This is a genomic window from Tabrizicola sp. (assembly GCF_022842145.1).
Taxonomy (GTDB): Bacteria; Pseudomonadota; Alphaproteobacteria; order Rhodobacterales; family Rhodobacteraceae; genus Tabrizicola.
The window spans coordinates 56,926-111,252 of the sequence record NZ_JALHQD010000004.1 but is presented as its reverse complement, the minus strand read 5'-3'; the positions used below and the strand labels follow the sequence as shown (position 1 = coordinate 111,252).

The 54,327-nt window shown below is 65.2% G+C and carries 58 protein-coding genes and 1 tRNA gene (2 of these 59 cut by a window edge); 32 read left to right on the top strand and 27 right to left on the bottom strand.

The genetic code is table 11. From position 1 onward, the window contains the following. The 3 genes in view from Q0C42_RS11620 to dusB are tightly spaced (at most 1 nt apart) and all read right to left on the bottom strand, a layout consistent with a single transcriptional unit that may run on beyond the window. Positions 1 to 1,281: the 5' portion of a response regulator gene (locus Q0C42_RS11620; protein ID WP_295075656.1), read on the bottom strand. It extends 84 nt beyond the left edge of the window; 1,281 of the gene's 1,365 nt are visible here — the first part of the coding sequence; its start codon is at positions 1,279 to 1,281; its stop codon lies off the left edge, out of view. Between the two features lies 1 nt (position 1,282). Next, positions 1,283 to 2,380, bottom strand: coding sequence for an ATP-binding protein (locus Q0C42_RS11615; RefSeq protein ID WP_295075654.1), 1,098 nt, complete (start codon positions 2,378 to 2,380; stop codon positions 1,283 to 1,285). Further along, on the bottom strand, positions 2,377 to 3,354 hold the full coding sequence (gene dusB / locus Q0C42_RS11610) for a tRNA dihydrouridine synthase DusB (protein ID WP_295075652.1): 978 nt from the start codon (positions 3,352 to 3,354) through the stop codon (positions 2,377 to 2,379). The genes Q0C42_RS11615 and dusB overlap by 4 nt, the downstream gene beginning before the upstream one ends. 178 nt (positions 3,355 to 3,532) lie before the next feature. Between dusB and Q0C42_RS11605 the strand changes: the two genes are divergently transcribed. From Q0C42_RS11605 to Q0C42_RS11595, 3 genes are read left to right on the top strand one after another with little or no spacing between them, the layout of a single operon-like run. After that, positions 3,533 to 4,651, top strand: coding sequence for a bifunctional 2-C-methyl-D-erythritol 4-phosphate cytidylyltransferase/2-C-methyl-D-erythritol 2,4-cyclodiphosphate synthase (locus tag Q0C42_RS11605; protein ID WP_295075650.1), 1,119 nt, complete (start codon positions 3,533 to 3,535; stop codon positions 4,649 to 4,651). After that, positions 4,648 to 5,154: a phosphatidylglycerophosphatase A gene (locus Q0C42_RS11600; RefSeq protein WP_295075648.1), complete on the top strand. Its 507-nt coding sequence runs from the start codon at positions 4,648 to 4,650 to the stop codon at positions 5,152 to 5,154. The genes Q0C42_RS11605 and Q0C42_RS11600 overlap by 4 nt, the downstream gene beginning before the upstream one ends. After that, positions 5,142 to 5,618, top strand: a complete 477-nt coding sequence (locus tag Q0C42_RS11595) for a CinA family protein (protein WP_295075645.1) — start codon at positions 5,142 to 5,144, stop codon at positions 5,616 to 5,618. Before Q0C42_RS11600 ends, Q0C42_RS11595 begins: the two co-directional genes overlap by 13 nt. Before the next feature lie 61 nt (positions 5,619 to 5,679). Here the strand turns inward: Q0C42_RS11595 and Q0C42_RS11590 are convergent, their stop codons facing one another. Both Q0C42_RS11590 and Q0C42_RS11585 read right to left on the bottom strand, forming a co-directional pair. Beyond that, positions 5,680 to 6,534 (bottom strand): PHB depolymerase family esterase, encoded by an 855-nt coding sequence (locus Q0C42_RS11590; RefSeq protein ID WP_295075642.1) that lies wholly within the window; start codon positions 6,532 to 6,534, stop codon positions 5,680 to 5,682. Positions 6,535 to 6,591: 57 nt separating this feature from the next. Next, positions 6,592 to 7,050 (bottom strand): type II toxin-antitoxin system RatA family toxin, encoded by a 459-nt coding sequence (locus Q0C42_RS11585; RefSeq protein WP_295075640.1) that lies wholly within the window; start codon positions 7,048 to 7,050, stop codon positions 6,592 to 6,594. A gap of 125 nt (positions 7,051 to 7,175) precedes the next feature. On the opposite strand from Q0C42_RS11585, the gene hpt reads away from it, so the two are divergent. The 4 genes from hpt (at position 7,176) to Q0C42_RS11565 (ending at position 9,843) form a co-directional block, all read left to right on the top strand. Beyond that, positions 7,176 to 7,721 carry a hypoxanthine phosphoribosyltransferase gene (hpt, locus tag Q0C42_RS11580; RefSeq protein ID WP_295075637.1) on the top strand — a complete coding sequence of 182 codons (546 nt, stop codon included), beginning with the start codon at positions 7,176 to 7,178 and terminating at the stop codon, positions 7,719 to 7,721. Beyond that, positions 7,718 to 7,894 (top strand): hypothetical protein, encoded by a 177-nt coding sequence (locus Q0C42_RS11575; protein WP_295075634.1) that lies wholly within the window; start codon positions 7,718 to 7,720, stop codon positions 7,892 to 7,894. Before hpt ends, Q0C42_RS11575 begins: the two co-directional genes overlap by 4 nt. A gap of 60 nt (positions 7,895 to 7,954) precedes the next feature. Continuing rightward, entirely contained in the window at positions 7,955 to 8,842 is an 888-nt protein-coding gene (locus tag Q0C42_RS11570) for a cytochrome c (RefSeq protein WP_295076288.1), read from the top strand. A gap of 119 nt (positions 8,843 to 8,961) precedes the next feature. Continuing rightward, entirely contained in the window at positions 8,962 to 9,843 is an 882-nt protein-coding gene (locus Q0C42_RS11565; RefSeq protein ID WP_295075631.1) for a hypothetical protein, read from the top strand. A gap of 58 nt (positions 9,844 to 9,901) precedes the next feature. Here the strand turns inward: Q0C42_RS11565 and lipA are convergent, their stop codons facing one another. Next, entirely contained in the window at positions 9,902 to 10,852 is a 951-nt protein-coding gene (lipA, locus tag Q0C42_RS11560) for a lipoyl synthase (RefSeq protein WP_367115735.1), read from the bottom strand. A gap of 119 nt (positions 10,853 to 10,971) precedes the next feature. On the opposite strand from lipA, the gene Q0C42_RS11555 reads away from it, so the two are divergent. Beyond that, positions 10,972 to 11,655 carry an aquaporin gene (locus tag Q0C42_RS11555; RefSeq protein ID WP_295075626.1) on the top strand — a complete coding sequence of 228 codons (684 nt, stop codon included), beginning with the start codon at positions 10,972 to 10,974 and terminating at the stop codon, positions 11,653 to 11,655. A 156-nt stretch (positions 11,656 to 11,811) separates the two neighbouring features. Beyond that, the gene (locus Q0C42_RS11550) at positions 11,812 to 12,381 is read left to right on the top strand and encodes a hypothetical protein (RefSeq protein WP_295075624.1); all 570 of its coding nucleotides are present in this window, start codon (positions 11,812 to 11,814) and stop codon (positions 12,379 to 12,381) included. Between the two features lie 3 nt (positions 12,382 to 12,384). Here the strand turns inward: Q0C42_RS11550 and Q0C42_RS11545 are convergent, their stop codons facing one another. Next, positions 12,385 to 13,512: a DUF6456 domain-containing protein gene (locus tag Q0C42_RS11545; RefSeq protein WP_295075621.1), complete on the bottom strand. Its 1,128-nt coding sequence runs from the start codon at positions 13,510 to 13,512 to the stop codon at positions 12,385 to 12,387. Positions 13,513 to 13,736: 224 nt separating this feature from the next. Between Q0C42_RS11545 and Q0C42_RS11540 the strand changes: the two genes are divergently transcribed. Further along, on the top strand, positions 13,737 to 14,021 hold the full coding sequence (locus tag Q0C42_RS11540; protein WP_295075618.1) for a DUF6477 family protein: 285 nt from the start codon (positions 13,737 to 13,739) through the stop codon (positions 14,019 to 14,021). Between the two features lie 62 nt (positions 14,022 to 14,083). On the opposite strand, the gene Q0C42_RS11535 is transcribed toward Q0C42_RS11540, so the two are convergent. Continuing rightward, positions 14,084 to 15,625, bottom strand: a complete 1,542-nt coding sequence (locus Q0C42_RS11535; protein WP_295075615.1) for a trimethylamine methyltransferase family protein — start codon at positions 15,623 to 15,625, stop codon at positions 14,084 to 14,086. A 164-nt stretch (positions 15,626 to 15,789) separates the two neighbouring features. Between Q0C42_RS11535 and guaA the strand changes: the two genes are divergently transcribed. Both guaA and Q0C42_RS11525 read left to right on the top strand, forming a co-directional pair. Beyond that, positions 15,790 to 17,367, top strand: coding sequence for a glutamine-hydrolyzing GMP synthase (guaA, locus tag Q0C42_RS11530; RefSeq protein WP_295075612.1), 1,578 nt, complete (start codon positions 15,790 to 15,792; stop codon positions 17,365 to 17,367). Between the two features lie 22 nt (positions 17,368 to 17,389). Next, complete coding sequence (locus Q0C42_RS11525; protein WP_295075609.1) at positions 17,390 to 18,130, top strand: methyltransferase domain-containing protein; 741 nt, start codon at positions 17,390 to 17,392, stop codon at positions 18,128 to 18,130. A gap of 77 nt (positions 18,131 to 18,207) precedes the next feature. On the opposite strand, the gene Q0C42_RS11520 is transcribed toward Q0C42_RS11525, so the two are convergent. Continuing rightward, positions 18,208 to 18,801 (bottom strand): nitroreductase family protein, encoded by a 594-nt coding sequence (locus Q0C42_RS11520; RefSeq protein ID WP_295075606.1) that lies wholly within the window; start codon positions 18,799 to 18,801, stop codon positions 18,208 to 18,210. Positions 18,802 to 18,956: 155 nt separating this feature from the next. Here Q0C42_RS11520 and Q0C42_RS11515 point away from each other — a divergent pair, with 155 nt between their 5' ends. The 8 genes from Q0C42_RS11515 to Q0C42_RS11480 all read left to right on the top strand — a co-directional run bounded on the left by Q0C42_RS11515 (position 18,957) and on the right by Q0C42_RS11480 (position 26,482). Beyond that, the gene (locus tag Q0C42_RS11515) at positions 18,957 to 19,946 is read left to right on the top strand and encodes a zinc-dependent alcohol dehydrogenase family protein (RefSeq protein WP_295075603.1); all 990 of its coding nucleotides are present in this window, start codon (positions 18,957 to 18,959) and stop codon (positions 19,944 to 19,946) included. Between the two features lie 106 nt (positions 19,947 to 20,052). Next, positions 20,053 to 20,937: a DMT family transporter gene (locus tag Q0C42_RS11510; RefSeq protein ID WP_295075600.1), complete on the top strand. Its 885-nt coding sequence runs from the start codon at positions 20,053 to 20,055 to the stop codon at positions 20,935 to 20,937. Between the two features lie 93 nt (positions 20,938 to 21,030). Next, positions 21,031 to 22,098, top strand: coding sequence for a hypothetical protein (locus Q0C42_RS11505; RefSeq protein WP_295075597.1), 1,068 nt, complete (start codon positions 21,031 to 21,033; stop codon positions 22,096 to 22,098). Between the two features lie 101 nt (positions 22,099 to 22,199). Further along, complete coding sequence (locus Q0C42_RS11500; RefSeq protein ID WP_295075594.1) at positions 22,200 to 23,057, top strand: ATPase; 858 nt, start codon at positions 22,200 to 22,202, stop codon at positions 23,055 to 23,057. Positions 23,058 to 23,136: 79 nt separating this feature from the next. Further along, the gene (gene metA, locus Q0C42_RS11495) at positions 23,137 to 24,054 is read left to right on the top strand and encodes a homoserine O-succinyltransferase (RefSeq protein ID WP_295075591.1); all 918 of its coding nucleotides are present in this window, start codon (positions 23,137 to 23,139) and stop codon (positions 24,052 to 24,054) included. Then, the gene (locus tag Q0C42_RS11490) at positions 24,038 to 24,961 is read left to right on the top strand and encodes an alpha/beta hydrolase (protein WP_295075588.1); all 924 of its coding nucleotides are present in this window, start codon (positions 24,038 to 24,040) and stop codon (positions 24,959 to 24,961) included. The genes metA and Q0C42_RS11490 overlap by 17 nt, the downstream gene beginning before the upstream one ends. A 43-nt stretch (positions 24,962 to 25,004) precedes the next feature. Then, positions 25,005 to 25,874 (top strand): polyphosphate kinase 2, encoded by an 870-nt coding sequence (gene ppk2, locus Q0C42_RS11485; RefSeq protein ID WP_295075585.1) that lies wholly within the window; start codon positions 25,005 to 25,007, stop codon positions 25,872 to 25,874. Then, positions 25,871 to 26,482, top strand: a complete 612-nt coding sequence (locus Q0C42_RS11480; protein WP_295075582.1) for a TetR/AcrR family transcriptional regulator — start codon at positions 25,871 to 25,873, stop codon at positions 26,480 to 26,482. Before ppk2 ends, Q0C42_RS11480 begins: the two co-directional genes overlap by 4 nt. 180 nt (positions 26,483 to 26,662) lie before the next feature. On the opposite strand, the gene Q0C42_RS11475 is transcribed toward Q0C42_RS11480, so the two are convergent. From Q0C42_RS11475 to Q0C42_RS11455, 5 genes are all read right to left on the bottom strand, one after another. Then, on the bottom strand, positions 26,663 to 27,736 hold the full coding sequence (locus Q0C42_RS11475; RefSeq protein ID WP_295075579.1) for an ABC transporter ATP-binding protein: 1,074 nt from the start codon (positions 27,734 to 27,736) through the stop codon (positions 26,663 to 26,665). A gap of 23 nt (positions 27,737 to 27,759) precedes the next feature. Then, complete coding sequence (locus tag Q0C42_RS11470) at positions 27,760 to 28,569, bottom strand: ABC transporter permease (protein ID WP_295075576.1); 810 nt, start codon at positions 28,567 to 28,569, stop codon at positions 27,760 to 27,762. After that, complete coding sequence (locus Q0C42_RS11465) at positions 28,566 to 29,429, bottom strand: ABC transporter permease (RefSeq protein WP_295075572.1); 864 nt, start codon at positions 29,427 to 29,429, stop codon at positions 28,566 to 28,568. The genes Q0C42_RS11470 and Q0C42_RS11465 overlap by 4 nt, the downstream gene beginning before the upstream one ends. 147 nt (positions 29,430 to 29,576) lie before the next feature. Continuing rightward, positions 29,577 to 29,837, bottom strand: a complete 261-nt coding sequence (locus Q0C42_RS11460; protein WP_295075569.1) for a hypothetical protein — start codon at positions 29,835 to 29,837, stop codon at positions 29,577 to 29,579. 125 nt (positions 29,838 to 29,962) lie between these two features. After that, a complete protein-coding gene (locus Q0C42_RS11455) occupies positions 29,963 to 31,366 on the bottom strand; it encodes a PLP-dependent aminotransferase family protein (RefSeq protein WP_295075566.1) in 1,404 nt (467 codons plus the stop codon). A 91-nt stretch (positions 31,367 to 31,457) separates the two neighbouring features. Between Q0C42_RS11455 and Q0C42_RS11450 the strand changes: the two genes are divergently transcribed. Next, positions 31,458 to 31,661, top strand: coding sequence for a DUF1127 domain-containing protein (locus Q0C42_RS11450; protein WP_295075563.1), 204 nt, complete (start codon positions 31,458 to 31,460; stop codon positions 31,659 to 31,661). 170 nt (positions 31,662 to 31,831) lie between these two features. Next, positions 31,832 to 32,077 carry a hypothetical protein gene (locus Q0C42_RS11445; RefSeq protein ID WP_295075560.1) on the top strand — a complete coding sequence of 82 codons (246 nt, stop codon included), beginning with the start codon at positions 31,832 to 31,834 and terminating at the stop codon, positions 32,075 to 32,077. Between the two features lie 55 nt (positions 32,078 to 32,132). Here the strand turns inward: Q0C42_RS11445 and rpsI are convergent, their stop codons facing one another. The 4 genes from rpsI to Q0C42_RS11425 form a co-directional block, all read right to left on the bottom strand. Beyond that, positions 32,133 to 32,615, bottom strand: coding sequence for a 30S ribosomal protein S9 (gene rpsI, locus Q0C42_RS11440; RefSeq protein ID WP_295075557.1), 483 nt, complete (start codon positions 32,613 to 32,615; stop codon positions 32,133 to 32,135). Positions 32,616 to 32,617: 2 nt separating this feature from the next. Beyond that, complete coding sequence (rplM, locus tag Q0C42_RS11435) at positions 32,618 to 33,082, bottom strand: 50S ribosomal protein L13 (protein ID WP_295075554.1); 465 nt, start codon at positions 33,080 to 33,082, stop codon at positions 32,618 to 32,620. A 191-nt stretch (positions 33,083 to 33,273) separates the two neighbouring features. Then, entirely contained in the window at positions 33,274 to 34,056 is a 783-nt protein-coding gene (locus Q0C42_RS11430; RefSeq protein ID WP_295076285.1) for an SseB family protein, read from the bottom strand. A gap of 4 nt (positions 34,057 to 34,060) precedes the next feature. Continuing rightward, positions 34,061 to 34,645, bottom strand: coding sequence for a uracil-DNA glycosylase family protein (locus Q0C42_RS11425; protein WP_295075551.1), 585 nt, complete (start codon positions 34,643 to 34,645; stop codon positions 34,061 to 34,063). Between the two features lie 253 nt (positions 34,646 to 34,898). Here Q0C42_RS11425 and Q0C42_RS11420 point away from each other — a divergent pair, with 253 nt between their 5' ends. The 4 genes from Q0C42_RS11420 (at position 34,899) to kdsA (ending at position 39,475) form a co-directional block, all read left to right on the top strand. Then, a complete protein-coding gene (locus Q0C42_RS11420; RefSeq protein WP_295075548.1) occupies positions 34,899 to 36,116 on the top strand; it encodes a Na+/H+ antiporter NhaA in 1,218 nt (405 codons plus the stop codon). Between the two features lie 115 nt (positions 36,117 to 36,231). Continuing rightward, complete coding sequence (locus tag Q0C42_RS11415; protein WP_295075545.1) at positions 36,232 to 36,885, top strand: ABC transporter ATP-binding protein; 654 nt, start codon at positions 36,232 to 36,234, stop codon at positions 36,883 to 36,885. Further along, entirely contained in the window at positions 36,869 to 38,635 is a 1,767-nt protein-coding gene (locus tag Q0C42_RS11410; protein WP_295075542.1) for a capsule biosynthesis protein, read from the top strand. The genes Q0C42_RS11415 and Q0C42_RS11410 overlap by 17 nt, the downstream gene beginning before the upstream one ends. A gap of 9 nt (positions 38,636 to 38,644) precedes the next feature. Beyond that, entirely contained in the window at positions 38,645 to 39,475 is an 831-nt protein-coding gene (gene kdsA, locus Q0C42_RS11405) for a 3-deoxy-8-phosphooctulonate synthase (RefSeq protein WP_295075539.1), read from the top strand. A 232-nt stretch (positions 39,476 to 39,707) separates the two neighbouring features. On the opposite strand, the gene Q0C42_RS11400 is transcribed toward kdsA, so the two are convergent. Then, positions 39,708 to 40,874 (bottom strand): NAD(P)/FAD-dependent oxidoreductase, encoded by a 1,167-nt coding sequence (locus Q0C42_RS11400; RefSeq protein WP_295075536.1) that lies wholly within the window; start codon positions 40,872 to 40,874, stop codon positions 39,708 to 39,710. Positions 40,875 to 40,986: 112 nt separating this feature from the next. On the opposite strand from Q0C42_RS11400, the gene Q0C42_RS11395 reads away from it, so the two are divergent. Then, positions 40,987 to 41,061 (top strand) — tRNA-Gln (locus tag Q0C42_RS11395). A gap of 301 nt (positions 41,062 to 41,362) precedes the next feature. Beyond that, positions 41,363 to 42,109, top strand: coding sequence for an OST-HTH/LOTUS domain-containing protein (locus tag Q0C42_RS11390; RefSeq protein WP_295075532.1), 747 nt, complete (start codon positions 41,363 to 41,365; stop codon positions 42,107 to 42,109). Positions 42,110 to 42,374: 265 nt separating this feature from the next. Here Q0C42_RS11390 and Q0C42_RS11385 read toward each other — a convergent pair whose 3' ends face one another. The 5 genes from Q0C42_RS11385 to Q0C42_RS11365 form a co-directional block, all read right to left on the bottom strand. Then, positions 42,375 to 42,542 (bottom strand): hypothetical protein, encoded by a 168-nt coding sequence (locus tag Q0C42_RS11385; protein ID WP_295075529.1) that lies wholly within the window; start codon positions 42,540 to 42,542, stop codon positions 42,375 to 42,377. 46 nt (positions 42,543 to 42,588) lie between these two features. Beyond that, entirely contained in the window at positions 42,589 to 44,223 is a 1,635-nt protein-coding gene (locus tag Q0C42_RS11380; protein ID WP_295075526.1) for a hypothetical protein, read from the bottom strand. A 318-nt stretch (positions 44,224 to 44,541) separates the two neighbouring features. Beyond that, positions 44,542 to 45,234, bottom strand: a complete 693-nt coding sequence (locus Q0C42_RS11375) for a methyltransferase domain-containing protein (protein WP_295075524.1) — start codon at positions 45,232 to 45,234, stop codon at positions 44,542 to 44,544. Positions 45,235 to 45,455: 221 nt separating this feature from the next. Further along, the gene (locus Q0C42_RS11370) at positions 45,456 to 46,823 is read right to left on the bottom strand and encodes a sensor histidine kinase (protein WP_295075521.1); all 1,368 of its coding nucleotides are present in this window, start codon (positions 46,821 to 46,823) and stop codon (positions 45,456 to 45,458) included. Positions 46,824 to 46,856: 33 nt separating this feature from the next. Next, complete coding sequence (locus Q0C42_RS11365; RefSeq protein ID WP_295075518.1) at positions 46,857 to 47,528, bottom strand: response regulator; 672 nt, start codon at positions 47,526 to 47,528, stop codon at positions 46,857 to 46,859. A 281-nt stretch (positions 47,529 to 47,809) separates the two neighbouring features. Here Q0C42_RS11365 and Q0C42_RS11360 point away from each other — a divergent pair, with 281 nt between their 5' ends. From Q0C42_RS11360 to Q0C42_RS11345, 4 genes are all read left to right on the top strand, one after another. Continuing rightward, positions 47,810 to 48,856, top strand: a complete 1,047-nt coding sequence (locus tag Q0C42_RS11360; protein WP_295075515.1) for an ABC transporter substrate-binding protein — start codon at positions 47,810 to 47,812, stop codon at positions 48,854 to 48,856. Positions 48,857 to 48,968: 112 nt separating this feature from the next. Next, the gene (locus tag Q0C42_RS11355; protein ID WP_295075512.1) at positions 48,969 to 49,913 is read left to right on the top strand and encodes a tripartite tricarboxylate transporter substrate binding protein; all 945 of its coding nucleotides are present in this window, start codon (positions 48,969 to 48,971) and stop codon (positions 49,911 to 49,913) included. After that, the gene (locus tag Q0C42_RS11350) at positions 49,910 to 50,410 is read left to right on the top strand and encodes a tripartite tricarboxylate transporter TctB family protein (protein ID WP_295075509.1); all 501 of its coding nucleotides are present in this window, start codon (positions 49,910 to 49,912) and stop codon (positions 50,408 to 50,410) included. The genes Q0C42_RS11355 and Q0C42_RS11350 overlap by 4 nt, the downstream gene beginning before the upstream one ends. Before the next feature lie 3 nt (positions 50,411 to 50,413). Beyond that, positions 50,414 to 51,928: a tripartite tricarboxylate transporter permease gene (locus Q0C42_RS11345; protein WP_295075506.1), complete on the top strand. Its 1,515-nt coding sequence runs from the start codon at positions 50,414 to 50,416 to the stop codon at positions 51,926 to 51,928. 62 nt (positions 51,929 to 51,990) lie between these two features. Here the strand turns inward: Q0C42_RS11345 and Q0C42_RS11340 are convergent, their stop codons facing one another. The 3 genes in view from Q0C42_RS11340 to Q0C42_RS11330 are tightly spaced (at most 53 nt apart) and all read right to left on the bottom strand, a layout consistent with a single transcriptional unit that may run on beyond the window. Then, positions 51,991 to 52,713 (bottom strand): proteasome-type protease, encoded by a 723-nt coding sequence (locus tag Q0C42_RS11340; RefSeq protein ID WP_295075502.1) that lies wholly within the window; start codon positions 52,711 to 52,713, stop codon positions 51,991 to 51,993. Positions 52,714 to 52,766: 53 nt separating this feature from the next. Continuing rightward, positions 52,767 to 53,573 (bottom strand): transglutaminase family protein, encoded by an 807-nt coding sequence (locus tag Q0C42_RS11335; protein ID WP_295075499.1) that lies wholly within the window; start codon positions 53,571 to 53,573, stop codon positions 52,767 to 52,769. After that, positions 53,573 to 54,327, bottom strand: the 3' portion of a protein-coding gene (locus Q0C42_RS11330; RefSeq protein WP_295075495.1) for an alpha-E domain-containing protein. The gene runs 196 nt beyond the window's last position; the window shows 755 of its 951 coding nt (coding positions 197-951); its start codon lies off the right edge, out of view; its stop codon occupies positions 53,573 to 53,575. The genes Q0C42_RS11335 and Q0C42_RS11330 overlap by 1 nt, the downstream gene beginning before the upstream one ends.

The window sequence follows — 54,327 nt, the reverse complement described above, 5'->3', positions numbered from 1 at the left end:
ATCGGCACATTTCGCCTGGTTTCCAGCGGTTGCGTCCAGCGCGATCTCGATCAGCGGAAGCTCCACCTCGCGCAGGATCCGCTGATAGACACCGGGGGGGGGAAGCTGGCCGCCGTGCAGGTCGAAATAGCGTTTCAGGTGGCGCGCGACCGAGGCGGAAAGCTTGTCGCCCGCCCCCGATCCCGCAAGGGGTTCGGGGCTGGGCTGCTGGCCCAGAACGAGTTCAACCTCGGTCCGGGCGATGTCGGTTTCCGACGCGGTCACGAGAAGCCGGCGAATCGTGTTTTCAAGCTGCCGCACGTTGCCCGGCCAGGAGTAGGCGCGGATCAGGTCGGTCGCCCCTTGCGACAGCCGGCGGATCGTGCCGAGGTCGCGTTCGCCCTTGGTCAGGAAGTGTTCGGCCAGAAGCGGGATGTCCTCGACCCGTTCGCGCAAGGAGGGGACGTGCAGGGTGACCCCGCCAAGGCGGTAGTAAAGGTCCTGACGGAACTGGCCCGCCTCCATGCGCGACGACAGGTCGGTCTGGCTGGTGGCCATGACGCGGGGGGCATTGTCGCCCAGCATGTCCAGCATCCGCACCACGCGGGCCTGGGTGTCGGCGTCATAATCGGCGACCTCGTCAAAGACGACGGAACCGCCGCGCGCCCGCGACAGCAGCGTGGCCGGGCCGTCCACTCCTTGCAGGTCAGCGGCCTGGGCCACGATAAAGGGCAACGTGCGGCGGTCGGAGAAGTCATGGATCGCGCGGGCAATCAGCGACTTGCCGGTGCCGCTTTCCCCGGTGACAAGGACGGCAAGCTCGGTGTTCATCACGCGGGCCACAAGGCGGTAAAGCGCCTGCATCGCGGGAGTGCGACCGACCAGGGGCAGATCGTCGCCAGGGTCTCGCGCGGCGACGACGACCTTGGGGGCGTGGCGCTTCTGGTCCAGCGCCTTGGCGGACCGCTTCATCAGGTCGGGCAGATCGAAGGGCTTGGGCAGGTAGTCGAAAGCCTCGGCCTCGGCGGCCTGGATCGCGGTCATGATGGTGTTTTGCGCCGAGATGACGATCACCGGCAGACCAGGACGCATCTTGGAAATGCGCGGCAGGGCATCCAGCCCGTTGCCGTCGGGCATGATCACGTCCGAGATGACAAGGTCGCCCTTGCCTTCCTCGACCCAGCGCATCAGCGTCATGAGGCTGGAGGTCGCATGGACCTTGCAACCCGCCCGGGTCAGGGCCTGGGTCAGGACCGTTCGGATCGTGCGGTCGTCATCGGCGACAAGAATGGTGCCATCCATTTCAGCGGGACTCCTTCTTCTTCTCGCGCGGCGCCATTGGCAGCGAGACGCGGAATGCGGTGCGACCGGGCGCGGAATCGACGGTGATCCAGCCTTCATGGTCGGTGATGATCTTGGAGACGAGCGCGAGGCCAAGGCCCGTGCCGTTCTCGCGGCCCGAGACGAAGGGCTCGAAGATATTGGCGGCGATCTCGGGCTTGATGCCGGGGCCGTCGTCGATGATCTCGACATTCAGCGGTAGCGCGCCCGAGGCACCGTCCTTGCGGCGCAGGCGCAAGCTGAGGTCGTAGAAGGTGTGCAGGCGGATGGTGCCGCCGTTGCGGCAGGCTTCGGCGGCATTCTTGATCAGGTTCAGGAAGACCTGCATCAACTGGTCGCTGTCAGCGAAGGTGGAGGGCAACGAGGGGTCGTAATCCTCGACGATGGTCATGTGGGCGGCGAAACCGACCAGCGCGGACTTCCGGGCGCGGTCGAGGGCATCGTGGATGTTCACCGGCTTGCGGTCCGGGGGACGGATGTTTCCGAACTGCTCCACCTGTTCCAAAAGCTTCACGATGCGGCGGGTTTCCTCGACGATGAGGTCGGTCATCTCCTGATCTTCGGGCGTGAGGTTCATCGACAGAAGCTGCGCCGCGCCGGATATCCCGGCGAGCGGGTTCTTGATCTCGTGCGCCAGCATCTCGGCCATGCCGATGGCGGAGCGGGCGGCGGTCTTGGCACCCATCGACCGGCCAAGGCGGTCGGCCAGTTCGCGCGGGGACAGCATCAGCATCACGATGCCCGGATTGTCGTGCATGGGGGCGAGGTGGATCGTGCATTGCAGGGGCGGGCGTTCGCCGCTGGTGACGTCGACATCGTTGATGTTCAGCGGCGACTGGTTGGCGCGGACCCTTGCCAGCGCCTCGTCCATCGGGGCGTCGATGGCGAGGCGGTCGAAGACGGGCTGGTCCTTCAGGGCTTTGGCCGAAGCGTTCAGGAAGGTCTCGGCCGCTGGATTTGCTTCAAGGATGCGGGCCTGTGCGTCAATCAGCAGCGTGGGCAACGGCAAGGAGGCCCAGATCACCCCCGGCACCGGATAAGGCATCCGGTAGGGCGTCATGCCGCAAGCTCCAGTTCAGCGAAGGCCTGTTCGATCAGCTGGATCACCGCGGCCGGGTCGGTGGAGGTCAGGATCGCCTCACGCGCGTGCGGCAGGCCCGCCTCGTCGAGATACCAGCCAAGGTGCTTGCGGGCCATCCGCAGGCCAAGCTCGCGGCCATAGAAGGTGAGCATGTCCTCATAATGATCCAGGATCATCCGACCCAGCGCGCCGCCGTCGGGGACCTTCGGGGCGGGGGTGCCGTACAGATCGTGGGCCACTTGCGCCAGCTTCCAGGGCGCGCCCTGTGCGCCACGGCCGATCATCACACCGTCGGCTCCGGACAGGCGGAGCGCCTCGCGGGCGGTGGCACTGTCGATGATGTCGCCATTGGCTATGACGGGGATCGTCACGGCCTCTTTCACTGCGCGGATCGCAGCCCAATCGGCGTGGCCCTTGTAGAACTGGCAGCGGGTGCGGCCGTGGATGGTGATCATCCGGACGCCCGCGCCTTCAGCCCGTTTTGCCAGCTCGGGCGCATTGTGGAGGGTGTCGTCCCAGCCGAGGCGGGTTTTCAGCGTGACGGGGACCTTCACCGCCTTCACCACCGCCTCGATCAGCGTGAGCGCAAGATCAAGGTCGCGCAGCAGGGCCGAGCCGCAGAGGCCGGTCGTCACCCGCTTGGAGGGGCAGCCCATGTTGATGTCGATGACCTTGGCGCCCTGCCCTTCGACGAACTTCGCGCCTTCAGCCATCCAGTAGGGTTCGCGGCCGGCAAGTTGCACGCTGGTTGCCTGTTCACCCAGGCCAAGCTCGGCGCGGGCGCGGGCTTCGGGCTGGGCGCGCACGATCTCGGCGCTGGCGACCATCTCGCTGACCACAAGTCCCGCACCAAAGCGCGCGACCAGCCGGCGAAACGGCAGGTCGGTGATCCCTGCCAATGGGGCAAGAAAGACCGGCGGGTTCAGCGTCAGGGGGCCGAGGGGAAACGACAAAGCCTTATCCTTGTGCAGTTGCAACTTAGCTAGCCTTCCCGATGGACGGGACCAAGGCAGCGCGCGCGCATAATGACTGAAAAACATGCGATGCACAATTTTTGGGCAGTAAGGGGTGCAAAGCGCCAGATTGTCATGCAGGTCGGGCTGGATTAGGCAGGAGCGAAAGGAAGGTGCCATGCAGTCAGCTGTCATCATCGTCGCCGCTGGTCGCGGCAGCCGCATGGGCGGAGAGGTGCCGAAACAGTGGCAGATGCTGGCGGGCAAGCCGGTGCTGGCGCATACGCTGCGCGCCTTCGCAGGGATGCGGGTGGTGCTGGTGATCCATCCCGACGACCGCGACCGGGCGACGGGGCTTGGCGTGGAACTGGTCGAGGGTGGTGCGACGCGGGATGCCTCGGTTCTTGCAGGGCTGCGGGCGCTGGAGGGGTCGGGGGTCGAGGCGGTGCTGATCCACGACGGCGCGCGGCCTTTGGTGTCGCGCGCGCTGGTCGGGCGTCTGGTGGACGCGCTGGCGACACATGACGGCGCGGCCCCGGCCCTTCCGGTGACGGATGCGCTGTGGCGCGGCGATGCGGGCAAGGTGTCGGGCACGGTGGACAGGGCGAACCTCTGGCGGGCGCAGACACCTCAGGCCTTTCGCTTTGCGCCCATCCTTGCCGCGCACAGCGCCCATCCCGGCGGCGCGCTGGACGATGTCGAGGTTGCACGGGCGGCGGGTCTTGACGTGGTGATCGTCGAGGGCGAGGAAACCAATCTGAAGCTGACCTACCCCGGCGATTTCGCCCGGGCCGAGGCGATCCTGAAGGGGCGTGACATGGATGTGCGGTTGGGCAACGGCTACGACGTGCACGCCTTCTGCGAGGGCGACCATGTCTGGCTCTGCGGGGTGAAGGTGCCGCATGGCAAGGGCCTTCTGGGGCACTCGGACGCGGACGTTGGGATGCACGCCTTGACCGATGCGATCTACGGCGCGTTGGCGGAAGGTGACATCGGGCGGCACTTCCCCCCCAGTGACCCGCAGTGGAAGGGCGCTGCCAGCCACATCTTCCTGAGCCACGCCATCGGGCTGGCGCGGTGCCGGGGCTATGATCTGGGCAATTGCGACGTGACGCTGGTCTGCGAGCGCCCGAAGATCGGTCCGCATGCCCTTGCCATGCAAGCGGAACTGGCGCGGATCATGGGCGTGGATGCGGGGCGGGTATCGGTCAAGGCCACCACCTCGGAACGCCTGGGCTTCACCGGGCGCGAGGAGGGCATCGCCTCGCTGGCGACAGCCGTTCTGGTGAAGGCATGAGCACGCTTATCGCCACCTTCTTCGGGGCGGGGCATCTGAAGCCCGCTTCGGGGACCTGGGCGTCGGCAATCACCGTGGCTCTGGCCGTGGCGGCCTATCAGGCGGGCTGGGCGCTGGCGGTTCCGGTTGGGTTTGTCCTGGCCACGATCCTGGGTTTCTGGGCGGTGCCACGCTACTTGCGGGCGACGGGGGGCGAGGACCCCTCGGAAGTGGTGATCGACGAGGTGGCGGGGCAGCTTCTGGCGCTGTCGTTCACGGTGATCCCGCTTTGGCGGCATGGGGTGCCTGATATTCTGTTCGGGGCCTGGCCGGCATGGGTGGCACCGTTCCTTCTGTTCCGGCTTTTCGACATCTGGAAGCCATGGCTCGTGGGCCGGGCCGACCGGATGGAAGGCGCGAAGGGTGTGATGCTGGACGACCTTTGGGCCGGGCTGTTCGCCGGGGTCGTCTCGATGGGATTTGCGGGCGTCTATCATGGGGTCGTGGAGCCATGGCTGGGGTGAATGTCGCAGACCTGCTGCAGCGGGCGCGCTACTGGGGGATCAGGATCGCCACGGCGGAAAGCTGTACGGGTGGACTGGTCGCGGCGGCGCTGACCGATGTGGCGGGGTCGTCGGACGTGTTCGAGCGCGGTTTCGTCACCTATTCCAACGCCGCGAAGGTGGAGATGCTTGGTGTGTCGGCGGACACCCTGGCCGCGCAGGGGGCGGTGTCCGAAAACGTGGCGCGTGAGATGGCCGAGGGCGCGCTGATCAGGTCGGCCGCCGACCTCGCGGTATCGATCACCGGGATCGCGGGGCCGGGACGATCAGAGTTCAAGCCCGAGGGCCGCGTCTGCTTCGGCCTTGCGCGCCGGGACCATGAGACCCGCGTCGAAACGGTGGAATTCGGGGCGCTTGGGCGCGACAAGGTCCGCAGGGCCGCGACCGCGCATGCACTGGGGCTGCTGGTCGCGGCGCTGGAGTAGGTCCAAATCCTCCAAGCAAAGGATTTGTCAAATTCCTTGCTTAAGGAATTTGGCCCCGGCCTTACGGATGCAGTGCGAAAAAGCGCAGGATCTCGGCATTGGCGTCGATCTCCTGCGTCATGTCCATGTCGGACCGGGGTTTCACGCCGCCGGGCCAGTTGTGGCCGCCCCCCTCGATCTTCATCAGGCGCAGCACCACGTTCCGGCCCTTGGCATAGTCGGTGATGCTGACCGACGTTCCGTCATCCTTGCGGTCGATCCGGCGCGAGGTTTGCGTCAGGCCCTTGCCCCAGGGCGCAAGGAACGCCTGAACCACCGACGCGACCGAGGCAAAGTCGGTGCGCGTCAGGCTGGCGTCACCCCGGCCACCGCCGTAGGGGACCATCGTATCGGCGGTGCCGTGGATGATCAGGGCCGGGACGGGAGCGGCGACGCGGACCTTCCGCGTGTCCATCGTGCCGGACACCCCGGCGACCGCCCGCACGAGGGCGGGATTTCGCGCGGCGAAGGTTTCGGCCAGCATCGAGCCGTTCGACATGCCCGTCAGGTAGACGCTTTTGCCAAGGCCGAAACGGGCTTGTGCGTCCTGGATGACAGCGGTCAGGAAAGCTTCGTCGTCCACGCGGTTCCGGGACGCGCTGGCGCAACAGTAACCTGCATTCCAGGACAGAAGTCTGCGCCCCGTTCCTGCCGGATAGACCACTGCGTAACCCTTGCGCAGCGCAACGCCGGTCAAGCCTGTCACCCGGGCCGTGCGGTCGGGATTGCCACCTCCGCCATGCAGGACAAGGATCAGGGGAGCGTTCTGCGGGTCGGCGGGAAGCGCGATTTCGTAATAGCGGTCGCCAAGACGGACGGTCTGGGCGAGCAAAGGCTGCGCGGCAAGAATGGCAAGGAGCAGGGCAAAGGCACGCATGAAGAACTCCGGCATGGGCGTGAGGCTGTCACGCTGTCGCCAGAAGTTTCCGTCGCGTCAGAACGGGCCCGGTCCGTACAGTTCCGCCGCGCGGCGCTCGAAGGCGCGGACCACGCGCAGCATGGCGTCATTGAAGACGACGCCGATGATGCCTTGGAGAATCGCGTTCCTGAACTCGAAATCGACGTGGAAATCGACCTCGCAGCCGCCGGGGATGTCGCGGAAGGCCCAGTTCGACCGCATGTGGCGGAAGGGGCCGTCGAGGTATTCGGTGTCGATCTTCATCGCCTCGGGCCAAAGCGTGACCCGGCTGCCGAAGCGTTCGCGGAAGACCTTGAAGCTGATCACAAGGTCGGCCTCCATCACCTCGCCCCCGCCTGAGATCGGCGTGCGCGAGCGGATGCGGGCCGCGGAATTCCAGGGCAGAAACTTCGGGTAGGATGCGACATCGGCCACCAGATCGTACATCTGCTGGGCGGTGTAGGGCAGGCGCTTGGTTTCGGAATGGCTGGGCATCGGTGTCTCTCTTGGCCCCGAGATGTGGCCCGACATGGCGCCAAGATCAAGCGGGCGACATGTCACGGCCTATGCAACTGTGGCTTTGACGGCTAGGAAGGGGTCGCAACAGACGGAACCGACCCATGCCCGACCGCCCCTATGTGATCGACCAGCTGATCAGCGCCAAGGCCATCGCGGCGCGGGTCGAAGCCCTGGCCCGCGAGATTACCACGCATTTCCACGGCACAGACAAGCTGGTGGTGGTGGGCCTTCTGCGCGGGTCCTTCGTCTTCATCGCCGACCTTGTCCGCGAGATCGAGCTGCCGGTGGAGGTCGATTTCCTGGAAGCCTCCAGCTATGGCGACGCGATGCATTCCAGCCGCGAGGTCCGCATCCTGAAGGATCTGCGGGGCGAGATCGCGGGCCGCGACGTGCTGGTGGTCGAGGACATCATCGACACCGGCTTCACGCTGAGCCACGTGCTGCACCTCCTGAAGGCGCGGCAACCGGCGCGGCTGCGGACCTGCGCGCTTCTGGACAAGCCCTCGCGCCGGGAGGTGCCGGTCAAGGCCGACTGGACGGGTTTCGAGATCCCCGACGAATTCGTCGTGGGCTACGGCATCGACTTCGCCCAGCGGAACCGCAACCTGCCCTACATCGGCAAGGTGCGGTTCACGGAAGCGACATGAACACCCTGAACTGGCTTTTGCGCGCCAAGCGATGGGCGCAGAACCCGCCATCGGAGGGCCGGGTGAAGCTGGTGTTCGGGGTGGTGGCCCTGTGCCTTGTGCTGGTCGGGATCGAGTATTTCGTCGGCTGGCCGGACTGGATGACGGTCGACAGCCTACGCCAGAAACCGTGATTGGACGCGAGCGGCGGGTCGGTTAGGGTCGCCGCGAGGTTGTGGTCGGAGGGTACAGTGATGCGTCTCATGCGCTGGCTGGTCGTATTGGGTCTGGTTGGCGCGGGGGGGCTTTACGTGCTGGCCCGTCCCAATCCGCTTGCGGCGGCGGCAGTTGCGGACCTGACCGGGGACGCGACACGGGGCGAGCAGGTGTTCTGGGCCTCGGGCTGCGCGTCATGCCACATGGCCGACGGTGCGAAAGATGCGGCGCAACTGGTGCTGTCCGGCGGGCAGAAGTTCCCCTCGGACTTCGGCACCTTCATCGCGCCCAACATCAGTCAGGACCCGGAACACGGCATAGGGGCCTGGTCGCAACTGGATCTGGCCAACGCGATCACGCGCGGCGTCAGTCCGGAAGGCGAGCACTACTATCCCGCCCTGCCCTATGCATCCTATGCGAAGATGGAAATGCAGGACGTGGCCGACCTATACGCCTTCATGAAGACGCTGCCCGCCGACGCGACCCCAAGCCAGCCGCACGAGTTGGGCTTTCCATTTTCCCGGCGCGAGGCCGTCGGGCTGTGGAAGCTGATGTTCCTGTCGGATGACTGGACTCTGGCCGGGAACCTGACGCCCACCGCAGCCCGCGGACGCTATATCACCGAGGCGCTGGCGCATTGCGGCGAATGCCACACGCCGCGCAACATGCTGGGCGGGATGGACACGGCCCGCTGGCTGGGGGGCGCGCCGAACCCCTCGGGCGACGGGCGCATCCCGAACATCACGCCCGGAAAGCTTGGCTGGACCGCGCCGGACATCGTGCAATACCTCACCACGGGCTTTACCCCCGACTATGACAGTGTCGGCGGGCATATGGTGCATGTGGTCGAGAACATGGCCCGGCTGCCGGAAAGCGACCGGCAGGCGGTGGCCGAGTACCTGCTGGCCGTCCCCAACCTCGAGTAATCGCGTGCCCGCCTTCCGCTAGCAGTGGGACGAGCCACAACATATTGATCACAAGGGCTTTCCCTGAGCGGGATTTTGCGCCATACTGGCAAAAAACCCGAGCAGAACGGAAAAACAATATGAGCAGGCTTCTTCTTCCCGCGCTTGTCGCGGCTTTCGCACTTCCCGCCACCGCCCAGGATGCAGGCAACGGCCTGACATTCGGCGGGGACGTCAAGCTGGAATACCTGAATAGCGGATCGGACGATGACTTCGCTCTGGACGGCGATATCGGCATGAACTGGCGGTCGGGCGGTCTTCTGGGCTTCGATGCCGCACTGGACACCACGCGGCTGGACGACGGAACGGACTTCACCAATATCTGGGCCGCGCTTGTGCTGTCGACGGGCGCGGGCGAGTTTGCCGTGGGCGCCCCCCGGCCCCTGTCGGATACCGAGCGTGTGATGCCTCGCTTTTCATCGTCGCGCCTGTTTGACCTTGGAGCCAGCGTTCTGACCGGGCCGGTGACCAGCCTGATCAGCAGCCAGGATCGCGGCATGACGCCGGGCATCACCTGGAAGCAGGAAGCGGGCAGCCTGACCTTCGGGGCCGGATATCACCACATGAACGATGCGAACGTCGACGTCGCCGAGGCCATGATGCGCTACCAGACCGGGGCGACGAGCTTCTTCATCAGCGGAGAATTCGCCACGGCCCCGGGGTCGGACCTTTCCCTGATGCAGATCGGCGCATTCCACGACGCGGACCGCTTCGCCATCGGGGCCGCGCTGTCCCAGTTCGATGCGGGCGACACCATCCATACCGTTCGGCTGCACGGCAGTGTGGATGTGATGTCTGCGCTGACGCTGCGGGGCGACATGCTGCTGGTGCAGGATGCCAGCGATGTCTACTCGATCTCGGCCACCTACAATCTCGACAGCGGGATCTACGTGGAAGGCGGCGGGACCAAGGCCGTGGGATCGGACGAGATGTTCGACATCGGAGTCGGCTACAAGTTCTGACGTCGCAATCCGGACGTTTGAGGAAGGGCCGCCAGCGTGCGGCCCTTTGTCATTCGGGTCAGCCCCTGCCCGTCTGTCGGGCATCCCGCATCCGGGCGAAGTCGTCGCCGGCGTGGTAGCTGGACCGGGTCAGCGGCGTGGCCGAGACCATCAGGAAGCCCTTGCCCCAGGCCGCGGTCTCATAGGACTTGAACTCGTCCGGCGTGATGAAGCGCGCTACGCGGTGGTGCTTCGGCGTCGGTTGCAGGTACTGACCGACGGTCAGGAAATCGACGTCCGCGCTGCGCATGTCGTCCATCACCTGCAGGACGGCCTGACGCTCCTCGCCGAGGCCAACCATGATGCCCGACTTGGTGAACATCATCGGGTCCAGTTCCTTCACCCGCTGCAGAAGGCGCAGGGAGTGGAAGTAGCGCGCGCCGGGGCGGACCTCGTGGTACAGGCCGGGGACGGTTTCAAGGTTGTGGTTGAAGACGTCGGGGCGCGCCTCGACCACCTTTTCCAGCGCCGACGGCGGGCACTTCAGGAAGTCGGGCGTCAGGACCTCGATCGTGGTGGCGGGCGAGCGGTGACGGATCGCGCGGATCGTCTGGGCGAAATGCTCGGCCCCGCCGTCGTCAAGGTCATCGCGGTCGACCGAGGTGACGACGACATGGGCAAGCCCAAGTTCGGCCACGGCATGCGCCACCCGGCCCGGCTCGAAGGCGTCCAGCGTCTGCGGCTTCCCCGTCGCCACGTTGCAGAAAGTGCAACCCCGGGTGCAGATCTCGCCCATGATCATCATGGTGGCGTGGCCCTGGCTCCAGCATTCGCCGACGTTGGGGCAGCCGGCTTCCTCGCAGACCGTGACCAGTTTCTTTTCGCGCAGGATGTCGCGGGTACGCTTGTAGCCTTCGGACGTGGGGGCCTTGACCCTGATCCACGCCGGCTTCTTCGGCTGTTCGTTGTCCGGGCGGTGCGCCTTTTCGGGGTGACGCTCTTCGGGAAGCTTGAGGTCGCGCACGGAAATTTCCCCCTGACCGGCTGGCTCCTCCTCAGATAAGCCCGTTTCGCGTCCAAGGCAACGCGGCAAGCCCCCACAGGGACGCCGGTGGCCCATGCAACCGGCGCACATCTGGTGTGGAGTATGTGATGAAGCAGTTTATCGCCGAGGTGATCGGCACGGCGATCCTGGTCCTGTTCGGCTGCGGTGCGGCAGTCTTGATGGGGGCCGAGATCGGGATGACCGGGATTTCGCTGGCCTTCGGACTGGCCATCGTCGCGGCGGCCTACGGGATCGGGCCGATCTCGGGCGCGCATCTGAACCCCGCGGTCAGCCTTGGGGCATACCTTGCCGGACGGATGCCCGCTTCGGCTCTGGCGAGTTATGTCGTCGCGCAACTGGTCGGTGCGGTGATCGGCGCGGGCGTGCTGTATATGATCGCCTCGGGCAAGGCGGGCTATGACATCGGGGTGAACGGGCTGGGCCAGAACGGCTATGGCGCGGGCTATCTGGGGGAATACTCGCTGACGTCGGCGCTGTTGTTCGAAGGCGTGATGACCTTTCTCTTCGTCACCGTGATCCTGGGGGCCACGCAGGACGGCGCGCCGACGGCGATGGCGGGACTGGCGATCGGCCTGACGCTGGCCGCGATCCACCTTGTCGGCATCACCGTGACTGGCGTGTCGGTGAACCCGGCGCGGTCCTTTGGCCCTGCGCTGTTCGTCGGCGGCCAGGCGATGGCGGACCTATGGGTCTTCATCGCGGCACCGCTGGCGGGTGGCGCGCTGGCCGGCATCCTGCACCGGACCGGAGTTACGCGCGCCGCCTGAACTCAGACGCCGGCGCGTGATCCGGGGACGGGGAAGCCCCGGAGGTGGGGGGAGTGCGGGCGACCGCTTTCCCCCCATTGCACCTGATGCGATTGACACGGATCAAGGCATCCCCCTTCCAGACCGGGCATCTGCAGCCTAAGACTGGAGCCCATGATGTCCCTGCCCGAACTTTCCCTGGCCATTCTGCTGCTGCTTCTGACACCGGGGCCGACGAACTCTTTGGTTCTGGTGGCCGCGGCCGAGCGGGGCTGGGTGGGGGCGATGCGCCTGGTTCCGGCCGAGCTTGCGGGGTATTTTCTGTCGGTCCTGCCGCTGACCCTGATCGGGGCGACGCTGTTGGCCGATCACGCAGGGGTGCAGCGCGGGGTGACGCTGGCTGCGGCGCTGTGGGTGGCCGTGCTGGCGGTAAGGTTGTGGCAGCCGCTTGCGTCGGTTGCGGGCGGGACGGTTGGGGCGCGGACGCTGTTCGTGACGACGGCGCTGAACCCCAAGGCGCTGATCTTCGGTCTGGTGCTGTTGCCCTCTCCTGACCGGCTGGGGCTGAACCTTGCGCTCTTCGCGGGGCTGGTCGTGCTGGTTGCCGCGCTTTGGGCCGCTGGCGGCGCGGTCTTGCGCAGCGGTGGGGTCGGCCAGCCGCGCGCGCTGTTCGTGCTGCGGCGGCTGGCCTCGGTCTGGCTCGCGGCGATCTCGGTGATGCTGGTTGCCCGGGGCATGGGGGCCTGAACCCTAGCCGATCAGCAGGCCGGACTTGCCGTAGGTCTCCTCGTAGTGCCGCTTGAGCCGCATCAGCGCGATGCGCAGCACGATCTTGCCTGACCGCGCCGCCCAGCCCATCCGCTTTTCTGCGACCTCCAACCCTTCCAGAAAGCAGCAGCAGCGCAGCGCCACGTCGCCAAGCCCTGGTCCAAGGTCGCGCAGCGCCGCCGCCACGCGGGACCGGGCCGAGGACGGGCCTTCCGCCAGCCCGCTATCCGCCTGAAACGCCCCCCGGTCACCGCCGGTGAGAAACCTGTCCCAGTTCTGCGCCACGCGGGGGCCCATCTGGGCGAGTTCGAAATCCTCGCGCAGACGTTCGGCGGCGGCGCCAAGTTCGGGCTCCAGGAAGGGCTTGCCGTCGCGGTCGCGACGGCGGCCCAGCAACGCCACCGGGCTTTCCGCCAGGTTGTAGCGCACCCGGCGCGGGCTGCCGTCGTCCAGCACCTCACGCTCGTCCCAGGTGCGGTGCTGGTCGCCGAACGGCGTTGCGGCCTCGGCCATGCCCTGACGACGGCGATCCTCCTCGTCCACCATCCGCTTCAGCGCGGCGCGTCCGGCAGAAGTGATCTCGTAGGTCGAGACGCGGCCCGGCTTGCGGCAAGTCACCCAGTCCTTCAGCGCGAAGGCATGGGCCACCGACCGTTCCAGCACCGCCGTCCGCAGGCTTTTGCCATCGGGCAGTTCGCGGATCACCACGGCCTTTTCCAGATCGGGCGCGATGGCCATCACGGCGCTGGGTTCCGCCAGGCGGCGCAACACGCGCATCCCCTCGCGCGTCAGCGCCTGTTCGTCGCAGATGTCGGGCTGGTCGCCGGCGGCGGGAAGGCGCGGGTGGACTGACATGGACTGATCATCCTTTCGGGCTGGGTCATCGGTGTGACGGGGAACGAGACGAGAGATTGCCGACAGCGCCTCGTCCATCAGGGGGTCTTCCCGACGGTTTTCGAACCGTCGGACTTGCCGCAGGATGGTCGAGGCATGAAGACCCTCGCGCCGGGCCAGCTCTCTGAGTGACGTGCCGTCTTCGGTATGGTCGAGGTAGTGACGCACGGCAGCAGGAAGCCAGTCTGGCAGGTTGGCAGCAGTCAATTCTGGCAATTCAGTCGTCCCGTCATTGTCCACACCCGGGCTGCAATAAGTCCAGCCTTGGACACCTGCAACCTTGGGTGGAATTGGTTACGCGTTCGTTAAGCTTTCGTCCGACCTTAACAATTCGACGGAAATCTTAAACTCTTTGGTAACCAGCGCGCGCTCCAAGCCACGGATGCGCAACGCCAGGTTGTGTCGGGTAAGGATGCAGTCATCCAAGAATGGAGGACCCCATGACCGACTGCCGCACCATGCTTGCCTCTCTGCGCCGCCCCCGCCTTCTGATGCGCGCGGCCCGTTTCGGCCTTGGCGAATACCGGCGCGACCGGGATTTGCGGCGTCATGTGGCAGGGTTCGCCTCGCCCGAGGACACCGTCTTTTCGCTGATGTCGGTCGAAGCCCGGCTGGAGGCGACCCGTGTCACCGGGGATGCGGGGTACTCGGTGGCAAAGCACATCGAGGTGCTGATCGCGCTTTTGGCCGAAGCGCAGTTCCTGCGGCGCGGCGGGATGGCCTGACGTCCGGAAATGAAGAAGGGGCGGTTTTCACCGCCCCTTTTTTGCAGTTGCCAGTGGCTTGCCTAGATGAAAGCGTCCGGCATCGCGGCTTTCCGCGTGGCCACGAAAGCCTCCAGCGCCTCGCGGGTGCCGGGGTCCATGTCGGGGGCCACGTAATCGGCGAGTTGCTTCTTCACCTTCTCGTTCGCTAGGCTTTGCGTGTCGCGCGCGCCTTCCTCGGCCCAGGTCTCGAACGGCTTGTAGTCGAAAAGGTCCGAGCGCCAGAACGCGGACTTGAAGTTCGCCTGGGTGTGGCTGCAGCCAAGGTAGTGGCCGCCGGGACCCACTTCGCGGATCGCATCCATCGCCTGACCGTTGGTGTCGACCTGGATGCCCTGCGCCAAGTGGTGAAGGGTTCCCAACTGGTCGGCGTCCATCACGAACTTTTCGTAGCTGGAGACCAGACCGCCCTCAAGCCAGCCGCAGGCGTGCAGCATGAAGTTCACGCCGGCAAGCAGTGCCATGTTCAGGCTGTTGGCGGTTTCATAAGCCGCCTGCGCATCCGGCAGCTTCGAGCCGCAGAACGACCCGCCGGAGCGGTAGGGCAGTCCAAGCCGCCGCACCAATTGGCCTGCGCCATAGGTGATATGGGCCGCTTCCGGCGTTCCGAAGGTCGGCGCGCCCGAGTTCATGTCGATGGAGGTCACGAAGGCCCCCGCAATGACCGGAGAGCCGGGCCGGATCAACTGCGAGTAGCTCACGCCCGCCAGGATTTCGGCCAGGACCTGGGTCAACGTTCCGGCCACCGTCACCGGTGCCATTGCACCACCGACGATGAAGGGCGAGACGATGCTTGCCTGATTGTTGGCGGCAAAAACTTCCAGAGCGCCCATCATGATCCCGTCGAAGACCATCGGCGAGTTGATGTTGATCAGGCTGGTCATCACCGTGTTCTGGTCGACGAAGTCCGATCCAAACAGGATCTTGGCCATGTCGACCGAATCCTGGGCCCGGCTGGGCTCGGTGACCGAGCCCATGAACGGCTTGTCCGACAGGGTCATGTGCGCAAAGAGCATGTCGAGGTGGCGCTTGTTCACGGGCACGTCCGTCGGCTCGCAGACCGTGCCGCCGGAGTGGTGCAGCCACTTGGACATGTAGCCCAGCTTCACGAAGTTCTGGAAATCCTCCAGCGTCGCATAGCGGCGACCACCTTCCATGTCGCGCACGAAGGGCGGACCGTAGACCGGGGCTAGCACCAGGTTGCGGCCGCCGACCTCGACGTTGCGTTCGGGGTTGCGGGCGTGCTGGGTGTAGGTCTTCGGCGCGGTCGAGATCAGCTTGCGCGCAAGGCCACGGGGAATGTGCACGCGTTCGCCCTGCACATCGGCACCGGCATCGCGCCAGCGGACCAAGGCGGCGGGGTTCTCGACGAAGTTGACGCCAATCTCTTCCAACACCGTCTCGGCGTTGTACTCGATGATCTGGAGGGCTTCCTCGTTCAGGATCTCGAAGTTGGGGATGTTGCGCTGGATGAAGCGGGCGGTCTCGAAGCTGACCGCAGTCCGCTCTGCCCGACGGCTCGCGCCGCCACCACTGCGCGACCTGCGCCCTGCAACTTCGTTCATGTCAGCCTCCGGGAGATGTTTGCGCCCTTATGCCGCCAATCCGTCCGGCATCGCCCCCTGAAACCGCCGCATGTCTGCCAAAACCGACATGTGCCTTCGTCGCAAACGACATCGGCGCGCGCGGGATATCTTGCACTTGGACGCGTCCCAGCCTAATCGGGCGCATGACCCAGATCGCCCATGACCGCCTTCTCATCATCGACTTCGGTTCCCAGGTGACGCAGCTCATCGCGCGCCGCCTGCGGGAGCTGAACGTCTACTGCGAAATCCATCCCTACAACCGCGTGGACGCAGCCTTCCTGCAGGACTTCGCGCCGAAGGCGGTGATCTTCTCGGGTGGGCCTGCCAGCGTGTATTGGGAGAACGCCCCGATGCCGCCGGCGGGGGTCTTCGATCTGGGGGTGCCGATCCTGGGGATCTGCTATGGCCAGCAGGTGATGATGCATTGCCTGGGTGGCCATGTGGAAGGCGGGCATGGCACGGCCGAGTTCGGCAAGGCCTTCGTCACACCGACGGACCTGACCCACCCCTTCCTGGCAGGATGGTTCCCGCCCGAAGCCGGTCCTTTGGCGCAGGAACAGGTCTGGATGTCGCACGGCGACCACGTGTCGAAGATCGCGCCCGGGTTCCAGGTCTATGGCACTTCGCCCAACGCGCCCTTCGCCATCACCGCCGACCCTGCACGCCATTTCTACGCCGTCCAGTTCCACCCCGAGGTGCACCACACCCCGAAGGGCGCGCAGTTGTACGAGAATTTCGTCAAGCTGGCGGGGTTCAAGGGCGACTGGACGATGGGCGCCTACCGTGAAGAGGCGATCCGCAAGATCCGCGACCAGGTCGGCGATGCCAAGGTCATCTGCGGGCTGTCGGGCGGAGTGGATTCTTCCGTGGCCGCCGTCCTGATCCACGAGGCCATCGGCGACCAGCTGACTTGCGTCTTCGTCGACCACGGCCTCCTGCGGCTGGGCGAGGCGGAGCAGGTCGTGACCATGTTCCGCGACCACTACAACATGCCGTTGATCCACGCGGACGAAAGCGAGCTGTTCCTTGGCGCGCTGGAGGGGGTTTCCGACCCCGAGGTCAAGCGCAAGACCATCGGCAAGCTCTTCATCGACGTTTTCCAGAAGCACGCGACGGCCGTGGGCGGCGCGAAGTTCCTCGCTCAGGGGACGCTTTACCCGGATGTGATTGAATCGGTCAGCTTCTCTGGTGGGCCTTCGGTCACGATCAAGTCGCACCACAATGTCGGCGGTTTGCCGGAGAAGATGGGGCTGAAACTCGTCGAACCGCTGCGCGAACTCTTCAAGGACGAGGTCCGCGCCCTGGGGCGCGAGCTTGGCCTTCCGGCCAGCTTCATCGGCCGGCACCCCTTCCCCGGACCGGGCCTGGCGATCCGCTGCCCGGGAGAGATCACGACCGAGAAGCTGGAAATCCTGCGGCGGGCCGATGCGGTCTACATCGACCAGATCAGGAAGCATGGGCTTTACGACGAGATCTGGCAGGCTTTCGCGGCGATCCTGCCGATGAAGACCGTGGGCGTGATGGGCGACGGGCGGACCTACGACTACGCCCTGGCGCTGCGGGCGGTGACGAGCGTGGACGGCATGACCGCCGACTACTACCCCTTCACCCACGACTTCCTGGGCGAGACCGCCACCCGGATCATCAACGAGGTCAAGGGCGTGAACCGCGTCTTCTACGACTGCACCTCAAAGCCGCCTGGGACGATCGAGCTGGAATAGGCCTCGGGGAAGGAAGCCGCAGATGAAGGGCGAAAACCGGCGCAAGATCAAGGCTTTCGTCGATACCTTGCCCTTCATGCGGAAGCGCCACCGTATAGCCCCGCCAAAGCTTGTGGGTCATTCCCAATGGGCGGATTTCCTGGAGCGGGAGTTCAACAAACCCGGGATGCGGGTCCTTGAAATCGGGTCCCGCGTCGTGACCGGTGCCAACCACCGCAGCCGCTTTGCGCAGGCCGACTATGTGGGCTTCGACTTCTACCCCGGAGAAAACGTCGATGTCGTCGGCGACGCGCACCGGCTGACCGAGTACTTCCCCACGGGCGAGAAGTTCGACCTGATCTTCGCCTCCGCCGTGTTCGAGCATCTGCACATGCCCTGGGTCGTGGCCGAAGAGATCACCAAGCTTCTTAAGGTGGGCGGCCATGTCTTTGTCGAGACACACTTTTCCTATATCGCGCATGAGCGGCCCTGGAACTTCTACCAGTTCTCGGACATGGGCCTGCGGGCGTTGTTCAACACTGGTCTTGGCTACGACCTGATCGATTCGGGCCTCAGCAACCCGATGGCAGGGTTCTTCACCGAACAGGCCGACCGCTACCTGCGCTATCGCCCGATCACCGAGCTTTACTGTCACAGCGAGATCCTTTGTCGCAAACGCGAAGAGGTCACCGGCTTTGACTGGCGGACGCTCGCGGCGGACTCGGTGGTGGACGGCACCCGCTATCCGCCTCCGGGCGCGGCGGCGGGGTCCAGCGCCGACTGACAGAGGGGGGCGCGGGTGACGTCGTCCCCTGGTGCAGGCCCCGCGACGAGGAGACGAAGTCGAACGAGGAGCAGTTCTTAGAACCGCCCGTGCACCGCAATCTCGGCCAAGGTTTTCCGCCCACTGGGTTTTTCCCGTGCACGCAGATCCTCCGGCAGTGCCTCGGCCGGCCCCTGTTCGCCCACCGCCACGACACAGTGCAGCGTGTGGCCATCCGGCAGACCCACCGCTGCCGCCAGCTTGTCCTTGTCGAACCCGCCCATCGCGTGCGCGGCCAAGCCCATCGACTGCGCCTGCAAGGCAAGGCTCATCCAGGCGGCTCCGGTGTCGAACCCGGCGGTGCGGTTCGGGGCCTCGATCCCCTCGCGGTTCGTCACGGTATCCTTCGACGCCACGGCAAGCAGCACTGCGGCCTCTCCGGCCCAGACCTGGTTGCCCGCAGCCAGCGCCAAATGGATCGCGGCAAAGCCGTCCTCTCCCCGTCGTGCCCAGACCAGCCGCCAGGGTTGGTGGTTCGAGGCCGAGGGCGCCCAGCGGACGGCTTCTAGAAGCGACATCACGTCAGCCTCGGGCACCGCGCGGTCGGTGAAGGACCGGGGCGACCAGCGGGCAGGAAACTGCGGAGCGACCGGGTGGGCAGGCTGGCGACCGGCGGGTTGATCAAGGCTCATGGCGCGATTTCCTTTTTCTCTGGACATCGACATAGGCCGGGAAGCGCGGGCCGACAACCGCCCTGCCCCGCAACCTTCTGTTCGCTCCTGCACAGGCCCCGCGACAGGTGGGGCTCGCCATGCCATGATCACCGCACCAAAGAGGAGAGCAAGGAATGCGCGCAGTCCGGTTGCAGGCGGTCGGCAGGATCGAGTTGGCAGAGGTCCCGGACCCCGTTCCCGGACCCGGCGAGGTTCTGGTCCGCGTCCTTGCAGCAGGCATCTGCGGCACCGACCGGCATCTTCTGAAGGGCGAGTTTCCCTGTGCCCCGCCCGTCACCCTGGGCCATGAGTTCTCGGGCGAGGTGGTGGCTGTGGGGGACGGCGTCGCCCTGCCCCTTGGCACCCGCATCGCCTGCGACCCGAACATCGCCTGCGGGGCCTGCGACCAATGTCTGCGGGGCCGCACAAACCTCTGTATCCGCAACGTCGCCATCGGCATCCACCGCGACGGCGGGTTTGCAGACCTTGCCGCGATCCCCGCCCATCGCGCGGTCCCGGTCCCGGACCTTGATCCACAACACGCGGCCTTCGCCGAGCCGCTGGCCTGCACGCTGCACGGCGTCGACCTTGGCGCACCCGTGCCCGGCGAGCGGGTGATCGTGCTTGGCGGCGGCGTCATCGGGCTTTTGGCCGTGCAGCTTGCCCGCAACGCGGGAGCGGAAGTCACCCTCGTCACCCGGCATCCCACCAAGCGCGCGCTTGCGCTGGAGACCGGCGCCACGCACACCGCCGCGACCGAAGCCGAGGCGCGGGCGCTTCTGCCGCAGGGCGCCGACCTGGTGCTGGAATGTGCCGGTGTGGCCGAAACGGTGGAAATGGCCCCTCGCCTGACCCGGTCCGGCGGGCGCGTGGTCATCCTGGGCGTCATGCCGCAGGGCGAGAAGGTCAGGATCGAGCCCTTCGACCTTCTCTTTCGCGAGATCCAGCTTTTGCACAGCTTCATCAATCCCTTCACCCAGACCCGCGCCGTGGCGATGCTGACGTCGGGAAAGGTAAGCGTGGGCCCGCTGATCTCGCGCATCATCCCGCTGTCCGAAGCCTCCCGCACCATCGCCAATCCGGCCACGCCGGGCGAGGTCAAGGTGCTGGTCGTCCCGGACTAAGGCCGGTTGCACCACGACTGCCCGGGGGTAGCGCGCCGCAAGGGCACCCCATGACCCGGCGCTGACGGCTCTGGACATTCCCTTTGCGCCCGGCAAGGCTTGCCTCATGACGCACCGCCCCCTCGCCGCCGCTCTGTGGATGATCGGAGCCATCGCCGCCTTCACCGCAATGGCCATCGCGACCCGCCAGATCAATGGCGTGCACGACACGTTCGAGATCCTGGCCTACCGCTCGATGATCGGCTGGGTGCTGGTCGTGGGACTGGCTGCCGCGTTCCACAAGCTTTCGGACGTCCGGACCGACCGGCTGCCCAGCCACGTCGTCCGCAACGTCTTCCACTTCACCGGCCAGTCGCTATGGTTCTGGGCGATCACGATGATCCCGCTGGCGCAGGTCTTCGCGCTGGAGTTCACCTCGCCGATCTGGGTGATCCTTCTGTCGCCGATCTTCCTTGGCGAAAGCCTGACCCGCCGCAAGCTGATCGCCGCGGCCCTGGGGTTTGCCGGAGTCCTGATCGTCGCCCGCCCCGATTTCGGCCATATCGAACCCGGTGTCCTTGCCGCTGCCGCTGCGGCGTTCTTCTTCGCCTCGACCAACCTGATGACCAAGGCCCTGACGAAGGGCGAGCCGATCCTGTCGATCCTCTTCTGGCTGACCTTGATGCAGGCGGTCTTCGGTACGGTGGCGATGACCGTCTTCGGTCCGGTCACGCTGCCGACGCTGGCCACGCTGCCCTGGCTGGTCCTGATCGGCGTGGCGGGGATCACCGCGCATTTCTCGCTGACGACGGCCTTGTCGCTTGCCCCGGCCAGCACCGTCGTCCCGGTCGACTTCGCCCGCCTGCCGATCATCGCCGTCGTGGGCGCCATGTTCTACGACGAGCAGGTGCCACCGACCCTGTTCGCCGGGGCCGCGCTGATCTTTCTGGGCATCTGGATCACGCTGCGCGGTGCATCCCGGCCACAGGCACCCCACGTCACAAGACCGTGACGCGGCGTCATTGATTGACGCAAAATGTCGCAGGGCCTAGCCTGTGTTTAAGGGGGAGTTCCCGGATGGGAATTCAATTCAGGGGTGAGGATCATGAAACATTTTGCATTGGTTACTGCAGCCATGCTTGCCGCCACTGGCGGTGCACATGCAGGTGGCGTGGAACGCTCCACGCAGTCGGTGGGAATTCTGTTCGAAAAGGGTCGGTATGCGGAGCTGAGCTTCGGACGGTTCGCGCCGGATGTCAGTGGTGTTTCGCCGCTTTCGCCCGGAGCAAGTTCAGGTGACATGGCGGGGGACTACAACTCCTGGAGCCTTGGCTACAAGATGGACATCGGCGACCGCATGGCCTTCGCGATGATCCTGGACGAACCAATTGGCGCGGACGTGAACTACGCAACTGGCACCTTCTATCCTGCAGGCGGCTCGACTGCGAAACTGAGCTCAAGCGCGATCACCGCCCTCCTGCGCTACCAGTTTGAGAACAATGTCTCGGTCTACGGCGGCCTGCGGTACCAGACGGTCCACGGGGAAGTGGCGCTGACGGGCGGCTACACATTGGACACCAACTACGATTCGGAGTTGGGCTACGTCGTCGGCGTCGCTTGGGAGAAGCCTGAAATCGCTGCGCGCGTGGCGCTGACCTACAATTCGGCCATCACTCATTCGCTTGAATCGGTTGAAATCGGGAGCCCGACGGCGGGCTTCGACACCGAAGTTCCGCAGTCCGTGAACCTGGAGTTCCAGACAGGTATCGCGAAGGATACGCTTCTGTTCGGTTCGATCCGCTGGGTCGACTGGACCTCTTTCATCATCAATCCACCACTGTATGACGCCGTTTCGCCGCTGCCTCTGGTCGACTATGCCAACGATCGCATTACCTACAATCTTGGCGTCGGTCGTCGCTTCAGCGAGAACTGGGCGGGTGCCGTGACCATCGGATACGAAAAGTCAGATGGCGCGCCTACCGGGAACCTCGGCCCGTCGGATGGGCTGAAGAGCATCGGCATTGCCGCGACGTACACGATGGACAACGTGAAAATCACCGGCGGCGTCCGCTATGTCGACATTGGGGACGCAACAACCAACCCGCCTGTCAGCGGTGTCTTCAGCGACAACTCCGGTGTCGGGGTCGGGATCAAGATCGGCTACACCTTCTAAGCATCTGGCCTTTCGCCACGTCAAACCCCGCCCCTCGTGGCGGGGTTTTTCGTTGTGGAACGCCCTTCCCGCGGCTAACAGAGGCGCGATGAGGTGATGCGATGATCTACCGCTCTGGTTCCGACTACCTGAAGGCCCCCCGCAAACGGGTCATGCTGTTCGGCATGTCCGGTCTGGGCAAGACGTACCTCTCGACCCTTCTGCGCGATCATGGCGACTGGTTCCACTACTCGGTCGATTACCGGATCGGCACCCGCTACATGGGCGAATACATCGCCGACAACTTCAAGCGCGAGGCGATGAAGGTTCCGCTTCTGCGCGAGCTTCTGATGACCGACAGCGTCTACATCGCGTCGAACATCACCTTCGACAACCTCGCCCCCCTTTCCACCTACCTTGGCAAGCCCGGCGACCCGGACAAGGGGGGTGTCCCCTTTGCCGAATACATGAAGCGGCAGGAACAGCACCGCGCCGCGGAAGTGGCGGCCACGCTGGACACCGCCCGCTTCATGGACCGGGCCGAGGAAATCTACGGCTACCCCAACTTCGTCTGCGACACTTCGGGCTCCATCTGCGAGGTGGTGGAGGCCGACGACCCGGCTGACCCGGTGATGAAGCAGCTTTCGGAAACGCTGCTGATGGTCTGGATCAAGGGCTCGGACGCGCATACGACCGAGCTGGTCCGCCGCTTCGACCGCGCGCCAAAGCCGATGTATTACCAGCCGGATTTCCTTCATGCGGCGTGGGAGGAATACCGCGCAACCCATTCCGTGACCGAAGAAACCTGCGATCCGGACCACTTCGTCCGCTGGACCTATGCCCGCGCCCTGGCCCACCGCCAGCCGCGCTATGCCGCGATGGCGCGATGGGGGGTCACCGTCACCGCCGAGGAAGTGGGCGAGGTTTCGACCACGCAGGACTTCGACGCGCTCATGGCCCGTGCCATCGACCGCAGCTGACCTTGCAACCCCGCGTCGCTTTCCCTAGCTTCCAGCCTTTCCCGCCGCACCCCCTGCCGCACTTAAGGACCTAGACCAGATGCCGATCACGCTTCCTGAAACCCTGCCCGCCTTTGACGTGCTGCGGTCCGAGGGCGTCATGGTCATCTCGCCGACCCGCGCCGCGCATCAGGACATCCGCCCCTTGCGGATCGGGCTTCTCAATCTGATGCCGAAGAAGATTCAGACCGAGAACCAGTTCGCCCGGCTGATTGGCGCCACGCCCCTGCAGATCGACCTGCAGCTGATCCGCATGACCAGCCACGAGACGAAGAACACCGCCGCCGAACACATGGCGACCTTCTACCGTCCGTTCCAGGACGTGAAAGGCGAGAAGTTCGACGGCCTGATCATCACCGGCGCCCCCATCGAACACCTTGCCTTCGAGGACGTCACCTACTGGGACGAGCTCTGCGAGGTGATGGACTGGACCCAGACCCATGTGCAGTCCACCTTCGGCGTCTGCTGGGGCGGCATGGCGATGATCAACCACTTCCACGGCGTGAAGAAGCACATGTTGCCGGCGAAGGCCTTCGGCTGTTTCCGCCACCAGAACCTTGCCCCGACCTCGCCCTACCTGCGCGGCTTCTCGGATGATTTCGTCATCCCGGTTTCGCGCTGGACCGAGATGAAACAGGCCGAGATCGACTCTGCCCCCGCCCTGAAGACCCTGCTCGGCAGCGACGAGGTCGGCCCTTGCCTGGTCGAGGATGCGGCGCACCGCGCGCTCTATATCTTCAACCACTTCGAATACGACAGCGACACGCTGAAGCAGGAATATGACCGAGACGTCGCCAACGGCACCCCGATCAATGTGCCGACGAACTACTACCCGGATGACAATCCCGCGAAGCCGCCGCTCAATCGGTGGAGAAGCCACGCCCACCTGCTATATGGCAACTGGATCAACGAGATTTATCAGTCCACGCCCTATGATATCAATGAGATTGGCCGCTAGCTTCCTTGTCGCCGCCGTAGGGCTGGTCGGTGCGACCCACTGGCGGGCCTCGGCGCGGGAAGCCTCGGCAGAGGCAGCCTATCCGCCCTCCGGCCAGTTCGTCACCGTGGACGGCAAGCGCCTGCACTACGAGATGAAGGGCACGGGGCCGGACCTTGTGATGATCCACGGCGCCAGTGGCAGCCTGCGGGACCTGACCTTCGCCTTGCGCGACCGGCTGACCGACCGTTACCGCGTCACGGTGGTGGACCGTCCCGGGCTGGGCCATTCCGACCCGCAGGACGAGACCAGTCTGCTGGCGCAGGCCCGATTCATCAAGGCGGGCGTCGCACAGCTTGGCGTGAAGGACCCCGTCGTGCTCGGCCAAAGCTACGGCGGGTCCGTCGCGCTGGCCTGGGCATTGGATGGCGGGCCGAAGGCTCTGGTGCTGGTGGGCAGTCCGTCGATGCCTTGGCCGGGCAAGCTGGACATCTGGTACCGCGCCACGGACAATGCGATCGGTCGGGCGGTGGCCATCCCCCTCGCCTCGGCCTTCGTGCCCGACACTTATGTCCGCAAGGCCATTGACGCGGTTTTCGCCCCCGACTTGGTTCCCGCGGGATATGACGACTTCCTTGGCACGCAGCTGACCCTGCGCCGCGCCACGCTTGCGGCCAACGTCGCCCAGGTAAACGCCCTGCGCGCCGAGCTGGTGGAGATGGAGCCGCACTATCCCTCGCTGGGACTGCCGGTCGAACTGATCCACGGCACTGAAGACACCATCGTGCCGCTGCACATCCATTCGCAGCCCCTGTCGCAGCTCCTGCCCAATGCGACACTGACCGTCATCTCCGGCGCGGGCCACATGCCGCACCACGCCCACGCCGCCGAGGTCATCGCCGCCATCGACCGCGCCGCATTGCGCTGATCCGCCCAATCGCCATACTGGCGGCGATGTAAGGAGGATTCAGATGACCCTGCCATTCGACGGCGCGATCAGCCGCTACTTCCGTGAAGGCGCACCAAAAGAGGTGCGCAAGGCGATCGAGAAGGCGGGCAAGGACGAGATCATGACCGCCTCCTACCCCTACCGCGAGGAGATGAAGGGCAAGGACTACGAGCGTCAGATGGAGACCCTGCAGATCGAGCTTGCGAAGATGCAGGCCGGTCTGAAAGCCACCGGCAAGCGGGTGGTCGTCGTCTTCGAGGGCCGCGACGCCGCCGGCAAGGGCGGGACCATCAAGGCGGTGACGGAAAACCTGAACCCCCGCCAGGCCTATGTCGTGGCTCTGTCGAAACCGTCCGAGCGGGAAAGCCAGCAATGGTATTTCCAGCGCTACGTCGACTGGTTCCCTGCCAGGGGCGAAATCGCGCTTTTCGACCGCAGCTGGTACAACCGCGCGATGATCGAACATGTCTTCGGCTTCTGCAAACCCGAGGAGCGGGCGAAGTTCTTCAAGCAGCTGCCAGAGTTCGAGCAGATGATCGTCGACGAGGGGATCATCTTCCTGAAGATCTGGCTTGAGGTCGGGCGGGCAGAGCAGCTGAAGCGCTTCCTTGACCGCGAGGGAGACCTTCTGAAGCAGTGGAAGCTGTCCCAGATCGACGTCGACGGGCTGGCGAAGTGGGACGACTACTGCGCGGCCATCGACGAGACGATGGAGAAGACCCACTTCAAGCACGCGCCCTGGACGGTGATCCTGTCCGACGACAAGAAACGCGCCCGGATCGCGGCGATCCAGACGCTTCTTTCGGCCGTCGACTTTGCGGGCAAGGACGCGGCGGTCATCGGCAAGATCGACGACAAGATCTGCGGCGGGCCGAAACTGCGGTCGAAATGAAGCGAGGCTATCACCACGGCAATCTTCGGCAGGCGCTGGTCGAGGCGGCGCTGTTGCTGATCGCCGAAAAGGGGCCGCAGGGGTTCACCCTGTCCGAGGCGGCGAAGGCGGCGGATGTGACGCCGGCGGCGGTCTACCGGCACTTCGCCGGGCGGGATGATCTTTTGGCCGAGGTCGCGCGGCAGGGGTTCGACATTTTCGCGGCGCTTCTTGAATACGCCTATGATGAGGGGCGACCTTCCCCCCTTGCAGCTTTCGAGGCGACGGGGCGGGCTTATCTGGCCTTCGCGCGGAAGTATCCCGGCCATTACCAGGCGATGTTCGAGAGCGGGTTGCAGCCGGGCAAGCACCCCGACCTTGCCAATGTGGCGGCGAAGGCGCGGGCGACGATGGACCGGGCGGCCGAGGCCCTGGTCCGGGTCCTGCCCGAGGGGCGGCGGCCGCCGGCGAGCATGGTGTCGGCCCATGTCTGGGCGGTCTCCCACGGGGTGGTGGAGTTGTTTCTGCGGGGAAATGGCGGGCAGCAGCCTTGGCCGGCCGAGGACCTGCTGGAGTCCGGGATCGGGATCTATCTGCGGGGATTGGGGCTTCTGGCGCCGGACCGCTGAGCGTGGGCTGCCCGCGCGTGGACGCTTTTCAGCCACGAATGAAATCAAGGGCTTGGCTGTGAGCGTTCAGGTATTGTTAACACCTGATCCGCCGACGAGGGACGCGGAGTTTTCGAAAACTCCGCATCGGAGCCTTTGAAGGCTCCGGCACGATTTCTTCGAAGAAATCGGTGCCCGGCTTCAGCGGAACAGCACCAGTGCCGAGGGGCTCCAGGCGACGCGGACCTTCGTGCCGACGTCAAGGACCGGGCGTCCGGGCACGTTGCGCATCGACAGGCGCACCTCGACATCCGTGCCACCCAGATAGACGTCGTAATAGGTCATGTCGCCGAAGTAGATCACCTCGTCGATCACCCCATCCGTCTCGCGCTCGGGCGGTTTCTGGTCGTCGTAGAGGAGCGTCAGCGTTTCGGGGCGGAGGCCCACCACGGGCGTCTCTCCGGTCTTGGCCGGGGCCTGCGAGATGTCCAGCATCGCGCGGCCCAGACCCTTGGCGTCGACCTCGACCTTGTCACCCGATTCCGAGACGATCTCGGCGGGGATGAAGTTCATCGTGCCGATGAAATCCGCCACCTTCCGCGTTGCCGGGCGGCGATACAGCGTCTCGGGGTCCGCGAGTTGTGCAATCTCGCCCTCGAACATCACGGCAATGCGGTCGGACATGACCAGCGCCTCTTCCTGGTCATGGGTCACCAGAATGAAGGTGATGCCGACCTGGCGTTGCAGCTTGATCAGTTCGACCTGCATGTGCTCGCGCATCTTCTTGTCGAGGGCGCTGAGCGGTTCGTCCAGCAAAAGCACCTTCGGCTTCAGGATCAGCGCGCGGGCAAGCGCAACCCGCTGCCGCTGGCCACCCGACAGCGCATGCGCCGCCCGCTTGCCATAGCCCTTGAGGCCCACCTGATCCAACGCCTCGGCAACCGCCTTGGCCTTGTCTTCCTTCGACCGCGGATCCTTGCGCAAGCCGAAGCCGACGTTCTCTTCCACGGTCATGTGCGGAAAGATCGCGTAGCTTTGGAACACCATGTTGGTCGGGCGCGTGTTGGCCGCAACATCGGCCATGTCCTTGCCGTCGATCATGATCACGCCCGAGGAAATATCCTCGAACCCCGCGATGGTGCGCAGGAGCGTGGTCTTGCCGCAGCCCGAGGGCCCGAGAAGCGAGAAGAACTCCCCCGCCTTGATCGTGCCGTTGATCCCGCGCAGGGCGTGATAGTCGCCGTAGTATTTGTGGACGTCCTTGAACTCGATCATCGTTGGACGGTCATCGGAAAAGGTCACAGGAAGCCTCCGGAATCTTTACCGCCGGCCTTGGCGATGCCACGGCGGCGCATGTACTCGGCAAAGCCGAGCAGGATGATCGACATGCAGACCAGTACCGTCCCCAGGGCCAGCATCGAGGGCACCTTGTTGGGAAAGCGGAACTGGCCGAAGATATAGACCGACAGGATCGGTTCGCCGGACCCCAGGAAGTTCGCGATGATGAACTCGTCGAACGAGATGGTGAAGCAGATCAGGAACGAGGCCATGATCCCCGGCATGACCAAGGGCAGCACGATCAGCCGGAAAGTTGACCAGGCGGTTTCGCCAAGGTCCATCGCAGCCTCTTCCAGCGAACGGTCAAGGCTCTGGAAGGCCGAGGTCAGGATGGCCACAGCGAAGGGGGTGCAGATCAGCACCTGCCCCAGGATCACGGTGAAAAGCGACAGGGGAATGCCCGCCGACAGGAGCACGACCAGAAGCGCCATCGCCACGATCATCTCGGGCAGAACCAGCGGCAGCATGATCATTCCCATCAGCGGGGCCTTGCCGGGGAAGCGGTAGCGCACGCTGGCCCGGGCGGCGAAGATGCCGAGCACCGTCGAGATCGTGGCGACCGACAGGGCGATCATCAGGCTGTTCTTGGCCGCGTTCCGCAGGTTCTGGTCGGACGCCATCTCGGCAAACCAGCCGGCGGTGAAGCCTTGCAGCGGGAAGGCCACGACCCGGCTGTCGTTGAAGGCAAAGATCGGCAGCAGGAGGATGGGTCCGTAAAGGAACAGGAGGTAGAACAGCGTGTAGCTCTGCAGGATCGGCGCCTTCTTCATTTGCCGCCTCCGATGAAACGGCGGTTCCATACGACGAAGGCAACCGCGACGATGCCGACCATCAGCATCGAGGCCACCGCGAAGGCAGAGCCCTGCGGGAAGTTCTGCAGCTTCAGAAGCTGCGTCTCGATCAGGTTGGCGATCATCGGTTCCTTGCCATCACCGACCAGTTCCGGCGTGACATAGTCGCCGACGGTCGGGATGAAGACGATCAGGGCGGCGGCGATGACTCCGGGCATCGACAAGGGCAGCGTCACGCGCAGGAAGGTGACCCAGCGGCTTTCGCCGAGGTCCTGCCCTGCTTCCAGAAGCGAGCGGTCGACCTTTTCCAGGCTGACGAAGATGGGCAGCACAGCGAAGGGGGCGTAGGCGTGGGCCAGCACGATGATGATCGACAGGATCGAGTAGCTGGCGACGTTCAGCGGTTGCAGGCCGATGGCGGTCAAGGTGGAGTCCAGCACGCCGCCGTAGCCCAGGATAACGAACCACAGGCTGACGCGGATGATGTAGCTGGTCCAGAACGGGATGGTGATCAGGAACAGCCACAGGCTTTTCCGTTCCGGCTTGACGTGGAAGCTGACGAAATAGGCGACCGGATAGGCCAGCAGCACGGTGGTGGCGGTCACCACCAGCGCCACCATCAGCGACTTGAACATGATGTAGCCGTAGACCGACTTCGACCAGAGTTCGGAATAGTTCTCGAAGGTCAGCGGAAGCGAGACGTTGCCCCGCCCGCCGGTCATCACCGAGTAGATCAGCACTGTCGCCAGTGGCACGGCGAGCAGGAGAATCACGAAGATTGCTGTCGGAGAGATCAGCTTGAGGCCCGTCCTGGCCTCGGATCCCGGCGTTTGCGCCATCATTCCCCCTGTTCGGCCGCACTTCCGGCAGCCTTGTCATTTGATCAAATTAGACCGAAGGACCCGCTGGTGGCAAGAGGGCCATCAAACGAAAGGGAAATCAAGCCGCGATGGGTGGAGCCGGGGCGGGGGCGCCCCGGTCCGGGGTTAGCCGGCGACGCGTTCGATGGCGATCGCCCGTTTCTTCAGCTCGTCGTAAAGCGTGGGGACGATGCGGATCGAGCCCACCGCGACGCGCAGCGCCTCGGCGATGCGGGCCTCGGACGGATCGCTGGAGGCAACGCGCCAGATCATCCGGCGGGTGACGCCGTCGTCATAGACGATTTCGGTGCCGCCCTGACGGGTCTTGCGCCAACCAAGAAAATCCGCGCCGCCGTGCGGCGCGTGGAATGCATGTTGAAGTCCCATTTTTCGGGCTCTCTTTTTATATACTGCTCGTGGGCCGACTGTGAGGCAGGGCCTGCCCTTCGGTCAACTCACGGCTTGCCCAAATCCGCGTGATCGAGTCCCAAATGCCACAGGTCGGGAATTCCCTACACCAGCAGGTCCGAGGGCGGCCGGGCCAGAAGGTCCGCCAGCGTGCGCATGGCCTTCTCGAACGCCTCGCGCGGCAGGTTTCCGGCGATGGCGATGCGGACCGCGTTCGGGGCGCGGCCGTGGACGACGGCATATTCGTCGGCGGACCGGACAAGGACGCCCTTCGCCTCGGCGGTGCGCAGGAAGGTCGAGGCCCGCCAGCCGACCGGCAGACGCAGCCACACGAACGGCAGTCCCGGCTGCCAGCCCAGGTCGAAGGCACCAAGGTGGTTGACCAGGATCTGCAGCCGCGCGGCGAACTCGGTCTGGACCCGCTCACGGATCAGGGCGGCGTCGCCGGACTGGAAAAGGCGCAGCATCAGCTCGGCCACCGGACGCGACAGCGCGAAGAAGCCGTGCTGGGCGGTCAGGCGGCCCGCCTCGCCCATGCCGGCCGGACAGATCACGTAGCCGAAGCGCAAGGCGGCTGAGAGGGTCTTGGACACCGAGCCGACCAGCCAGACCCGCTCGGGTGCCAGCGCACGCAGCGAAGGGATGTCCGAGACGGCAATCGAATAGCAGTCGTCCTCGAGGATCTGCAGGTCGTAGGCGCGGGCGATCTCGGCGATCTCCTGTCGGCGTCGCACCGGCATCCGTCCGGTGGTCGGGTTCTGCGCCTCGGTCGTCAGGCACAGGACCTGCGCGCCGTGACGGCGGCAGGCGGCCTCAAGTGCGGCGGGGACGATGCCGTGCTCGTCGATCTCGACCGGCACCACTTCGGCGCGCGCGGCGCGGGCGGCATAGCGGAAACCGGGATAGGCCAGGTCCTCGATCAGCACGACCGGGCGTTCACCGCGCAGGCAGCAGTCGAAGATCAGATGGATCGCGTTCTGACCGCCATGCGTCAGGGCCACATCCTCGGGTCCGACCGGCCCCAGGATGCGGTCGCCCATCCAGGTCACCACTTCGGCCCGCAGCGCGGCCTCGCCGGACTGGCTGGTATAGTCGAGCCAGCCCTGCCCCGTCGTCCCCGCCATCTGCAGAAGCGCCTCGCGGAAGGCGTCCGCCTGACCCATCTCGGGCACCTGCGGCGCGCGGAAATCGACAAGCCCGGTCGCGCCACCGGTAACGCGTTCTGCATACAGCGGCTGCGTCGGCCCAAGGCGCGGAGATTGTGCAGCTACAAAGGTGCCCCGCCCGACGGTCGCGGCCAGCAGCCCCTCTTGCGTCGCCAACTGATAGGCCCGCGCCACCGTGCCTGGTGTCAGATGCAGCCGCCAGGCGAGGTCGCGGACGGTAGGCAATTGAGAATTGGGCGGTAAATCCCCACCACGGATCGCGTCCCGCAGCGCCCGCGACAGGGCCAGGTACTTCGGACCGGGGAATTGAGTCAGATCGGGTGCCCAAGTTGTATCTGTCACAATAATCCTCTGGCGACTCATTTGCGGGTGGAGTTACATTGTGTCTACCGAAACAAGCTTATTGTATCAATACAAATCGAAGGAGGCATAAATGCCCCAAGCCCAGATCCAGACACTCCACTTGCGCAGCCGCGCGGGCATTATCGCGCGCACCCTGGCCACATTGACCGAAATTCTCGCACGCCGCCGCGACCGCAACCGCCTGCGCCAGCTGGACGCGCACCTGTTGCGCGACATCGGCCTTGATCCGCTGGAAGCGCGCCGCGAATGCGCCAAACCCTTCTGGCAACCCTGACGCCAGTTCCCCCGAGCGTTCATCGCTCTTACCCCTGACTGGGCCGGGTTCACCCCGGCCCTTCTTTTTTTTGCAAATGGCTGGCCGCGGCGGAGCTTGCAGGTAAAGGCGTCTTGCCGCACCGTTAAAATGGTCCGATCCGGGCCGAACCAAAAAAGGGAACCGGGACAATGCGTGACCTCTTCATTCTGGCTTTGGAGAAACTGATTGCGGTCATCATCGTCGTGCTGATGATCGCGGTCGTAGTCGGTGCCGTCGCCACGATGGGCAGTGCCCAAGGCGGTGTGCTGCAAGGATTGGGGATCCTAGTCGGGGGCGCGCTCTACGTCGTCCTCACGGGTGGGATGCTGTATCTTTTCCTTGGCATCTACCACAACACCAAGCGCACAGCCGAGCTTCTCGCCGCACGCAGCTGATGCAAAGAAAAAGGCCCGCCAGAGGGGCGGGCCTTTCCAGAATAAGTAGAACCGATCAGCGCTTCGAGAACTGGAACGAGCGGCGGGCCTTCGGCTTGCCGTACTTCTTCCGCTCAACGACACGGCTGTCGCGGGTCAGGAAGCCTGCCGCTTTCAGGGCACCGCGCAGGGCGGGCTCGTACAGCTGCAGCGCCTTCGAGATGCCGTGCTTCACAGCGCCAGCCTGGCCCGAGAGGCCACCACCGGCGACGGTCGCGAAGACGTCGAACTGGCCTTCCACGTTGGCGACAGTGAAGGGCTGCTTCAGGATCATCTGCAGCACGGGACGGGCGAAGTAGACCGTCACTTCCTTGCCGTTGACCACGACCTTGCCGGAACCCGGCTTGATCCAGACGCGGGCGACCGCGTCCTTGCGCTTGCCGGTCGCGTAGGACCGGCCCAGCTTGTCACGGACCGCAACGCGGGGGGCAGCTTCGACCGCAGCAGGCGCCGAACCGACAGCCGACTTCAGGTCGTCGAGAGATTTGATATCGGCCATGATCACGCGCTCCGGGTGTTCTTCGGGTTCAGGACCTTGACGTCCAGAACGGTGGGCTGCTGTGCTTCATGCGGATGGGCGGCCCCGGCATAGACGCGCAGGTTCGTCATTTGCTGACGGCCCAGGCGGTTGCGGGTGATCATGCGCTCGACGGCCTTTTCCACCACACGCTCGGGGTGGTTGCCTTCCAGCACCTGCCGCGCGGTGCGCTGCTTGATGCCGCCCGGGTGGCCGGTGTGCCAGTAGTAGATCTTGTCGTTGCGCTTGTTGCCCGTCATCTGGATCTTGTCGGCGTTGATGATGATGACGTTGTCACCCATGTCCATGTGGGGGGTGAAGGTCGGCTTGTTCTTGCCGCGCAGGATGGAGGCGACGATCGTGGCAAGGCGGCCCAGAACAACGCCCTCGGCGTCGATCAGGATCCACTTCTTCTCGATGTCCGCCGGAGTAGCGGTGAAGGTTTTCATGGTTTTCCCAAAGAAGAAGGGGGCAGAAGCGCCCCCGGAAACTCGGATGCGGGCTTATCGCCGAAGCCCCGCTGCGCGTCAAGCATCAGAACCAAGATTTACTATAGCAAAATCAAAAGCTTACAATTAAGGTATCCAGATACCCCAAACGGATGTCTTTCATCTTTGTCCAAATATCCCCGCCGGAGGCTTCACCGAAGCTTGGGCGGGCGTGACGGGTCCATCCCGGGCGCCGCCGGGGCAGCGGGAGATGCAGGTGTCTCGGGCGCGGGCAGGTCGAACCGAAGCCCGACCTTCGCCATCGCCCTGGCCGCCGCATCCCCTGCGCGCAGAAATACCACGTCCAGCTCGCCCGCCTCGATGCCCGAGAAGACCAGCGCCTCGTTCATCGCGCGGGCGAGCGGGGCCTCGGCCCCGTCCGCCGCATCCAGAAGCGCCAGAAGATGCCCGCGCCGTCCGCCCGCATAGACCACGCCCGCCAGCACCGCCGCCGAAGCAAGCCCCCCGGCACGGGCCAGTTTGCCGTCCAGCGCGGCGATCACCGCCGCCGGCACGGTCGGCGGGACGAACTCTTCCGGTTTCGCCTCCACCTCCTCGGGCGCCTCTTCCAAGGTCACGGCCAGCCAGTCCATCGCTTCGGGCGGCAGCAGCATCGAGGAGGGGGCCACCCCCAGGTTCACCCCCATGCCGATCCCCTGCCCTTTCAACAGCCCCGCGATGACCCGGCCCGGCAGGGCGGCATAGGGCGCGATCCCGCCGCTGAAGCTTGCCAGCCGTTCCTCGCGGTCGAAGACCAGGACCACGGGGCCGTCTTCGAGGTCGAAGATGCGCGGCTCCAGGCTTTCGCCCACCGCCTCGCGTTCCAGAAGCAGGACGAGTTCGCCATCGGCCAGCCGTTCGAAGAAGCGCAGGCGGAGCGCCTCGTTCTCGGGGTCGGCCGAGACGGCGGCGTGGGCTGCATCCAGCAGAGAGATGATTTCAGACATCCAGAACCTCCCGCACCCGGGCGCGCAAGGCGGGAAGAAGTTCGGCCTCGAACCAGGGATGGCGTTTCAGCCACCCCGTATTCCGCCATGAGGGATGCGGCAAGGGAAAGACGCCATGCGCAGCGGGGCCGCGCCAATCGGCCACGGCCCGGGTCACGTCGCGCAGCCCCAGATGCCAGCGGATCGCCGCGCCACCGACAAGGAGCGTCAGGTCAACCGGGGCAAGGCTCTCCAGCACCCGCGCGCGCCAGGTCGCCGCACAGATCGGTGGCGGAGGAAGGTCGGAACCCTTTGCATCATAGCCCGGAAAGCAGAACCCCATCGGTACAACCGCCACGCGGTCAAGGTCGTAGAACTCGGCCCCGGTCACCCCCATCCAGTCGCGCAGCCGGTCGCCGGAGCGGTCGGTGAAGGGCCGCCCGCTCTCGTGCACGCGCAGTCCGGGGGCCTGTCCCGCCACCAGAAGCCGGGCGCCAGGGCGGAACCAGGCCACCGGCCGCGGCGCGTGGCCGGTCGCGGTGGCGGCGAACCGGTCGGCGCACAGGCGGCAGGCGCGGATGTCCTCGGTCAACCCCATGCCCGGCAGACTGATGCCTCACCGGGCGCGCGGCAACCCCGGCCGGTCGGGCTGGCGGAAATCTTCCCGGCGGTAATATCCCCGCCAGAGGCTCCTCCAGCCGGCGATCAGCACCACGACCGGTCCCTGGTCCGCGGCAGCGCCGTTGCGGGGGGGGCGATGCCCCCCGCGACGGCTCCCCTTTTCAGGTTCAGGCCCATTGCGGCGCGCCGGATTCCGGGTCAAATGGCCTGAGCCCCTGTCGAGTGCGCCGATGTACCGCGTTTCCTCCTTCGTGCCCCGTTTCGCCAAGGCCCTGCTCGGCGGTGCTGCGCTGGCGACGCTCTGGGTCAACCTTTCGCCGGCCAGCTATTACGACGCAATCGAATGGCGGCTTCTGGACCTGTCGCTGGCCTCCTGGATCGCGCCCCTGCCGTTCAGCCTCACCCCGCTGAACCTGGTGGCGGACGGGGCCATGTCGCTGTTTCTCTTCTTCATCGCCAAGGAGTTGTGGGAGGCCCTGACCCTGGAACACGGGTCGCTGAAGGGACGCGAGGCGCTGCTGCCTGCAGGCCTGACGCTGGGCGGCCTGCTCGGTGCGGCCCTGGTATGGATCGGGGTCGGCAGCCTGATCGAGACGGCCGAGGAAGCGGCTTTCGCCAACGGCTGGCAGGTACCGCTCGGGACGGACGTGCTTCTCTGCTTTCTGGTCGGGCGCAGTGTCTTCGGGCCGCGGCATCCCGCACTGCACTTGCTGCTCCTTCTGGCCATCGCCACCGACATCCTTGCCCTTCTGATCGCAGGGCTGACCCAACCCACCTTTTCGTTGCGCCTTGCGTGGCTGCTTCTGCCGTTGGGCGTCTGCCTGGCGACCTGGGCGCTGTTCGGTCGCACGCCGGACCGGGCCGCACCCGAAACCCAGCGCCGCGCCGGCCAGCGGCTGCTCCCCTATGTCATTGCCGGGCTTCTGTCCTGGATCGGGGTCGCCGCTTCGGGATTGCCGCCAGTCCTGGGGCTTTTGCCGGTGATCCCCGCCATCGCCCATGCCGACCGCAGTTTCGGCCTGTTCGCCGAAGCCGAGGAGCTTCTGCACGACCCCCTGAACCGGCTGACCCATGCGCTGGCCTGGCCGCTGACCGGGGTTCTGTTCCTCTTCGGCCTGACGCGGGGCGGCATCGACCTTTCGGCCTTCGCCCCCACCACGCTGACCACTCTGGCCGCGCTCTGGCTGGGTCGGCCGCTGGGAATGATCCTGCTCGGTCTTGGCCTTGCCGCCGTCCTGGGCCTGCGCCTGCCGCCCGGCATCACCCTGCGCGACATCCTGCGGATCAGCCTGATCATGGGCATGGGCTTCACCGTTCCGGCCCTTACCCTGGCCACGGCCCTTCCCGGCGGCGCGATGCAGGAGGCCGCACGGCTGGGCCTGGCCATCAGCCTTCTGGCCGGACCCGCCGCGATGCTTGTGGCCCGCCCGCGACAGGCGACGGTCTGACGCCGTCAAGGGCACGCCCCGCATCAACCTCGGCCCTTTAAAGGCCACAAACCCAATGTTAACGATATGGACGTAGCAAGAGTGAGACGCCCGACGCACGGGCGCCGAGGCAATGATGATCGAGTTCCGGGACGTGTCGAAATCCTTCTGGACTGGAACGCAGCGCAAGGTGATCCTTGACCGCGCATCATTTCGGGTGGAACCGGGCAACTCGCTTGGCATTCTTGCGGGCAACGGCACCGGCAAGACGACGATCATCAACATGATGGCGGGTCTGGAAAAACCGGACGAAGGCACGATCCGCAAGACCTCGCGCGTGTCTTTCCCGCTGGGCTTCATGGGCGGGGTGAACAACAAGCACTCGGCCAAGGAAAACTGCCGCTACATCGCCCGGCTTTACGGCCTTGATCCCGACTACGTCGAAAGCTTCTGCCGCTGGGTCTGCGGGCTTGGCGAGTATTTCGAGATGCCGCTTGCCACCTATTCCTCGGGGATGCGAAGCCGCTTCTCGTTCGCCCTTCTCCTGTCGATCGAGTTCGACATATACCTGATCGACGAAGGCATGCCCGCAACCGCCGATGTCGAGTTCAACCGCAAGGCGGGCAACATCCTGAAAGAACGGCTGAAGAGTTCGACCGTTGTCATTGTCTCGCACTCGCCGAAGACGCTTGAGAAGTTCTGCCGCACGGCCGCCGTGCTTCGGAACGGAAAGCTCTATCAGTTCGAGACCCTGGAAGAAGCGAAACGCCTCTATGACTACGACGCCTAAGGTTCCGCGCTACAACACCCGCCCGGTGGACCGGTCGACCGTCGCACCCGATGGAGGCGAGGGCGGTCAGCTTTTCGACACCCAGGACGACGGCTTTGGCAATATGGACTTTCGCCGCCCCGAGGATCAGGCAGCCAGTCGCGGTCCCGATCCGGCCCAAATCCCCGACCCCGCGACCCTGGACCCCGCGACCCCCGAACCCTCGCCCCGCGAGCCTGACGCCACCGCCGAGCCGCCCCCCCGCGCCGTCACTCCCGACGAGATTGCCCGCGTCAATGCCGCGATCCTGACCGAGGGACTGACGGAACGCCAGTTGCGCCGCGCCCTCCTGATCGCACAGCGCAGCCAGCTTGCCCCCAAATCCGAAGCCGACGCGGTCCGTCTTCTGCGCGAATCCGGCGTCGATCCGTTTTCGCGCGCCTCGATCCTGCGCGTGGTCACCCCCTCGGCGGACGCGCAAGCGCGCACCACCCAGGAACCCGCGCAGCCCGTCACCGGGACCGGGACCGAAATCGCCCGCCTGCCCGGCGACGTCGTGCAACTGCCAAAGAAGGCAAAGCCGATCGCGGTCCCCTCGACCGAGCAGCGCGCCGAGGTCAACCAGGCGGCGGAAATCCTGCGCATGCAGCAGGACATCGCCCGCCGCCGCCGTCGCCGCCTGGCGCTTCTGGGCGCGCGGCTGTTCGCCTTCGTCCTTCTGCCGACGATCCTTGCGGGCTGGTACTTCTACATGATGGCGACGCCGATGTATTCGGTGCGGTCCGAATTCGTCATCCAGCAGGCTGGCCCCAGTGGCGGTGGCGGATCGTTGGGCGGGCTGTTTTCCGGCACCGCATTCGCCACCTCGCAGGATTCGATCGCGGTGCAGGGCTACCTGCAATCGCGCGAGGCGATGGGCCGGCTGGACGAGGACCTGGGCTTCCGGACCCATTTTCAAAGCAGCGAGATCGACCAGTTGCAAAGGCTGGCCGCAGATGCCGGCATGGAAGCCGCCTACAAGGTTTACAGGAAGTTCCTGAAGATCTCGTTCGACACCACCGAGGGCGTGATCCGCATGGACGTGATCGCGGCCGATCCCCAGGTCGCCGCGGACTGGTCGCGGCAGCTGATCGGCTATGCCGAGGAACAGGTCGACCACCTGACGCAGCGGCTTCGGGGTGACCAGATGCGTGACGCGCAGGCGGGCTACGATTCCGCGCAGACCGCGCTGACCGAGTCGCAGAAACGGCTGATCGAGCTGCAGGAGAAGTTCAAGATCCTGTCCTCGGAAACCGAAGTCGGCCTGATCGTCGGCCAGATCTCGGGACTTGAGAACCAGCTTACCCAGGAACGCCTGGCGCTGGCGCAGATGGAATCCAACGCCGAGCCGAACCAGGCGCGGATGGCCCCGATCAAGCAGCGCATCGAAACCCTGGAAGGCCAGGTCGGCGAGCTGCGCGCCCGGATGACCGAAACCACGGCGGGTGCGACCAGTCTTGCGGAAATCCAGGGCCAGCTTCTTGTCGCGCAGGCCGACCTGCAGACCCGGCAGATGCTGCTTGCCCAGGCGCTCCAGTCGATGGAGACCTCGCGCGTCGAGGCCAACCGTCAGGTCCGCTATCTGTCGCTGTCGGTCAGCCCGATCCCGCCGGACGAGCCCGCCTTCCCCCGCGCATTCGAGAACACGCTGGTGACGCTGTTGATCATGCTGGGGATTTACCTCATGGTCTCGATGACCGCCGCGATCCTGCGGGAACAGGTTTCGTCGTAGGAAAGACGCATGACGGATGTAAGGATCGGCGGGTTGACCGTCGGCAATGACCTGCCGCTTCTGGTCATTGCCGGCCCCTGCCAGCTGGAAAGCCTGGACCACGCCCAGATGATCGCGGGCGAAATGGCGCAGGCCTGTGCGGCCGCAGGCGCGCAATATGTCTTCAAGGCCAGCTACGACAAGGCCAACCGCACCTCGCTGTCGGGCAAGCGCGGCCTTGGGATGGAGGCTGGCCTTCAGGTGCTGGCGGCGATCCGCGCCATGGGACTGCCCGTCCTGACCGATGTCCACGACGCAGGTCAGGCGCGTGAGGCGGCGACGGTCGTCGACGTGATCCAGATCCCGGCCTTCCTTTGCCGCCAGACCGACCTGCTGCTCGCCGCGGGTGAAACCGGGGCCGTGGTGAACGTCAAGAAGGGTCAGTTCCTGGCCCCCTGGGACATGGCGAACGTGGCGGCAAAGGTCGCCTCGACCGGCAACGACCGCATCCTCTTGACCGAGCGCGGTGTCAGCTTCGGCTACAACGCCCTGGTCACCGACATGCGCAGCCTGCCGATCATGGCCAAGACCGGCTACCCGGTGATCATGGATGCCACCCATTCGGTGCAGCAGCCGGGCGGCCAGGGGGATTCCTCGGGCGGCCAGCGCGAATTTGCACCCGTGATGGCTCGCGCCGCCGTGTCGTTGGGAATAGCCGGTGTCTTCATCGAGACGCACGAGGATCCGGACCGCGCCCCCTCGGACGGGCCGAACATGATTCCTCTCTCCCGGATGGCGGCGCTGGTGGAAAGCCTCATGGGTTTCGACCGCCTGGCCAAGGCCGATCCGCTGCGGGTCTGACACGACCCGCATGACGTTGCGGCCACATTGTCGCTTACCTTCGCCGCGCCAGTCGTGCCGAAACTGACCTCGGTGCGCTTGTGGTCGGGCCTGCGGGCCTAATCGACGGCCAGCCGAAAATGGGACCAACTACGGAAAGGGCCATTGATTTCCCTACACTTGACCGCTTCTTCCAGCGTGGACGCGCGGGGCGCAGGGCGGACGTAGGGTGGGCGATCCGCCCACCGTCCCTTTAAACCGCCTGACCCGCAGCCCAGCCCGAAGACCAGGCCCACTGGAAATTGTAGCCGCCCAGCCAGCCGGTCACGTCCACCACCTCGCCGATGAAGTAGAGCCCCGGCACGCCCTTCGCTTCCATCGTCCGCCCGTCCAGCGCCGCCGTGTCGACGCCCCCCAGCGTGACCTCGGCGGTCCGGTAGCCTTCGGACCCGACCGGCACCAGCCGCCAGTCCGCGATGCCTGCGGCCACCCGGTCAAGCACCGCGCCGGGAAGCTCGGCCATCGTTCCCGACACTCCGGCAGCGTCCTCCAGGTGTCGCGCCAGCCGTTCGGGCAGCCAGCGGCCCAGCACTGTCCGCAGCGCAGCCTTCCCCCGCGCCGCCCGCAACTCGGCCGCGACATCCCGCCCCGGCAGAAGGTTCACCGAGAGGGCCTCGCCCTCGCGCCAGTAGGACGAGATCTGCAGCACCGCCGGCCCCGAAAGCCCCCGATGCGTGAAAAGCACCGCCTCGTCAAAGCCCTGGCGGCCGCAAGAGACGCGCGCGGCCAAGGAAACCCCGGCCAACTCGCGCATCCAGGCCAGTTCGTGGTCCGCGAAGGTCAGCGGCACCAAAGCGGGGCGCGTCTCGACGAGGGGCAGACCGAAACGCTCGGCAATCTGGTAGCCATAGCCCGTGGCCCCCATCTTCGGGATCGACTTGCCCCCGGTCGCCACCACGACGGCCCGAGCCCGCTGCAGACCCCGCGCGGTATCGACCTCGAACCCTGCGGCAGTCTGCCGGATCTCGCCCGGGGCGCAGCCCAGCCAAAGCGTGACGCCGGCCGCCTGCATGTCGCGGAGCAGCATCTCGACCACCTGCGTCGCCGACCCGTCGCAGAAAAGCTGCCCCAGCGTCTTCTCGTGCCAGGCAATCCCCGCGGCATCCATGCGCGCGATGAAATCCCACTGGGTAAACCGCTTCAGCGCCGAGAGCGCAAAGCGCGGGTTTCGCGACAGGAAGCGATCGGGCTCGATGTTCAGGTTGGTGAAATTGCACCGCCCGCCGCCCGAAATCCGGATCTTTTCGCCCGGCGCCTTGGCGTGGTCGATGACCAGAACCTTGCGGCCCCGGCGTCCGGCTTCGACGGCGGCCATCATGCCGGCAGCCCCGGCCCCAAGGATGAGAACGTCCCAAGTCATGCCCCGTCCTAGCCCGCCCCGTCCATTCCGGCAAGCCGCGGCGGGAAGGCGAATTTTTCCCCTTTCGCCCCTTGCACGCCCCCACCCGCTTCGCTAAACACCCCGGCACGGTTGGGGCGTCGCCAAGTGGTAAGGCATCGGTTTTTGGTACCGACATACCTAGGTTCGAATCCTAGCGCCCCAGCCAACCAATTTCTTCCTTCGTGGCATAAACCTACCCTGCAGCTCCTTTTGCTAGGGTAAGCGAATTGCCCCACGGGATGCCCCACATTCTGTCACACACCATGCCGCCTCAGACCTCACACTTGCCATAGTGGCCTGCTAAGTAGTCGTTGGGGCATCCCGAGCCCGATCAAGCCGTCCAACCTGGCACATAGGCCAAGATCAGCATGACTGAACCATCAGACGAGAACCTTCAGGCACTTCGACACGAGGTTGAGCGGTTGCTGGGATCCTGCCTACTGAATTTGCAGAGGTATGAGATCTTGATGAAGGTCCTTTTAGGTGAGCGCGATATTTCGGGAGCCGTCCAGTCGCACAACGACACCCGAGTTGCCCCGACAACTGATGTCAGGCGCAAAACGCTCGGAACCTTGGCCGGTGAGTTTCTCGGAGACTATCTAACCAGCGATGGGAACGCCGAAGCAGCATCGCCCCCCGTCGAAGACGGCTCCGCATCGTTCAGGATACGGTTACGAGTTGAGCTATCACCTGATGACTTCACTCAAACCGAGAGCAGCATCAAGGAGCTTGTGCTCTTGCGAAACAATCTGGTTCACCATTTCGTTGAGCAGTACGACCTCAGGAGTGCTGATGGTTGCCGACGGGCTGAGAGTGCCTTGATTGCGGCCTCGGATCAGATCAAGCACTCTTTGGACAGCCTCCGCGAGGAAGCGATAGCATTGGCCCGCCTGAAACAGCTCGCCGCAGAGGCCTTCAATACTGAGGGGATCCTCGACGACCTCATTCACGACAGAATCCCTTGGTGCCACACAGTAATCGCGATCGCTCTCCAGGAGGCAGCTGACGACCTGGCTCGTGACGGTTGGGCATCCGTTGCTGAAGCAGTGGATTGGGTTTTGGCACGGTACCCCGAAGAACTGCCCGAGCACTATGGATGTCGTAGCTGGCATCAGGTCCTTCAGGTGTCCGGCCTGTTCGAGTTGCACCGTCAACCCGGGGACCGGCGCGCGACACAATATCGGGTTAGAACCCGTTCCTCGAATTTGCATTGAGCGATAGACTAAGCCCATCGACGCCTCGGAAGCGTCATGTTGAAACGACCCGTCAGCTTGTCAATGTTGTTTTGCGTGACCGCATTAGCCTCGCCGAAGAGCCGGATGAGCAACCCCCTTCCTGTAAATCCCCGCCTGCTCCCTCAGCACACTGAAGCGCTTGGTGACCATGTTGAGGGCCTGACCTGTGATGCAGTCCTCGTAGACCTCCTCCACGCGGAACCAATGCTCAGGGACGTCGTCGAAGGCTTTGATCAACACGACGTCACCGGGTTCCATTGAACCACCCGGCCTTCAGCGCTTCCTTGAAGAGCGCCATCGCAAGGTCCTGGCTGACTTGCTTGGCCACGAGCAGAAGAAGGAAGAGGCTGAAGGACCCCCGTGCAGCAATGAAAAGACCCCCGGCTGAGCCGAGGGCCAAGATCGTCTTCATGGTATAAGCTCCTATATCTACTACCTAATTAGATACGGGAGAATACTCAGTTTCGTAAACCTCGTGGCTTGGGCACGCCATCCGGAACAATAAGTCGGACGCCGCGTTCAGTCGTAAGCCCTGCCGGAAGATCAATAGCGCGCCGCACCACTACAGTTAGTGGAAACTGACCACTGCTTCCCCCATCGGCCTCGCCTTGCAAGGTAATACCAGCCGTCGCGTCGCCGTCTGGCACGACCCGCTTAATCCCGTCGGGCACGTCGCGCGTCAAAAAGCCGGGCGGCGGAGAGACGAAGTCGATCTTACCCTCTGAAGCAAGTACAATCAGTCCAATTTCCAACGGCGGCAGCTCCCGCGCGCTAACCTTGACCGTCGACTGGATTTCTCCCGGATCAAGCACCTGAAATCCGCCAGGATCGAAGGACAAGAATCGATCCACGACAATTTGCCCGTCACCCATCATGACCGGCAGGTCATCACCAACTAAGAGCGTATCTGCCGCGTTCGACAGCGTGCCGAGATTAATGTGTCCCAACCGTCCGGCGACGACGGCGCGAAGATCGTCGCGGCCGAGAGCCTGACCGAATTCCGCAGCGATACCGCCCGGCTCTACGATGCGTATCCCGAGAAACCCCCGGTGGCACGGCGTATTGGCGAGATCCGCTTTGCCCCCTTCGAGCGCCACCAAAGCGGCGACCCCGACTACAGCCTTCACTCGCGCCGCACCTGCTCCCATGATCCGAAAGATAGTTGGCGAGCGCATTGATGCGATAAGATAGACATCTGTTTTGCCCTCAGGCACCTCGACCTCAGCCATACGAATAACGGGGTCATTTGGGACGTTCAGAGCGATGTTTGTAACCGCAGAGCCTGAATCCCCTTGTAGGACGACGATCTCGGCCGTCTTGGGCACTTCCGGAAGCGTGCACTGTATCCGTTTGCCACGCGAAGGATCCTCCGAGCGCGCACGTGACGTGGTGAATGCCCGAAAGGCAGCCTGTGCCTCTTCAACTTCAACGACATTGTTGTCATTGGCGTCCACCAGGCCGAGCAACCTGTCGGCGGATCGCCGAATCTCGACTTCGGTGATTGTTCCGTTTCCGTCTGCGTCCCACACCGGTTTCAGCGACCCGCCTTCCGTTCGCAGGCGCGTAAGGATGCCTTCTTCATCGACTGGCGCGATCGCTTCCTCGTACGTCACGGCGTCGTTGCTATCGCGATCTTGGCCAAGAAAAGTGCCCACATAGTCGAGCACTAAGGTCTCGCGTTGCTCCTCAGTTAACTCAATCAAGGCGTCCTGTCCCTGACCTCGGACACCTCCTTCCACCCTCGTGCGGCCGACGACCATGAGTTCGGAGCGAGTGACCACGCCATTACCGTCGAGGTCGTTCTCCGCCCAGGAGCGCGAAGTATTGGAACGCTGCCGTGCAATCACGACCCTCGCTGCCAATTCGCGATCAGCATCAGTAATGCCTGGCACGCCGTCGATATCGTCCTTCGCATAATCGATCATTAAAGTACTGATGACCGTACCCTTTGTTGCGCGAGATGATAAGCGGCCCAGGAGGTCAAGCCCGCGATACACTTCATCAAGCTCAAGCAAGCCAACATCAAGCTCCGTGGGGCCTTCTGAGGGAACATCGCCAGGACGGATGAACTCGATTTCGGCGGGCACCGGCATGGAGAGGATCACGAACGCAAGAGCTGCGAGCACTGTCAGCCTAGAAGGCATAATCCGATCCTCTCGAAGCAGTAAGGCGAAAAGGTGATAACGTACGTCCTATGTAAATCTGACTAGATCATAGCTTCGGGCCGCCAGAAACTAGATCTTTTTGTTGGAGGGCCGCCCCACCCTTTGCCCCACCGCCAACGACCCCGGCATCGTTTCGGTACAAGTCCTACCTCGGGCTTCGAATCCTAGCGCCCCAGCCAACCTTCTTCATTCAACATCCTGCGCAGTTGAGACGGCCGCCGCTGCGGCAGCCGCAGTCCGGCCCGGCTACCGCGTTTCCTCGTAATAAAAATCCCGTCCGATCTTGAAGCAGCGGAACTGCTCGGGCACCGGGGTCATCAGCCGCAGGAACGACCCACGGTAGGGGAAAAAGTTGAAATGCGGGTTGAACGTGTAGCGGTATTCCCGTTCACAGGGCACGACGATGATCAGCCGCCGCCGGGCAATCCGCCGCAGCTCGGCCACGGCCTTTCGGGGCTCAAGCAGGTGTTCAAGCAGGTGCGTGCACACCACGGTGTCGAATTCGCCGTCGGCAAAGGGCAGTTCCTCGACCTTGGCGGCGTGGAACTCGGTGCCGGGCGTGGCCACGATCCCGTCCACGATGAAGTCCGACCCGGCGACCCGCGCCAGGTCGGGACGGACGGCGCGGATCTGACGCACGAGGAAACCAGTCCCGCAGCCGATGTCGCAGACGCTGTTGCCGACGACCGACTTGACGATCTCGTCCACGCACCCCTTCGACAGGTCCGTGCCCTCGTGCACCCGGGGATGGTCGCGGTAGAGAGCGCCGTACTCCTCGGGGGTCAGGAAAGCCGAATTCTCACGGAACTCGGCAAGCCGCGTCACGTGGGCGCCCCAGGCCATGCGCGCCACGGCATGGAAGATCTGCGAGTCCCGCACGATCGGCGGAAGGAGATCCTCGAGAACGAAGCGCAGTCGGTTGGTGGTTTCTCGCTTCACGTGCACGACCTCGCTCGTTAAATCCGTCCCATTCCTGGCGTCGCCGACGACACTGCACAGGTCAGGATCGACGCGCATCCTGTCGGGACAGGCGACAATTGCAAGAGGATAACGGACAGGTCCTGCCGGACCGCGCGTGGCGCGTCGGGATTGCAACCTGCCGGTCCCGACGCGCTCCAGGCGACCAGGTGCGCTCGATCAGCCTGCGCCCCCGCCAATCTTCATTCCGCCGCCCGCAGAGCGACGCGGATCGCCAGGCCCCGTCCGCCCGGCCCCCGGTCCAAGGCCAGGCCGGCGTCCAGCGCCTGGGCGATCTCGGCCACGATATGCAGACCCAGACCCCTGGTGCCGGACCGCATCGCCTGTCCTGGTGCCAATCGGCTGCGCAGATCGGCGAAGGCGCTGTCGGACAAGGGCGGGCCGGTGTCGGTGACCGAAAGCTCCAGCCCGGAGGCGCCCAGATCGGCGAGATGCAGCGTGACCACGGTGTCGGGCGGGCAATGGGCAAGGGCGTTGCCGACAAGGTTGCGCAGCAGTTCACCCAGGAGGACCTCTTCGGTCAGGGCATGGGCGCTGTCGGGGCCGTCATAGCCCAGGTCCTGACCCAATCGGACCGCCTGCGGCATGAAATCCGCAGCAACGCTGCGCGCCACGGCCGCCGCATCGACCCGGCGCAGCGACGGCCTGGTTCCGGTCGCTTCAACCCGGGCGAGGAGAAGAAGCTGCTCCAACACCCTCTCGATCCGGACCAGCGCCGCATCCGCCTTGCCCAACGCGGTGCCGGCGTTGGTCTTTCCGGAAACGGCGATCTGTGTCCTGGCGACCGTCAGCGGGGTGCGGATCTGGTGATTGGCGTTGCTGGAGAAGTTCTGCAAGGCGGCCATCGCGCGGGACAGGCGCTGGAGAAAACCGTTCAGCGCGTCCACAACGGGGCGCAATTCTTCCGGGGCATCGGTGCGGACCGGAGTCAGGTCATGCGGCTCGCGGTCGGAAATGGCGCGGGACAGCCGGTCGAGAGGTCGCAGCGCATAGGTGGCGACGGTCCAGGCGACCAGCGCCGCGCCTGCAATCAGCCCCGCGATACGCAGGGCTGAACGGGACAGGATCGACCAGGCAAGGACATCGCGCGCGCGGGTGGTTTCGGCGACGGTGACGGTGAAGGGCAGCGTCCCCTCACCCGTGGTAAGCTCGCGCAGCAACGTGGCAGTGCGGATCGGGAAGGCTTCGTAGCGGGCGTCGGTAAGGGCAGTTTCCTGGCCAGCAATCAAAGAAACGGGCGCAAGGTCCTGATATCCAGTCAGAAAACCGTTCGGACCATCGACGCGGTAGAAGACCTGGTCCTGGGCCGTCGACGACAGCATGTCGAGGGCCGAGAAAGGGATGCTGACGGCAAGGCCGCCTTCTGCGTCGACGCTGACCCCTTCGGCGATCGCCATAGCCGATCCGATCAGCACCCGGTCCGAAACCTCGCGCGCGGTACGCAGGGCTTCGATCCGGGTGTCGAGAAGCGCCAGGGCACCGATGGCGGCGGTGGCGAGGACGAGCCAGACCAGGATCGTCCGACGAAGCGAGGCGGGCCGGTCAGTCACCGGAACAAGCCACAGGATGCGTCAGCCATGCGGTCAACCATTGGGGCGCTCCAGCATGTAGCCCAGCCCGCGGGCGGTGCGGAGCGTCAACCCGTGGGGGCCGAGGCGGCGCCGGAGGCGGCTGACGTATTGTTCGATGGCATTGTCGGACAGGATGTCGTCGAGCGAGGTAAGCGATTGGACAATGGCGTCCTTGCCGACGACCCGACCGGCACGGAGGAAGAAAAGCTCCAACAGCGCCAATTCGCGCGGGGGCAGGTCAAGGTGTTCATCCCCGACTGTAAAGCGGCGCGCGGTCATGTCGAATCGGACGCAGCCGATCTGCAGTTCCGAGGCGTGATGACCGGCCTGGCGGCGAAGGATCGAGCGGACGCGCGCCTCGAACTCGCCCACGTCGAACGGTTTGACCATGTAGTCATCGGCCCCGAGGTCGAGGCCCGCGATCCGCTCGGCAGGTTCACCGCGGGCGGTAAGGATCAGGATTGGAACGGGATTCTTCCTGGTGCGAAGCGAGCGGAGTACGGAAAGGCCGTCCTTTTCGGGCAAGTTGAGATCAAGGATCACAAGGTCGAAGCGTTCGGCACCGATCAGGGTTTCGGCAGACAGTCCGTCATGGATGACGTCCACGGCATAACCGGCACCGAGGAGGAGCGTGGTCAGCGCCTCGGCCAGCGGCAGGTCGTCCTCGACAAGCAGGATTCTCATGGTCGAAGCCTAGGCCAGTTGGTCGCGGTTGAGGAAGAGCGAAGGCGCTGGGGCAGATTATGTGAAGATCGACCGGCAACTCATTGGAGTAAAGCAGTAAAGAATAGACTACATTAAGGATGAAGCCTTGGACTTCAGTATTGCCCGTGCCTTCCGCCCCTGTCTGCGATCCACAAGATGGGCCCGGCCTCGGGAATTCCCGGCGAATCGAAACAGGTGTTCCGCGACCATACCGGCGGCGATGGTTGCCGGGGCGCGGGAGGTGCGGCTAGGCTGGGGCGATGTCATTGCTGCGCGCCTTCGTGGTCTGCCTTGCCCTGCCCGCCCATGCCGAGGTCGCGGTCTATCCCGCGCCCCAGGGCGGTGATCGGGAGTTGGTGGTCTATTCCTCGCTGGACTCTCCGCTGGCCCGGCCGCTGATCGAAGCGTTCCAGGTGATCCGGCCCGATGTCAGCGTCCGCTACGAGGACCTTTTAGCGGGAGAGATTGCCGCACGGGTGGTGGCGGAGACGGATGCGGGTCAGGCTTCGGCGGACCTGGTCTTTTCCTCGGCGATGGATGTGACCGTGAAGCTGGCCAATGACGGCTATGCCCGCGAGGCCGATGTGCCGGGTGCGGCGGCTTGGCCGGACTGGGCAGCATGGCGCAGCATGGTTTTTGCACTGACCTTCGAGCCCGGCGTGATCGTCTATCACCGCCCGTCGTTCCCGGATGGACCTCCTGACACGCGGGCGGCGCTGATCGACTGGCTGGAGACGGCGCCGAAGGGCAGTATCGGGACCTATGACATTGCAAGGTCTGCAGTGGGCTATCTGTACCTGATGCGGGACCAGGAGCATTTCGCCGATCTTTGGCCGCTGGTCCGCGCTATGGGGCGGGCCGGGGTGCAGACCTTTCCGACCTCGCAGGATGTCATCGACGGGGTGAACTCGGGACAACTGAAGCTGGGCTACAATGTGCTTGGGTCCTATGCGGCCGATCAGGCGACGCGGCTGCCGGATATCGGGCTGGTGCTGCCGCGGGACTATGTCGTGGTGATAAGCCGCGTGGCGCTGGTGCCAAGGGCCGCGGCTAACCCCGACCTCGGCGAGGCGTTCCTGGAGTTCCTGATGTCGCGGGACGGACAGACGGTGCTGGCCGAGCGGTTGCGCCTGCCGGCGGTCAGTCTGGAGGTCAGGGGCAAGGATTCGGCGGCCGCGATGCAGGAGGCGCTGGGGGCCAAGCTGCGGCCCGTCGCGGTGTCGCCGGGGCTTTTGGCCTATCTGGATGCGGCCAGCCGGGCGCGGGTGCTGGCGGAATGGAACGCGGCGCTGGAAGGCGGCGAGTAGCTTTCGGGAACATGTCAGGTTCGTGACAGGTTGCCGTGTTCTGCTGATGACGTTCCGGGGAGGGAGCCCCGGCGGATTCGGCAACCACGGTTGCCCCAAGGGAGGAAACAAGATGAAACACGCAATTCTGGGCGTGGCCTTCGCGGCTGCGCTGGCAGTTCCGGCGTTCGCGCAGGACTACACGATCATGGCCCCCGCCAACCCCGGCGGCGGCTGGGACGGCACGGCCCGCGCCATGCAGGAGGTGCTGCAGGCCGAGGGCATCGCGCCATCGGTCGAAGTGGTGAACGTCCCGGGCGCGGGCGGCACGGTGGGTCTGGCTCAGTTCGTCGCCGACAGCGCGGGCGATCCGACGAAGCTGATCGTTGGCGGCTATGTGATGGTTGGCGCGATCCTGACCAACGCCTCGCCCGTCACCCTGAAGGACGTGACGCCCATCGCGCGGCTGACCGGGGATACCCAGGCGATCGTGGTCCCGGCAGCGTCGGAGATCCAGACGCTTGGCGATCTGGTCGAGAAGCTGAAGGCCGATCCGGGTGCGGTCAGCTGGGCCGGTGGCTCGGCGGGCGGCACGGATCACATCACCGTGGGTCTGCTGGCGAAGGCGGCGGGCGTTGATCCGACCAAGATCAACTACATCGCCTTCTCGGGCGGCGGTGAGGCGATGGCGGCGATCCTGGGCAATCAGGTGACGGCGGGCGTCTCGTCGGTCGGCGAATTCCAGGAGCAGGTGAAGGCCGGGACGATGCGGCTCTTGGCAGTGTCCTCGGCCGAACGTCTGCCGGGCATCGACGCGCCAACCATCAAGGAAGCGGGCTTCGACGTCGTGCTGGAGAACTGGCGGATGGTCGCGGCTGCTCCTGGTCTGACGCCGGAACAGGTGGCGAAGATCAGCGCCGATATGGAGAAGCTGAACGGCAGTGCCGGGTGGACCAAGATGCTGACCGACAAGGGTTGGACCAACACCTACCTCGCCGGTGACGCCTTCGCCACGCAGCTGGACGCGGATATCGCGGCGACCGAAACGGTCCTGCGCGACATCGGTCTGGTCAAGTGAGCCAGGGGATCTCCCCCGAGCGCCGCCCCCCCAATCGTTCGCGGGGGGCGGCGTTCATCATTGCGGCCGGACTGGCGGGGATTGCCGCGCTGATCCTGGTCGATGCGGCCGGGCTGAAGCAGGACGGCGGCTATGCCGGTGTCGGTCCGGGCGACGTGCCGCGGATCATCGCCTACGGACTTCTGGTCCTGTCGGTGCTGACGGTGGTTTCGGGGTTGAAGGGCGACCTGCCACGGCCGCCGCGGCAGGCCCCTGCCCCGGTCTTCTGGATTCTGGGCGGACTTTTGGGCCAGGTGGCCTTCCTGCATGTGGTGGGATTCGTGATCTCGGGGGCGCTTCTTTTCGGCATGACCGCGCGGGGTTTCGGACAGCGGCCCTTGTGGAAAGCGGTGGCGGTGGGGATCGGGCTGGCGCTGGTGATCTACGGGGTCTTCGATCAGCTTTTGCAGCTGAACCTGCCGGCGGGACCGCTGGAGCGGCTGATTTTCGGGGGCTGAGGGATGGATAGCTTTTCGCTGCTGATGCAGGGTCTGTCGGCGGCAATGGACCCGATGATCCTGCTCTATGCGCTGATCGGGGTGACACTGGGCACTGCCGTGGGGGTCTTGCCGGGCATCGGGCCCGCCTTGACGGTGGCCCTGTTGCTGCCCGTCACCTATGGGCTGGACCCGGCGGGGTCGCTGATCATGTTTGCGGGGATCTACTACGGGGGCATGTATGGCGGGTCGACGACATCGATCCTGCTGAACACGCCGGGAGAAAGCGCGTCCATCGTGACGGCCATCGAGGGCAACCAGATGGCGCGGCAGGGGCGCGGCGGTCCGGCTTTGGCTACGGCGGCCATCGGAAGTTTCGTGGCAGGGCTGATCGCGACGCTGCTGTTGGCGTTCCTGGCACCGCAGGTGGTGAAGCTGGCACTGACGCTGGGGCCACGCGAGTATTTCGCGCTGATGGTGCTGGCCTTTGTCACGGTCTCGGCCACCTTTGGCGACAGCGCGTTGCGGGGGCTGACCTCGCTCTTTATCGGGCTGGCCCTCGCCTGCGTCGGGATCGACGGGCTGACGGGTGCTGCGCGGCTGACCTACGGGGTGCCGCAGCTGATGGACGGGATCGAGACGACGACGCTGGCCGTCGCCCTGTTCGCCATCGGCGAGGCGCTGGCTGTGGCGGCGATGCTGACGCCGCCGGACGGAATGCACAAGATCACGGGCAGCGTGCGGATGACGGCGACCGACTGGCGGCGGTCCTGGAAGGCCTGGCTGCGGGGAACCTTCATCGGCTTTCCCATCGGTTCGATGCCTGCGGGGGGCGCGGACGTGGCCTCGTTCCTGTCCTATGCGGCGGAACGCAAGCTGACCCGCCACCCGGAAGAGTTCGGCAAGGGCGCCATCGAAGGCGTGGCGGGGCCGGAAGCGGCCAACAACGCGGCCGCGGCGGGGACTTTGGTGCCGCTCCTGACGCTGGGACTGCCGACAACGGCGACGGCGGCGATCATGCTGGCGGGGTTCCAGCAGTTCGGGTTGCAGCCGGGACCGCTGCTGTTTGTCATGAACGCCGAGTTGGTCTGGACGCTGATCGCCAGCCTTCTGATCGCCAACCTGATGCTGGTGGTCCTGAACCTGCCGCTGATCGGGCTGTGGATCAAGCTTCTGTCCATCCCGCGACCCTGGCTTTACGGCGGCATCCTGCTGTTCGCGACCCTGGGCACCATAGGGGTCAATCCGTCGCCGGTCGAACTGGGGATGCTGATCCTGTTCGGCCTGATGGGCTACGGGATGCGGCTTTACGGTTATCCCATCGCACCCGTGGTCGTGGGGCTGATCCTGGGTCCGATGGCCGAACAGCAGCTGCGTCGGGCACTGTCGATTGCGCAGGGTGACTGGACGACGCTGGTCGCGACCCCTGTCTCGGCCACGCTGCTGGGCATATCGGCGGTATTCCTGATCGTTCCGATGCTGATGCGGCTGCGCGGACGGGGCCGGGTGTTGAGCCAGGTGGCGGGGGACGCGGACTGACGGCCTGCCCTGTCGGTCACCAGACCGGCGGGGCGTTCATGACAGCCCCGACGAACCTGCGGCTAGATCGTGATCTTCGCGAACCCGTCGCGCAGCGCGGTGGACCAGGCGTCGGACATGGCGCGGAACTGGGGATCACCAGCCTCGATCCGGCGGCGGAGCGTGACCTTCAGCGCATCGCGTTCGATCACCGCTAGGTCCAGCGGCATGCCGACCGACAGGTTGGACCGCAGCGTCGAATCCATCGACAGAAGCACAGCTTTCTGTGCGTCCGAAAGGCTGGTCGTCGGCTTCACCACGCGGTCAAGGATCGGCTTGCCGTACTTGTGTTCACCGATCTGCAGGAATGGGGCATCCTCGGTCGCCTCGATGAAGTTGCCTTCCGGGTAGATCAGGAACATCCGCATCGCCCCGCCCTTGCGCTGACCGGCGACGATCATGCTGGCGCTGGCGCCTTGCGCGGCGGAGAGCTTGTGGTCGATTTCCGCGCGGACCGCGGCCAGCTGGTTGCCGACGATCTCGGCCACCTTCAGCAGGGTCGGAGCCAGCAGGATCGAGGTGTCGGGCGTGGCCTCGGGGTCCTCGATCGCCTCACGCAGCTGGGCGATGGTGGTCTGGGTCACGGAGAGGCTGCCCGCGGTCATGATGACGATGACGCGCTCGCCCGGGTCTTCGAAGGTGAACATCTTCTTGTAGGTCGAGATGTTGTCGAGGCCCGCATTGGTGCGCGTGTCCGACAGCATCACCATGCCTTCGTTCAGCATCAGCCCCACACAGTACGTCATCGGCCGTCCCTTGATTCCAGGCCCCTGCGTGGGGGCCTCTTTGCGGCTGCAGACTATTGGGCCGCCTGCTGGACCGCAACCGTCACATCCATGTCTTCGTGCCCACCGCCACGGGCGATGCCGCGGATCGGGGCGGCGTCCTGCGCATCGAAGCCGGACCCCAGACGGATGTAGCGCGCATCCGGGCAGCAGCGGTTCGCCGGGTCGAAACCGACCCAGCCGAGGCCGGGGATGTGCACCTCGGCCCAGGCATGGGCGGCCTCGTGCGCGGAGCCGTCTTCGGTGGCGGACAGATAGCCCGAGATATAGCGCGCCGGGAAACCTCGATGCCGCGCACAAGCGATCAGCGCATGGGCGTGGTCCTGGCAGACGCCTTCACCCAGCGCCAGCGCCTCGGCCGCAGTGGTGTGGGCATGGGTCACGCCCGGACGATAGGAGATCGCGTCCGCCACGGCGGCGGACAGTGCGTGGGCCAGCGCCAGCGGATCGGGCGCGGTCGGGCCATCGGCCAGCGCAATCAGCGCTACGTCAAGCCGGGTCGGCAGAGTGTCGCGCAGGTAGCAGTCGGGAGACACAGACTCGCGGTGGCCGCGCAGGACCCCGGCCAGGTCCTCGGTCTCGACCGTGCCGCGGACGTGGACGACAACCTCGGTCACCGGGCCCGGGATGGTCCAGGCCTGGATCTGGTCGCCGGCCCCGTCGCGGTGCCGCGCCCCCTTGCGGCCGCCCGAGACGGTCACGTCCCAGTCGATGACCTTCTGGCCAGCATGGCTTGTCGGCGACAAGCGGTGGCTTTGCACCACGGACCGCACCGGATGGTCATAGCTGTAGCGGGTCACGTGATCGACTGTCAGGCGCATCAGCGCATCTCTCCGCTGAGGTAGGCGTCATGGATCGCGTTGGCCAGACCGGCGGCATCGGCGATGTAACGGGTGAGAAATTCGTGCAGGCCCTCTTCGAAGATCGCGTCCACGGTCGCGCCGTCGATCCCGGCATGCAGGTTCTGTGCCGTCGACTGGGCATCGGTCTCGCGGCCGTAGGATTTGGCCAGACGACCGAGGTGGTTCGTGAGCCCCGCCGTGCAGGTGGCAAGCGAGCGTGGCGATTGGGGGTTTCGGATGAGGAAGTCGGCGATCTTCACGGCGGTGACGTCGCCGCCATAGGCCCAGTGGAAGGCGCGCTGCGCCCCCATAGCGCGCAGAAGCGTGGTCCACTGGTAGTTGTCGAGACCGGAGCCGACGAAATCGACGCGCGGAAGAAGGACGTAGTATTTCACGTCCATCAAACGCGCCGTGTTGTCGCCGCGTTCCAGATAATAACCGATGTTCAGGAAGTTGAACCCGTCGTCGCGCAGAAGCGTGGCGTCTATGGCGCCGCGCAGCATGGCGGCATGGCGCATGGTCCAGTCGGTAAGCCGCGAAAGTTCCAGCGAGGAGCGTTCGGCGCGTTCCAGCTGCTTCAGTTCCTGAAATGCGGTGTTCAGGGCGTCCCAGACCTGGGAGGTAAGTGCGGTGCGGACGATGCGGCCGTTCTCGCGCGCGGCGGTGATGCAGCTGGCGATGGACGAGGGGTTGTCACGGTCGAAGAACAGGAAGCTTTCGATGTTCCGCTGCA

Coding starts and splice junctions, on each gene's coding strand:
- Q0C42_RS11615 (WP_295075654.1), bottom strand. CDS start 2,380: ATGACGCCCTACCGGATGCCTTATCCGGTGCCGGGGGTGATCTGGGCC.
- Q0C42_RS11605 (WP_295075650.1), top strand. CDS start 3,533: ATGCAGTCAGCTGTCATCATCGTCGCCGCTGGTCGCGGCAGCCGCATG.
- Q0C42_RS11600 (WP_295075648.1), top strand. CDS start 4,648: ATGAGCACGCTTATCGCCACCTTCTTCGGGGCGGGGCATCTGAAGCCC.
- Q0C42_RS11595 (WP_295075645.1), top strand. CDS start 5,142: ATGGCTGGGGTGAATGTCGCAGACCTGCTGCAGCGGGCGCGCTACTGG.
- Q0C42_RS11590 (WP_295075642.1), bottom strand. CDS start 6,534: ATGCGTGCCTTTGCCCTGCTCCTTGCCATTCTTGCCGCGCAGCCTTTG.
- Q0C42_RS11585 (WP_295075640.1), bottom strand. CDS start 7,050: ATGCCCAGCCATTCCGAAACCAAGCGCCTGCCCTACACCGCCCAGCAG.
- hpt (WP_295075637.1), top strand. CDS start 7,176: ATGCCCGACCGCCCCTATGTGATCGACCAGCTGATCAGCGCCAAGGCC.
- Q0C42_RS11575 (WP_295075634.1), top strand. CDS start 7,718: ATGAACACCCTGAACTGGCTTTTGCGCGCCAAGCGATGGGCGCAGAAC.
- Q0C42_RS11570 (WP_295076288.1), top strand. CDS start 7,955: ATGCGTCTCATGCGCTGGCTGGTCGTATTGGGTCTGGTTGGCGCGGGG.
- Q0C42_RS11565 (WP_295075631.1), top strand. CDS start 8,962: ATGAGCAGGCTTCTTCTTCCCGCGCTTGTCGCGGCTTTCGCACTTCCC.
- Q0C42_RS11550 (WP_295075624.1), top strand. CDS start 11,812: ATGTCCCTGCCCGAACTTTCCCTGGCCATTCTGCTGCTGCTTCTGACA.
- Q0C42_RS11540 (WP_295075618.1), top strand. CDS start 13,737: ATGACCGACTGCCGCACCATGCTTGCCTCTCTGCGCCGCCCCCGCCTT.
- Q0C42_RS11535 (WP_295075615.1), bottom strand. CDS start 15,625: ATGAACGAAGTTGCAGGGCGCAGGTCGCGCAGTGGTGGCGGCGCGAGC.
- guaA (WP_295075612.1), top strand. CDS start 15,790: ATGACCCAGATCGCCCATGACCGCCTTCTCATCATCGACTTCGGTTCC.
- Q0C42_RS11525 (WP_295075609.1), top strand. CDS start 17,390: ATGAAGGGCGAAAACCGGCGCAAGATCAAGGCTTTCGTCGATACCTTG.
- Q0C42_RS11520 (WP_295075606.1), bottom strand. CDS start 18,801: ATGAGCCTTGATCAACCCGCCGGTCGCCAGCCTGCCCACCCGGTCGCT.
- Q0C42_RS11515 (WP_295075603.1), top strand. CDS start 18,957: ATGCGCGCAGTCCGGTTGCAGGCGGTCGGCAGGATCGAGTTGGCAGAG.
- Q0C42_RS11510 (WP_295075600.1), top strand. CDS start 20,053: ATGACGCACCGCCCCCTCGCCGCCGCTCTGTGGATGATCGGAGCCATC.
- Q0C42_RS11505 (WP_295075597.1), top strand. CDS start 21,031: ATGAAACATTTTGCATTGGTTACTGCAGCCATGCTTGCCGCCACTGGC.
- Q0C42_RS11500 (WP_295075594.1), top strand. CDS start 22,200: ATGATCTACCGCTCTGGTTCCGACTACCTGAAGGCCCCCCGCAAACGG.
- metA (WP_295075591.1), top strand. CDS start 23,137: ATGCCGATCACGCTTCCTGAAACCCTGCCCGCCTTTGACGTGCTGCGG.
- Q0C42_RS11490 (WP_295075588.1), top strand. CDS start 24,038: ATGAGATTGGCCGCTAGCTTCCTTGTCGCCGCCGTAGGGCTGGTCGGT.
- ppk2 (WP_295075585.1), top strand. CDS start 25,005: ATGACCCTGCCATTCGACGGCGCGATCAGCCGCTACTTCCGTGAAGGC.
- Q0C42_RS11480 (WP_295075582.1), top strand. CDS start 25,871: ATGAAGCGAGGCTATCACCACGGCAATCTTCGGCAGGCGCTGGTCGAG.
- Q0C42_RS11475 (WP_295075579.1), bottom strand. CDS start 27,736: ATGATCGAGTTCAAGGACGTCCACAAATACTACGGCGACTATCACGCC.
- Q0C42_RS11470 (WP_295075576.1), bottom strand. CDS start 28,569: ATGAAGAAGGCGCCGATCCTGCAGAGCTACACGCTGTTCTACCTCCTG.
- Q0C42_RS11465 (WP_295075572.1), bottom strand. CDS start 29,429: ATGGCGCAAACGCCGGGATCCGAGGCCAGGACGGGCCTCAAGCTGATC.
- Q0C42_RS11460 (WP_295075569.1), bottom strand. CDS start 29,837: ATGGGACTTCAACATGCATTCCACGCGCCGCACGGCGGCGCGGATTTT.
- Q0C42_RS11450 (WP_295075563.1), top strand. CDS start 31,458: ATGCCCCAAGCCCAGATCCAGACACTCCACTTGCGCAGCCGCGCGGGC.
- Q0C42_RS11445 (WP_295075560.1), top strand. CDS start 31,832: ATGCGTGACCTCTTCATTCTGGCTTTGGAGAAACTGATTGCGGTCATC.
- rpsI (WP_295075557.1), bottom strand. CDS start 32,615: ATGGCCGATATCAAATCTCTCGACGACCTGAAGTCGGCTGTCGGTTCG.
- rplM (WP_295075554.1), bottom strand. CDS start 33,082: ATGAAAACCTTCACCGCTACTCCGGCGGACATCGAGAAGAAGTGGATC.
- Q0C42_RS11425 (WP_295075551.1), bottom strand. CDS start 34,645: ATGGGGTTGACCGAGGACATCCGCGCCTGCCGCCTGTGCGCCGACCGG.
- Q0C42_RS11420 (WP_295075548.1), top strand. CDS start 34,899: ATGTACCGCGTTTCCTCCTTCGTGCCCCGTTTCGCCAAGGCCCTGCTC.
- Q0C42_RS11415 (WP_295075545.1), top strand. CDS start 36,232: ATGATCGAGTTCCGGGACGTGTCGAAATCCTTCTGGACTGGAACGCAG.
- Q0C42_RS11410 (WP_295075542.1), top strand. CDS start 36,869: ATGACTACGACGCCTAAGGTTCCGCGCTACAACACCCGCCCGGTGGAC.
- kdsA (WP_295075539.1), top strand. CDS start 38,645: ATGACGGATGTAAGGATCGGCGGGTTGACCGTCGGCAATGACCTGCCG.
- Q0C42_RS11400 (WP_295075536.1), bottom strand. CDS start 40,874: ATGACTTGGGACGTTCTCATCCTTGGGGCCGGGGCTGCCGGCATGATG.
- Q0C42_RS11390 (WP_295075532.1), top strand. CDS start 41,363: ATGAAGGTCCTTTTAGGTGAGCGCGATATTTCGGGAGCCGTCCAGTCG.
- Q0C42_RS11385 (WP_295075529.1), bottom strand. CDS start 42,542: ATGAAGACGATCTTGGCCCTCGGCTCAGCCGGGGGTCTTTTCATTGCT.
- Q0C42_RS11380 (WP_295075526.1), bottom strand. CDS start 44,223: ATGCCGGTGCCCGCCGAAATCGAGTTCATCCGTCCTGGCGATGTTCCC.
- Q0C42_RS11365 (WP_295075518.1), bottom strand. CDS start 47,528: ATGAGAATCCTGCTTGTCGAGGACGACCTGCCGCTGGCCGAGGCGCTG.
- Q0C42_RS11360 (WP_295075515.1), top strand. CDS start 47,810: ATGTCATTGCTGCGCGCCTTCGTGGTCTGCCTTGCCCTGCCCGCCCAT.
- Q0C42_RS11355 (WP_295075512.1), top strand. CDS start 48,969: ATGAAACACGCAATTCTGGGCGTGGCCTTCGCGGCTGCGCTGGCAGTT.
- Q0C42_RS11345 (WP_295075506.1), top strand. CDS start 50,414: ATGGATAGCTTTTCGCTGCTGATGCAGGGTCTGTCGGCGGCAATGGAC.
- Q0C42_RS11340 (WP_295075502.1), bottom strand. CDS start 52,713: ATGACGTACTGTGTGGGGCTGATGCTGAACGAAGGCATGGTGATGCTG.
- Q0C42_RS11335 (WP_295075499.1), bottom strand. CDS start 53,573: ATGCGCCTGACAGTCGATCACGTGACCCGCTACAGCTATGACCATCCG.